Origin of the sequence: Kitasatospora sp. NPDC048286, from assembly GCF_043201735.1 — a bacterium.
In the GTDB taxonomy this organism is placed as follows: domain Bacteria; phylum Actinomycetota; class Actinomycetes; order Streptomycetales; family Streptomycetaceae; genus Kitasatospora.
This window is the reverse complement of sequence record NZ_JBICZE010000005.1, coordinates 115344-172297: the sequence shown is the minus strand read 5'-3', so window position 1 is coordinate 172297 and position 56954 is coordinate 115344. Positions and strand designations below refer to the sequence as shown.

General features: G+C 72.5%; 52 protein-coding genes and 1 tRNA gene (1 of these 53 only partly in view). 39 read left to right on the top strand and 14 right to left on the bottom strand.

What is annotated here, in order from left to right; genetic code table 11:
* Positions 1-659: the 3' portion of a carbohydrate kinase family protein gene (locus ACGF13_RS13370; RefSeq protein WP_392873148.1), read on the top strand. 247 nt of this gene lie to the left of the window's left edge; only the last 659 of its 906 coding nucleotides appear in the window; its start codon lies beyond the left edge, outside the window; its stop codon occupies positions 657-659.
* 131 nt (positions 660-790) lie between these two features.
* The gene (locus ACGF13_RS13365; RefSeq protein WP_392873145.1) at positions 791-1762 is read left to right on the top strand and encodes a trypsin-like serine peptidase; all 972 of its coding nucleotides are present in this window, start codon (positions 791-793) and stop codon (positions 1760-1762) included.
* A gap of 117 nt (positions 1763-1879) precedes the next feature.
* On the opposite strand, the gene ACGF13_RS13360 is transcribed toward ACGF13_RS13365, so the two are convergent.
* Positions 1880-1951, bottom strand: a tRNA-Arg gene (locus ACGF13_RS13360).
* A 186-nt stretch (positions 1952-2137) separates the two neighbouring features.
* Between ACGF13_RS13360 and ACGF13_RS13355 the strand changes: the two genes are divergently transcribed.
* The 26 genes from ACGF13_RS13355 (at position 2138) to ACGF13_RS13230 (ending at position 30012) form a co-directional block, all read left to right on the top strand.
* Positions 2138-2569 (top strand): PleD family two-component system response regulator, encoded by a 432-nt coding sequence (locus ACGF13_RS13355; protein ID WP_392874207.1) that lies wholly within the window; start codon positions 2138-2140, stop codon positions 2567-2569.
* Positions 2570-2652: 83 nt separating this feature from the next.
* Entirely contained in the window at positions 2653-4314 is a 1662-nt protein-coding gene (argS, locus tag ACGF13_RS13350; protein ID WP_392873142.1) for an arginine--tRNA ligase, read from the top strand.
* A gap of 90 nt (positions 4315-4404) precedes the next feature.
* Complete coding sequence (gene lysA / locus ACGF13_RS13345) at positions 4405-5796, top strand: diaminopimelate decarboxylase (RefSeq protein WP_392873139.1); 1392 nt, start codon at positions 4405-4407, stop codon at positions 5794-5796.
* A gap of 140 nt (positions 5797-5936) precedes the next feature.
* Entirely contained in the window at positions 5937-7229 is a 1293-nt protein-coding gene (locus ACGF13_RS13340; protein WP_380667946.1) for a homoserine dehydrogenase, read from the top strand.
* A gap of 9 nt (positions 7230-7238) precedes the next feature.
* On the top strand, positions 7239-8339 hold the full coding sequence (thrC, locus tag ACGF13_RS13335) for a threonine synthase (RefSeq protein ID WP_392873136.1): 1101 nt from the start codon (positions 7239-7241) through the stop codon (positions 8337-8339).
* A 365-nt stretch (positions 8340-8704) separates the two neighbouring features.
* A complete protein-coding gene (gene thrB / locus ACGF13_RS13330; protein WP_392873133.1) occupies positions 8705-9643 on the top strand; it encodes a homoserine kinase in 939 nt (312 codons plus the stop codon).
* Between the two features lie 603 nt (positions 9644-10246).
* Positions 10247-12346, top strand: a complete 2100-nt coding sequence (gene rho, locus ACGF13_RS13325; RefSeq protein ID WP_392873130.1) for a transcription termination factor Rho — start codon at positions 10247-10249, stop codon at positions 12344-12346.
* A gap of 140 nt (positions 12347-12486) precedes the next feature.
* Positions 12487-13602, top strand: coding sequence for an LCP family protein (locus tag ACGF13_RS13320; RefSeq protein WP_392873127.1), 1116 nt, complete (start codon positions 12487-12489; stop codon positions 13600-13602).
* 160 nt (positions 13603-13762) lie between these two features.
* Positions 13763-13984, top strand: a complete 222-nt coding sequence (gene rpmE, locus ACGF13_RS13315) for a 50S ribosomal protein L31 (RefSeq protein WP_030057539.1) — start codon at positions 13763-13765, stop codon at positions 13982-13984.
* A gap of 155 nt (positions 13985-14139) precedes the next feature.
* Positions 14140-15216, top strand: a complete 1077-nt coding sequence (gene prfA, locus ACGF13_RS13310) for a peptide chain release factor 1 (protein ID WP_392873124.1) — start codon at positions 14140-14142, stop codon at positions 15214-15216.
* Between the two features lie 58 nt (positions 15217-15274).
* Positions 15275-16141, top strand: coding sequence for a peptide chain release factor N(5)-glutamine methyltransferase (prmC, locus tag ACGF13_RS13305; RefSeq protein WP_360346986.1), 867 nt, complete (start codon positions 15275-15277; stop codon positions 16139-16141).
* Between the two features lie 116 nt (positions 16142-16257).
* Positions 16258-16905 carry an L-threonylcarbamoyladenylate synthase gene (locus tag ACGF13_RS13300; RefSeq protein ID WP_392873119.1) on the top strand — a complete coding sequence of 216 codons (648 nt, stop codon included), beginning with the start codon at positions 16258-16260 and terminating at the stop codon, positions 16903-16905.
* Positions 16906-16937: 32 nt separating this feature from the next.
* Complete coding sequence (locus ACGF13_RS13295) at positions 16938-17579, top strand: protein-tyrosine-phosphatase (protein WP_392874204.1); 642 nt, start codon at positions 16938-16940, stop codon at positions 17577-17579.
* A gap of 155 nt (positions 17580-17734) precedes the next feature.
* Positions 17735-19015, top strand: a complete 1281-nt coding sequence (gene glyA, locus ACGF13_RS13290) for a serine hydroxymethyltransferase (RefSeq protein ID WP_392873116.1) — start codon at positions 17735-17737, stop codon at positions 19013-19015.
* A 172-nt stretch (positions 19016-19187) separates the two neighbouring features.
* The gene (locus ACGF13_RS13285; protein ID WP_392873115.1) at positions 19188-20477 is read left to right on the top strand and encodes an MraY family glycosyltransferase; all 1290 of its coding nucleotides are present in this window, start codon (positions 19188-19190) and stop codon (positions 20475-20477) included.
* Between the two features lie 295 nt (positions 20478-20772).
* Positions 20773-21216, top strand: a complete 444-nt coding sequence (locus ACGF13_RS13280; RefSeq protein WP_392873112.1) for a hypothetical protein — start codon at positions 20773-20775, stop codon at positions 21214-21216.
* 285 nt (positions 21217-21501) lie between these two features.
* Positions 21502-22314, top strand: a complete 813-nt coding sequence (atpB, locus tag ACGF13_RS13275) for a F0F1 ATP synthase subunit A (RefSeq protein ID WP_392873110.1) — start codon at positions 21502-21504, stop codon at positions 22312-22314.
* An 89-nt stretch (positions 22315-22403) separates the two neighbouring features.
* The gene (gene atpE, locus ACGF13_RS13270) at positions 22404-22646 is read left to right on the top strand and encodes an ATP synthase F0 subunit C (protein WP_392873107.1); all 243 of its coding nucleotides are present in this window, start codon (positions 22404-22406) and stop codon (positions 22644-22646) included.
* Positions 22647-22680: 34 nt separating this feature from the next.
* A complete protein-coding gene (locus ACGF13_RS13265) occupies positions 22681-23241 on the top strand; it encodes a F0F1 ATP synthase subunit B (RefSeq protein ID WP_392873104.1) in 561 nt (186 codons plus the stop codon).
* Entirely contained in the window at positions 23238-24053 is an 816-nt protein-coding gene (locus ACGF13_RS13260) for a F0F1 ATP synthase subunit delta (RefSeq protein ID WP_392873101.1), read from the top strand. Before ACGF13_RS13265 ends, ACGF13_RS13260 begins: the two co-directional genes overlap by 4 nt.
* Positions 24054-24209: 156 nt before the next feature.
* A complete protein-coding gene (gene atpA, locus ACGF13_RS13255) occupies positions 24210-25784 on the top strand; it encodes a F0F1 ATP synthase subunit alpha (RefSeq protein ID WP_359899956.1) in 1575 nt (524 codons plus the stop codon).
* Between the two features lie 32 nt (positions 25785-25816).
* Positions 25817-26731, top strand: coding sequence for a F0F1 ATP synthase subunit gamma (locus ACGF13_RS13250; protein WP_392873098.1), 915 nt, complete (start codon positions 25817-25819; stop codon positions 26729-26731).
* A gap of 2 nt (positions 26732-26733) precedes the next feature.
* A complete protein-coding gene (atpD, locus tag ACGF13_RS13245) occupies positions 26734-28179 on the top strand; it encodes a F0F1 ATP synthase subunit beta (protein WP_392873095.1) in 1446 nt (481 codons plus the stop codon).
* Between the two features lie 186 nt (positions 28180-28365).
* Positions 28366-28749, top strand: a complete 384-nt coding sequence (locus ACGF13_RS13240; protein ID WP_280676020.1) for a F0F1 ATP synthase subunit epsilon — start codon at positions 28366-28368, stop codon at positions 28747-28749.
* 148 nt (positions 28750-28897) lie between these two features.
* Positions 28898-29398 (top strand): DUF2550 domain-containing protein, encoded by a 501-nt coding sequence (locus ACGF13_RS13235; RefSeq protein WP_030057523.1) that lies wholly within the window; start codon positions 28898-28900, stop codon positions 29396-29398.
* Positions 29399-29439: 41 nt separating this feature from the next.
* A complete protein-coding gene (locus ACGF13_RS13230; RefSeq protein WP_392873091.1) occupies positions 29440-30012 on the top strand; it encodes a cob(I)yrinic acid a,c-diamide adenosyltransferase in 573 nt (190 codons plus the stop codon).
* An 8-nt stretch (positions 30013-30020) separates the two neighbouring features.
* On the opposite strand, the gene ACGF13_RS13225 is transcribed toward ACGF13_RS13230, so the two are convergent.
* On the bottom strand, positions 30021-30614 hold the full coding sequence (locus ACGF13_RS13225; protein WP_392873088.1) for a hypothetical protein: 594 nt from the start codon (positions 30612-30614) through the stop codon (positions 30021-30023).
* Between the two features lie 155 nt (positions 30615-30769).
* Between ACGF13_RS13225 and ACGF13_RS13220 the strand changes: the two genes are divergently transcribed.
* From ACGF13_RS13220 to ACGF13_RS13200, 5 genes are all read left to right on the top strand, one after another.
* Positions 30770-31978, top strand: coding sequence for a sensor histidine kinase (locus tag ACGF13_RS13220; RefSeq protein ID WP_392873085.1), 1209 nt, complete (start codon positions 30770-30772; stop codon positions 31976-31978).
* On the top strand, positions 31975-32625 hold the full coding sequence (locus ACGF13_RS13215) for a response regulator (protein WP_392873082.1): 651 nt from the start codon (positions 31975-31977) through the stop codon (positions 32623-32625). Before ACGF13_RS13220 ends, ACGF13_RS13215 begins: the two co-directional genes overlap by 4 nt.
* 199 nt (positions 32626-32824) lie before the next feature.
* Positions 32825-33694, top strand: a complete 870-nt coding sequence (locus ACGF13_RS13210; protein WP_392873079.1) for a 3-hydroxyacyl-CoA dehydrogenase family protein — start codon at positions 32825-32827, stop codon at positions 33692-33694.
* Between the two features lie 352 nt (positions 33695-34046).
* The gene (locus tag ACGF13_RS13205; RefSeq protein ID WP_392873076.1) at positions 34047-34376 is read left to right on the top strand and encodes an STAS domain-containing protein; all 330 of its coding nucleotides are present in this window, start codon (positions 34047-34049) and stop codon (positions 34374-34376) included.
* A 259-nt stretch (positions 34377-34635) separates the two neighbouring features.
* Positions 34636-36912 carry an ATP-binding protein gene (locus tag ACGF13_RS13200; protein ID WP_392873073.1) on the top strand — a complete coding sequence of 759 codons (2277 nt, stop codon included), beginning with the start codon at positions 34636-34638 and terminating at the stop codon, positions 36910-36912.
* Between the two features lie 4 nt (positions 36913-36916).
* Here the strand turns inward: ACGF13_RS13200 and nucS are convergent, their stop codons facing one another.
* Positions 36917-37576, bottom strand: coding sequence for an endonuclease NucS (gene nucS, locus ACGF13_RS13195; RefSeq protein ID WP_392873070.1), 660 nt, complete (start codon positions 37574-37576; stop codon positions 36917-36919).
* Positions 37577-38057: 481 nt separating this feature from the next.
* Here nucS and ACGF13_RS13190 point away from each other — a divergent pair, with 481 nt between their 5' ends.
* Entirely contained in the window at positions 38058-38450 is a 393-nt protein-coding gene (locus ACGF13_RS13190; RefSeq protein ID WP_392873067.1) for an SCO5389 family protein, read from the top strand.
* Positions 38451-38532: 82 nt separating this feature from the next.
* Here the strand turns inward: ACGF13_RS13190 and ACGF13_RS13185 are convergent, their stop codons facing one another.
* A complete protein-coding gene (locus ACGF13_RS13185; protein WP_392874201.1) occupies positions 38533-39681 on the bottom strand; it encodes an LLM class flavin-dependent oxidoreductase in 1149 nt (382 codons plus the stop codon).
* 371 nt (positions 39682-40052) lie between these two features.
* Here ACGF13_RS13185 and ACGF13_RS13180 point away from each other — a divergent pair, with 371 nt between their 5' ends.
* The gene (locus tag ACGF13_RS13180; protein ID WP_392873065.1) at positions 40053-40376 is read left to right on the top strand and encodes an ATP/GTP-binding protein; all 324 of its coding nucleotides are present in this window, start codon (positions 40053-40055) and stop codon (positions 40374-40376) included.
* Positions 40377-40413: 37 nt separating this feature from the next.
* Here ACGF13_RS13180 and ACGF13_RS13175 read toward each other — a convergent pair whose 3' ends face one another.
* A complete protein-coding gene (locus ACGF13_RS13175; protein WP_392873063.1) occupies positions 40414-41181 on the bottom strand; it encodes an ABC transporter permease subunit in 768 nt (255 codons plus the stop codon).
* A gap of 1 nt (position 41182) precedes the next feature.
* On the bottom strand, positions 41183-42187 hold the full coding sequence (locus ACGF13_RS13170) for an ABC transporter ATP-binding protein (protein WP_392873060.1): 1005 nt from the start codon (positions 42185-42187) through the stop codon (positions 41183-41185).
* A gap of 93 nt (positions 42188-42280) precedes the next feature.
* On the opposite strand from ACGF13_RS13170, the gene ACGF13_RS13165 reads away from it, so the two are divergent.
* Both ACGF13_RS13165 and ACGF13_RS13160 read left to right on the top strand, forming a co-directional pair.
* Positions 42281-43078 carry an alpha/beta fold hydrolase gene (locus ACGF13_RS13165; RefSeq protein ID WP_392873057.1) on the top strand — a complete coding sequence of 266 codons (798 nt, stop codon included), beginning with the start codon at positions 42281-42283 and terminating at the stop codon, positions 43076-43078.
* Entirely contained in the window at positions 43075-43395 is a 321-nt protein-coding gene (locus tag ACGF13_RS13160) for a hypothetical protein (protein ID WP_392873054.1), read from the top strand. Before ACGF13_RS13165 ends, ACGF13_RS13160 begins: the two co-directional genes overlap by 4 nt.
* Positions 43396-43504: 109 nt before the next feature.
* Here ACGF13_RS13160 and ACGF13_RS13155 read toward each other — a convergent pair whose 3' ends face one another.
* From ACGF13_RS13155 to mce, 3 genes are all read right to left on the bottom strand, one after another.
* On the bottom strand, positions 43505-44434 hold the full coding sequence (locus ACGF13_RS13155; RefSeq protein ID WP_392873052.1) for a cellulose-binding protein: 930 nt from the start codon (positions 44432-44434) through the stop codon (positions 43505-43507).
* A gap of 117 nt (positions 44435-44551) precedes the next feature.
* Entirely contained in the window at positions 44552-49606 is a 5055-nt protein-coding gene (locus ACGF13_RS13150; protein WP_392873049.1) for a hypothetical protein, read from the bottom strand.
* 508 nt (positions 49607-50114) lie between these two features.
* A complete protein-coding gene (mce, locus tag ACGF13_RS13145) occupies positions 50115-50555 on the bottom strand; it encodes a methylmalonyl-CoA epimerase (protein ID WP_392873046.1) in 441 nt (146 codons plus the stop codon).
* A 254-nt stretch (positions 50556-50809) separates the two neighbouring features.
* Between mce and ACGF13_RS13140 the strand changes: the two genes are divergently transcribed.
* Both ACGF13_RS13140 and meaB read left to right on the top strand, forming a co-directional pair.
* Positions 50810-52003, top strand: coding sequence for an acetyl-CoA C-acetyltransferase (locus tag ACGF13_RS13140; protein ID WP_392873043.1), 1194 nt, complete (start codon positions 50810-50812; stop codon positions 52001-52003).
* A 91-nt stretch (positions 52004-52094) separates the two neighbouring features.
* Entirely contained in the window at positions 52095-53051 is a 957-nt protein-coding gene (meaB, locus tag ACGF13_RS13135; RefSeq protein WP_392873040.1) for a methylmalonyl Co-A mutase-associated GTPase MeaB, read from the top strand.
* Positions 53052-53131: 80 nt separating this feature from the next.
* Here meaB and ACGF13_RS13130 read toward each other — a convergent pair whose 3' ends face one another.
* From ACGF13_RS13130 to ACGF13_RS13110, 5 genes are all read right to left on the bottom strand, one after another.
* Complete coding sequence (locus tag ACGF13_RS13130) at positions 53132-53647, bottom strand: MarR family winged helix-turn-helix transcriptional regulator (RefSeq protein WP_392873037.1); 516 nt, start codon at positions 53645-53647, stop codon at positions 53132-53134.
* A gap of 40 nt (positions 53648-53687) precedes the next feature.
* Positions 53688-54500 (bottom strand): AIM24 family protein, encoded by an 813-nt coding sequence (locus ACGF13_RS13125; RefSeq protein WP_392874198.1) that lies wholly within the window; start codon positions 54498-54500, stop codon positions 53688-53690.
* A gap of 230 nt (positions 54501-54730) precedes the next feature.
* On the bottom strand, positions 54731-55381 hold the full coding sequence (locus tag ACGF13_RS13120; RefSeq protein ID WP_392873034.1) for an AIM24 family protein: 651 nt from the start codon (positions 55379-55381) through the stop codon (positions 54731-54733).
* Positions 55381-56019 carry an AIM24 family protein gene (locus ACGF13_RS13115; protein ID WP_392873031.1) on the bottom strand — a complete coding sequence of 213 codons (639 nt, stop codon included), beginning with the start codon at positions 56017-56019 and terminating at the stop codon, positions 55381-55383. The genes ACGF13_RS13120 and ACGF13_RS13115 overlap by 1 nt, the downstream gene beginning before the upstream one ends.
* Positions 56020-56123: 104 nt before the next feature.
* On the bottom strand, positions 56124-56921 hold the full coding sequence (locus ACGF13_RS13110) for a DUF2127 domain-containing protein (RefSeq protein WP_392873028.1): 798 nt from the start codon (positions 56919-56921) through the stop codon (positions 56124-56126).
* Positions 56922-56954 lie beyond the last annotated feature (33 nt).

The window sequence follows — 56954 nt, the reverse complement described above, 5'->3', positions numbered from 1 at the left end:
TGCACTTCGCCCACCTGGTGAGCCCGCACGGCACCCCGCGCGGGGTCAACCTGGTGGACGCGGACGGCCGCCGGTTCTCCTTCTTCGACGGCCGCCACCCCGCCGACCTGCGGCTGCCGCGCGACCTCTACCTGCCGTACGCCGAGCGCAGCCGGCACGTCCACCTGTCCATCACCGGCGTCAACCGGGACATGTACGGCGACCTGCGCCGCCTCGGCCGCACCACCTCCACCGACCTGCACGACTGGGACGGCGTCGACCCGTACCGCCGCGACTACGCGCTCGGCTCCGACCTGGTCTTCCTCTCGGTGGCAGGCTGCCGCGGCCGGCACGAGGAGGTGATGCGGGCGATCCTCGCCGAAGGACGCGCACAGGTGGTCGTCGCCACCGCCGGCGCCGAGGGCTGCCACCTGCTCACCCGGGACGACCCCGCGCCGCGCCACCTGCCCGCCGTCGACCCGGGCCGCCCGGTGGTGGACAGCAACGGCGCCGGCGACGCCTTCGTGTCGGGATTCCTGTACGCGTGGTTCCGGAGTCGCTCGCCGCTGGACTGCGCCCGGGCCGGTACGGTGGCCGGGGCCTTCGCCTGCACCGCCGCCGGGACGCACACCGCCTTCGTCGGAGCCGACGAACTGGACGCGGTGCTCGCCGGATCCTGACACCGGGGGGCGCGGGCGGTCGACGGGTTTCTCATCGAGCTCCCAGGAGCCCGTCACATCGCTACCAGGCTGAGGCGCCATAGTCGTTGGTCGAAGGCCGCCCCCCGATCGCCCCGGCAGGAGAAACAGGCATGGGCAAGCACCGCCGCCAGACGTCGCGCCGCCGCCGCGGACTGCTGGTCCCGTCCCTGTTCACCGCGCTGTCCGCGGTGGTGATCGCCGTCGTGCTGACCGGGACGCACGGGCTGGACCTGTCCGACACGACGGCCGCCGGGAAGGCGGCCCGCAGCACCCGGGCCGCCGCCGCGCCGCCCCCGGCCACCGACCCGGCGGCCTCCGCCCCGCCCGCCCCGGTCGCGGCCCCGGCGCCCTCCTCGGACGCCGCCCCGGCGGCCGCCCCCGCGACGGCCGACCCCGTTCCCGCGACGGCCACCCCCACCCCGGACGTCGCCCTCGGCACCACCCGCTCGGCCCCGACCGGCGACCGCGAGTCCGAGACCGTCGGCGCGCTGTTCAGCGGCGCCCCGGAGGCCGGCGACCACTTCTGCACCGCCAGCGTGCTGCACAGTCCCACCGGCAACCTGCTGCTGACCGCGGCGCACTGCCTCAGCAGCACCGACGGCGTCACCTTCGCCCCCGGCTACCGCGACGGCTCCGCCCCGTACGGCACCTGGCAGGTGACGGCGATCCACACCACCGCCGACTGGTCCCGGAAGGGCGACGTGGCCGAGGACTTCGCGATCCTGGAGACCGCCCCCAGCAACGGCCGCAAGGTCGAGGACGTGGTCGGCGGCAACCGGCTGGGCGCCGACGAGCCCTTCGACGCGACCGTCCGCCTCTACGGCTACCCCGCCGACTCCGAGGAGCCGGTCCTGTGCACCAACGCCACCGCGCAGCAGAGCGCCTCCCAGCGGGTCGTGCACTGCCCGGCCTACCCGTCCGGCACCAGCGGCGGCCCCTGGATCGACACCGCCACGGGCGACGTGGTCGGCGCGATCGGCGGCTACCAGCAGGGCGGCGACACCGACGACATCTCGTACAGCGCCTACTTCGACCACACCATCGCCGAGCTGTACGCCCAGGCCGAGGCGGCCGCCTCCTGAGCCCACGGGCCCGTCCCGGGCCGGCCGGACGGGCCCGGAAACACGACGAAGGCCCAGGTCGGTGGATCAACTCCACTGAACTGGGCCTTGGTTACACTCTTGCAATCGCTGCGTGAGTGCCCCCGGTAGGATTCGAACCTACGCACCCGCCTCCGGAGGGCGGTGCTCTATCCCCTGAGCTACGGGGGCCTGTTGGCCTGTCGGTCGCTCGCGCTTCCAACGTGGAGAACACTACCAGGCTTCGGACGTGGTCCGTGCACGGGTTTCCCGGAAGATCGTCCGGGCGTCGCCGGCGCCGCCGCCGGGCGGGGGCGGAAGTGCCCAAAGGCCGGACGGGGCGGCGGGCCCGCCGATACCCTCGGTGAGGTGTCGGGAGTGTCCGGGCGGGTCCTCGTGGTGGACGACAGCGAGGTGATCCGCCAGCTGATCAGGGTCAACCTGGAGCTCGAGGGCTTCGAGGTGGTGACCGCCGCCGACGGCGCCGAGTGCCTGGAGGTCATCCGCCGGGTGCAGCCCGACGTGGTCACGCTGGACGTGGTGATGCCGCGACTGGACGGCCTGCGGACGGCGGCCCGGCTGCGCGCCACCCCGGACACCTGCCGGCTGCCGATCGCGATCGTGAGTGCCTGCACCCCGGCGGACCTCGACCTGGGGGAGACGGTCGGGGTGGACGGCTATCTCGGCAAGCCCTTCGACCCGGCCGACCTGGTGGCCCTGGTCCGGCGGCTGATGCGGCTCGCGGGACAGCCGGGCGGACCGCCCGACGCAGTTCGCCCTGAGCGAACAGAACGCACCGATCACGGCTGAGACCCCGTAACGACGGCGCGGCGGCGTCCCGACAGGTAAACCGAGTGGCGGGCGGGCACCCCGTCTCGCCTACGCTTGGCGTCGTGACCCCCGCAGACCTTTCCCAGGCAATCCAGGCCGCCGTGAGCTCCGCCGTCGAGGCGGGCGAGCTGGCCGTCGCCGTGCCCGAGCACGTGACGGTCGACCGGCCCAAGAACAGGGACCACGGCGACTACGCGACCAACGTGGCCCTCCAGCTCGCCAAGGCGGCCGGCAAGCCGCCGCGAGCCGTTGCCGAACTGCTGGTCGAGCGCCTGCGAGGGATCACCGGCGTCGCCAAGGTCGACATCGCCGGTCCGGGCTTCCTGAACATCACCCTGGACACCGCCACCGCCGGTGCGCTGGCGCGCACCATCGTCGAGGCGGGCGAGGCCTACGGCCGTAACGAGGCCCTGGGGGGCCTGAAGATCAACCTGGAGTTCGTCTCCGCCAACCCGACCGGCCCGATCCACATCGGCGGCGTCCGCTGGGCCGCCGTCGGCGACTCGCTGGCGCGCGTGCTGCGGGCCTCCGGCGCCGACGTCACCACCGAGTACTACCTCAACGACGCCGGTGTGCAGATCACCAAGTTCGCCGCCTCGCTGCAGGCCGCCGCGAACGGCCGCGAGGTGCCCGAGGGCGGGTACGTCGGCGAGTACATCGTCGACATCGCCAAGTCGCTCACCGACGCGATCCCCGGCGTGCTCGACCTGCCCGAGGCCGAGCAGCTGCAGGTCTTCCGCACCGAGGGCCTCAAGCTCATGATCGCCGAGATCAAGCGCTCGATGGACGAGTTCGGCACCCACTTCGACGTGTGGTTCTCGGAGAAGACGCTGCACGACTCCGGTGCCGTCGAGAAGGCCATCGACCGGCTGCGCGACCAGGGCCACGTCTTCGAGCAGGAGGGCGCGGTCTTCCTGCGCACCACCGACTTCGGCGACGACAAGGACCGCGTCCTGATCAAGGCCGACGGCGACAAGACCTACTTCGCCGCCGACGCCGCGTACTACCTGTCCAAGCGGGACCGCGGCGCCGAGGTCGCGCTCTACATGCTGGGCGCCGACCACCACGGCTACGTCAACCGCCTCAAGGCCATCTCGGCCTGCGCGGGCGACGACATGAACCGCAACATCGAGGTGAAGATCGGCCAGTTCGTGAAGATGCTTCGCGACGGCGAAGAGGTCCGCATGTCCAAGCGGGCCGGCAACATCATCACGATCGACGACGTGGTCGAGTGGATCGGCGTGGACGCCGCCCGCTACACCCTGGCGCGCTCCTCCACGGACTCGACGATCACGCTGGACATCAACCTGCTGACCAGCCAGACCACCGAGAACCCGGTCTTCTACGTCCAGTACGCCCACACCCGGATGTGCGGCGTGGCGCGCAAGGCCGCCGAGCTGGGCGTGGACAAGGGCACGGCCGAGCAGTTCAAGCCCGAGCTGCTGGCCACCGAGTGGGAGTCCGACGTGCTCGGTCACCTCGCGGAGTTCCCGCGGGTGCTGGCCACGGCCGGCGAGCTGCGCGAGCCGCACCGGGTCGCGCGCTACCTGGAGGAGCTCGCGGGCAAATACCACCGCCTGTACGAGAACTGCATGTTCCTGCCCAAGGGCGACGAGGAGCTCACCGACACGCACCGCGCCCGCCTCTGGCTGGTCGAGGCGACGCGCACCGTGCTCGCCAACGGCCTCACGCTCCTGGGCGTGACGGCGCCCGAGCGGATGTAGGCACCACCCCCAAGCGCACAGCGGGGGCGGCTGACGGTCAACGGGGACCGTCGCCGCCCCTCGCCATAGGTCTCGAAGGAACCCAGCACCATGAGCCGTTCCGCACACCCCGCAGGCCCCCGCCACGGCGACGTCCTGCCCGAGGGCCACTACCAGGCCCCGCCCGCCGACCTGAACGCGCTCGACCCCAAGGTCTGGTCGCGCACCGTCGCCCGCGACGCCGAGGGTGTGGCCACCGTCGGCGGCATCGACGTCAAGCGGCTGGCCGCCGAGTTCGGCACCCCCGCCTACGTGCTGGACGAGGAGGACTTCCGCTCCCGGGCGCGCGCCTGGCGGGACGCCTTCGGCGCCGACGCGGACGTCTACTACGCCGGCAAGGCGTTCCTCTCCAAGGCGGTCGTGCGCTGGCTGCACGAGGAGGGCCTCAACCTCGACGTGTGCAGCGCGGGCGAGCTGGCGGTCGCGCTGGCCGCCGGGATGCCGCCGCAGCGGATCGCGCTGCACGGCAACAACAAGTCGGCGGACGAGCTGGAGAACGCCGTGAAGACCGGCGTCGGGCACATCGTGCTCGACTCCTACGAGGAGATCGAGCGCCTGGCCGCGATCGCCGCCCGCCAGGGCGTGCGCCAGCCGGTGCTGATCCGGATCACCGTCGGCGTCGAGGCGCACACCCACGAGTTCATCGCCACCGCGCACGAGGACCAGAAGTTCGGGCTGTCCCTCACCGGAGGGGCAGCCGCCGAGGCGGTGCGCCGGGTGCTCGGCCACGACAGCCTGGAGCTGCGCGGCATCCACTCGCACATCGGCTCGCAGATCTTCGACATGGCCGGCTTCGAGGTGGCCGCCCGCCGGGTGGTCGGCCTGCTGGCCGGGATCCGCGACGAGCACGGCGTCGAGCTGCCCGAGATCGACCTCGGCGGCGGCCTCGGCATCGCCTACACCAGTGAGGACGACCCGCGCGAGCCGGCCGAGATCGCGGCCGCGCTGGCCGAGATCGTCCGCCGCGAGTGCGCCGCCGCGAACCTGAACGCCCCCCGGCTGAGCGTGGAGCCGGGCCGGGCGATCGTCGGCCCGACGGCGTTCACGCTGTACGAGGTCGGCACCGTCAAGCCGCTGGAGGGCCTGCGCACCTACGTCAGCGTGGACGGCGGGATGTCCGACAACATCCGCACCGCGCTGTACGACGCCGAGTACTCGGTGTCCCTGGTGTCGCGCACCAGCGACGCGGAGCCGATGTTGGTGCGGGTGGTCGGAAAGCACTGCGAGTCCGGCGACATCGTGGTCCGGGACGCCTTCCTGCCGGCCGACCTGGCACCGGGCGACCTGATCGCGGTGCCCGCCACCGGTGCCTACTGCCGGTCGATGGCGAGCAATTACAACCACGCCCTCAAGCCCCCCGTGCTCGCCGTCAGGGACGGTGCGGCGCGGGTGATCGTCCGGCGCGAGACGGAGGAGGATCTCCTGCGTCTGGATATCGGATGACGAAATCCTCGTCTCAGATCATGGAACGACCGTAGATCCGTACGGAAAGTCCCGGAGACTGGGTACGGACCGAAGTTTCCGGCGGTCCAGGAAAACCCGCCGGAAATACCGAAGCACGAATGAATGCAGAGCGGAGTCGGATGATGCGTACGCGCCCGCTGAAGGTGGCGTTGCTGGGTTGTGGTGTGGTGGGCTCCGAGGTGGCGCGCATCATGACGACGACGGCCGACGACCTCGCCGCTCGCATCGGTGCTCCGGTCGAGCTGGCCGGGATCGCGGTCCGCCGCGCCGGGCGGACCCGTCCGGGCGTCCCCGAGCACCTGGTCACGACCGACGCCGAGGCCCTGGTCAACCGGGGCGACATCGACGTGGTGGTCGAGGTGGTGGGCGGCATCGAGCCGTCCAAATCGCTGATCCTGTCGGCCTTCCGGCAGGGCGCCTCGGTGGTCAGCGCCAACAAGGCGCTGCTCGCCAAGGACGGCACCGAGCTGCACGCCGCGGCCGCCGAGGCCGGGGTGGACCTGTACTACGAGGCCGCGGTGGCGGGCGCGATCCCGCTGCTGCGCCCGCTGCGCGAGTCCCTCGCGGGCGACAAGGTCAACCGGGTGCTGGGCATCGTCAACGGCACCACCAACTTCATCCTCGACAAGATGGACACCACCGGCGCCGGCTACTCGGAGGCGCTGGAGGAGGCCACCGCGCTGGGCTACGCCGAGGCCGACCCGACGGCCGACGTCGAGGGCTTCGACGCCGCCGCCAAGGCCGCGATCCTGGCCGGCATCGCCTTCCACACCAAGGTCACCGCGGCGGACGTCTACCGCGAGGGCATCACCGAGGTGACCGCGGCCGACATCGCCTCCGCGAAGGAGATGGGCTGCGTGGTCAAGCTGCTCGCGATCTGCGAGCGTGCCGCGGACGGCGAGTCCGTCACCGCGCGCGTCCACCCGGCGATGATCCCGCTGTCGCACCCGCTGGCCTCCGTCCGCGAGGCGTACAACGCGGTGTTCGTCGAGGCCGAGGCGGCCGGCCGGCTGATGTTCTACGGCCCCGGCGCGGGCGGCTCGCCGACCGCCTCCGCGGTGCTCGGCGACCTGGTCGCGGTCTGCCGCAACAAGCTGGCCGGCGCCACCGGTCCCGGCGACTCGGTGTACACCCGGCTGCCGGCCAAGCCCATGGACGAGGTGGTCACCCGCTACCACGTCAGCCTGGACGTGGACGACCGCGCGGGCGTGCTCGCCCAGGTGGCGTCCGTCTTCGCCGAGCACGGCGTGTCCATCGACACCGTGCGCCAGCAGGGCCGCGACGGCGACGCCTCGCTCGTCGTGGTCACCCACCGTGCCACCGACGCCGCGCTGTCGGCGACGGTCGACAAGCTCCGCGCGCTGGACAGCGTGCGGGACGTGGCCAGCATCATGCGGGTCGAAGGGGAATAAGGAACAGCCATGAACGCCGTTGCCGAGAACGTCGTCCGAGGCGCGCACACCCACCAGTGGCGCGGCCTGATCGAGGAGTACCGGGACCGTCTGCCGGTCACCGCGGCCACCCCGGTGGTCACCCTGTTGGAGGGCGGCACGCCCCTGGTCCCCGCCCAGGTGCTGTCCGAGCGAACGGGCTGCGAGGTCTACCTCAAGGTCGAGGGCGCCAACCCGACCGGCTCCTTCAAGGACCGCGGGATGACGATGGCCATCTCCAAGGCCAAGGAGGAGGGCGCCCGGGCGGTCATCTGCGCGTCCACCGGCAACACCTCGGCCTCCGCCGCCGCCTACGCGGTGCGGGCCGGGATGGTCTGCGCGGTGCTCGTCCCGCAGGGCAAGATCGCCCTCGGCAAGATGGGCCAGGCGCTGGTGCACGGCGCCCGGATCCTCCAGGTCGACGGGAACTTCGACGACTGCCTCACCCTTGCGCGTGAACTGTCCGAGAAGTACCCGGTGGCGCTGGTCAACTCGGTCAACCCGGTGCGGATCGAGGGTCAGAAGACCGCGGCCTTCGAGATCGTCGACATGCTCGGCGACGCCCCGGACATCCACGTCCTGCCGGTCGGCAACGCGGGCAACATCACCGCGTACTGGAAGGGCTACCGCGAGTACGCCGCGGACGGCCTCGCCACCCGCACCCCGCGGATGTGGGGCTTCCAGGCCTCCGGCTCCGCCCCGATCGTGGACGGCGCGCCGGTGCTCAAGCCGCAGACCATCGCCACCGCGATCCGGATCGGCAACCCGGCCTCCTGGGACTTCGCGCTCGCCGCGCGGGACGAGTCCGGCGGCCTCATCGACAAGGTGACGGACCGTCAGATCCTGTCCGCCTACCGGCTGTTGGCCTCACAGGAGGGCGTCTTCGTGGAGCCTGCCTCGGCCGCCTCGGTGGCCGGTCTGCTGGCCAAGGCGGAGGCCGGGCTGGTCGACCCGGGCCAGCGGATCGTCTGCACCGTGACCGGCAACGGCCTGAAGGACCCGGACTGGGCGGTGGCCGGCGCGCCGCAGCCGCAGGTCGTCCCGGTCGACCCGGAGGCGGCCGCCCGCAGCCTCGGACTGCTCGACCGGTAACGGGGCCTGACACACCGACGGGCCGCCCCTTTCGGGGGTCGGCCCGTCGGAGTTCCCCGCTGACACTTTTGTGTCAATCGGGCTTCACGTCGCGATCCCTTTCCGCCCCTCCCCCCGGCGGGGAGGGGTGCGCATTCCGGCCAGAACCGGCAACACACCAGATCGAAGGCCCACGGGGTGTACCGCTGGGGAACCTCTCTTCGATACTCTGGCCTCGGCCGTGTGGCACATGCCCCGGGCCCGGGCGGATCCGGGCCTCGCCGACCGCCGTGACCGCCCGCCCCCGAGGGGCCTCGGTCCGTTTCCCCGCCTTCGCACCGACGACGCGCTCCGCGCCGCCCGATTTCCCCAGGAGAGTCCACCGCATGGCCGGTCCCGCGTTCCGTGCCGCCGCCGTCCGGGTCAGGGTTCCCGCGACCAGCGCCAACCTCGGCCCGGGCTTCGACGCCTTCGGGCTCGCGCTGGGTCTGTACGACGACGTGGTCGTCCGGGTCGCCGACTCCGGCCTCTCCGTCGACATCGCCGGTGAGGGCGCCGAGACGCTGCCGCGCGACGAGCGCCACCTGCTGGTCCGCGCGATGCGCGCCGCCTTCGACCGGCTCGGCGGCCAGCCGCGGGGCCTCGAAGTGGTCTGCGCCAACCGGATACCGCACGGCCGCGGCCTCGGCTCCTCCTCGGCCGCCATCTGCGCCGGCATCGTGGCCGCCCGCGCGGTGACCATCGGCGGCCCGTCCGCGCTGGACGACGCCGCGCTGCTGGCCCTCGCCTCCGAGCTGGAGGGCCACCCCGACAACGTCGCGGCCTGCCTGCGCGGCAACTTCACCATCGCCTGGACCGACGAGGAGTCGGCCAGGGCGATCGCGCTGGAGCCGTCCGAGCAGGTCGTCCCGGTGGTGTTCGTGCCGGCCGGCGAGGTGCTCACCGAGACCGCGCGCGGGCTGCTGCCGAAGACCGTCCCGCTCGCCGACGCGGCCGTCAACGCCGGCCGCTCCGCCCTGCTGGTGGAGGCGCTGACCCGGCGCCCCGAACTGCTCCTCGCCGCCACCGAGGACCGGCTGCACCAGGACTACCGTGCCTCCGCCATGCCGGACAGCGCCGCCCTGGTCGGCGCGCTGCGCGCCGAGGGCGTCCCCGCGGTCATCTCCGGGGCCGGACCGACCGTCCTGGCGCTCACCGACGAGGCGGGCGCCGACAGGGTGCTCTCCTTCGCCGGGCACCACGGCCACGGCGGGGATCCGGCGTTCGCCGCGCACCGCCTGGACGTCGACCGCACCGGGGCCGTCGTGCTCCCGCTGGGCGTCTGAGCAGCCCGAACGGGCCGCTCGGGGCCCGGCACCGGCGTCCTGCCGAGCCGGGCCCGGCGGACACGATTGGCAAGCGCAAGGCTGGGGAATGTCTGAGGGGGTCGGTAGTGTTAACCTCATTGCTGCACCAGGTGCCCTCCGGGGCTAGGTGCGCCGCGTCCCGATCCCAGCGCTCCACGGCAGTGGAGTCCCGGCGATGCACGGGGCGACGATTCTCCGGGAGCCCACCGCAGCGCGTACGCAGCCTGCCTGCGCGACATGCGGCCGCATCCCGAAGCCGTGACGGCACCTGACTCCCACCCGCGGCCTCCCACCTAGAGGCCAGGACGGGCGGAGCACGGGCCACCGTCACGCGACGGGGGCCCGGGATTCGCAGGGAGCGTGGGGGTTACGCCCTCAGGGGAGGTCGACACACGACCGGCCCACGCGCCACTCAGCACCACCGTGCTTCATGCACCGCACCTCGTACGTAGCTCTCCCTCGACGGGCTCCCGCCATTCGAGGGATCACCGCCTCGGACCGACGCAGTCGAGCGTTGGTCAGGACAGCACAACCGGTCGCCGAGCCAGACAGGCCGACGTCCGCTCCAGGGAAGGACCCTTAGTGAGCGACTCCACCGATCTGATGGGCGCGCGCCCGGACGCCGACGCGTCGGACGCAGCCGCCCCCGCTGCCCCGGCGCGGCGCCGCCGCAGTGCCGCCGCGGGCCTGGACGGCATGGTCCTGGCCGAGCTCCAGAAGCTCGCCGCGGACCTTGGCATCACCGGTACCGGACGCATGCGCAAGAGCCAGCTGATCGAGACCATCAAGGAGAAGAGCGGCGGGGACCCGCTGCTCGCCGCCGGTGGCACCGCCCCGGCCGCCAAGCGCACCGCCGCCAAGGCGGACGCCGAGGCCCCGGCCGAGAAGCCGGCCCGCCGCGCCAAGGCCGCCGCCAAGGCCGAGGCCCCGGCCGCCGCCGAGTCGCAGGCCCAGATCGAGATCCCGGTCCAGGCCGCCGCCGAGACCGCCGCGCCGGCCCGTACCGAGCGCACCCGCCGCCGTGCCACCTCGGCCGCCGGCGCGCCCGCCGCCCCGGCCGCGGAGGCCGCCGCCGAGGCCGCCACCGTCGCCGTCGCCGAGCCGAAGCAGGCCGAGGCCCGCCCGGCCGAGACCCGCGGCTTCGAGGGTCGCGAGGACGGCCGCGAGAGCCGTCGCGACCGCCGTGAGCGCCGTGAGCGCCGCGAGGGCGGCGAGCGCACCGAGCGCACCGAGCGCACCGACCGCCAGGAGGGCGGCGAGGCCCAGGACGGCGAGGGCCGCGAGTCCCGCCGCGACCGCCGCAACCGCCGCGAGCGCACCGACCGCCAGCCCCAGCAGGGCGGCGGCCAGCAGCAGGCCGGCCAGGGCGAGCAGCAGGGCCGCCAGGCCCCGCAGGCCCAGCAGCCGCAGGTCCAGCAGGGCGGCTACGAGGACGACGAGTTCGGCGAGGGCCGCCGTGGCCGCCGTGGGCGCTACCGCGACCGCCGTGGCCGCCGCGGCCGCGAGGGCTTCGAGGCCGGCCCCGTCGAGCCGCAGATCGGCGAGGACGACGTCCTGATCCCGGTCGCGGGCATCCTCGACATCCTCGACAACTACGCGTTCGTGCGCACCTCCGGCTACCTGCCGGGCCAGAACGACGTCTACGTCTCGCTCGCCCAGGTCCGCAAGAACGGCCTGCGCAAGGGTGACGCCATCACCGGTGCGGTGCGCCAGCCGCGTGAGGGCGAGCGCCGCGAGAAGTTCAACGCCATGGTGCGCCTGGACTCCGTCAACGGCATGGACCCGGAGAGCGGCCGCGGCCGCCCCGAGTTCAACAAGCTCACCCCGCTGTACCCGCAGGAGCGGCTGCGCCTGGAGACCGACCCGGGCGTGCTGACCACCCGGATCATCGACCTGGTGTCGCCGATCGGCAAGGGCCAGCGCGGTCTGATCGTCGCGCCGCCGAAGACCGGCAAGACCATGGTGCTCCAGGCGGTCGCCAACGCGATCACCCACAACAACCCCGAGTGCCACCTGATGGTCGTCCTGGTCGACGAGCGTCCGGAAGAGGTCACCGACATGCAGCGGTCGGTGAAGGGCGAGGTCATCTCCTCGACCTTCGACCGCCCGGCCGAGGACCACACCACCGTCGCCGAGCTGGCCATCGAGCGCGCCAAGCGCCTGGTCGAGCTGGGCCACGACGTGGTCATCCTGCTGGACTCGATCACCCGCCTCGGCCGCGCCTACAACCTGGCGGCGCCGGCCTCCGGCCGCATCCTGTCCGGTGGTGTCGACTCGACCGCGCTGTACCCGCCGAAGAAGTTCTTCGGTGCCGCGCGCAACATCGAGAACGGCGGCTCGCTGACCATCCTGGCCACCGCGCTGGTCGAGACCGGCTCGCGCATGGACGAGGTGATCTTCGAGGAGTTCAAGGGCACCGGCAACATGGAGCTCAAGCTCGACCGGAAGCTCTCGGACAAGCGCATCTTCCCGGCCGTCGACGTGGACGCCTCCAGCACCCGCAAGGAGGAGATCCTGCTCGGCAGCGAGGAGTTGGCCATCGTCTGGAAGCTGCGCCGGGTGCTGCACGCGCTCGACTCGCAGCAGGCGATCGAGCTGCTCCTGGACAAGATGAAGCAGACCAAGAGCAACGCCGAGTTCCTGATGCAGATCGCCAAGACCACCCCCGGCTCCGGCGACTGACCGTAGCCGGACGGCTGTCGAAGCACGGAACCCCGGATCGCGCGAGCGGTCCGGGGTTCCGCGCGTCCGGGCCGCTTTGTTCCAGACTCGGGACAACTTGAGACCGTTTGGATCATGTTGTCCGATTTACTCTGGGCCGTATGGCCGAACACAAGAGGGTTACGAGTCGTCGCCGCAGGCTCCTGCGGACGGCCGCCTGCGCGTTCGCCGCGTTCGTCGTCGGCGGCGCCCTCCTCGGCTACTTCAGACTCGACGGCAACATCAGGAGCGTCGACATCGACGGCGGGCTCGGCGACGCCCGGCCGCCGGCCGCCACCGACGGCTCCTTCAACATCCTGGTGCTCGGCTCCGATTCGCGCGGCGGCGACAACGGCTCGATGGCCGGCGGAGACACTGGCGACACCGCCCGCTCGGACACCGCCATGGTGGTGCACATCAACCAGGACCACTCCCGCGCCCAGATCGTCTCGATCCCGCGCGACACCCTGGTCACCCGCCCCGACTGCGCCGACCCGAGCGGCCGGACGGCGCCCGGCGCCAAGCGCGCGATGTACAACAGCGCCTTCGAGACCGGCGGCGCGGTCTGCGCGGTCAAGACCACCGAACAGCTCACCGGGCTGCGGATGGACCACTACCTGCAGGTCGACTTCGCCGGCTTCGCCCGGGTCGTGGACGCGATAGGCGGGGCCACCGTGACCACCACGGTGGCCATCCACGACAAGGACAGCGGGCTCGACCTGCCGCCCGGCGAGCACCGCCTGAACGGACAGCAGGCGCTGGCCTTCGTGCGCACCCGGCACGGCGTCGGCGACGGCAGCGACCTCGGCCGGATCGAGCTCCAGAAGCAGATGGTGAAGTCGCTGCTGCAGCAGGTCGGGGGGAGCGGGATGCTCACCAACCCGGTCAAGCTGTGGTCCGTCGGCGACACCGTGACCAAGAGCATCACCACCGACTCCGCGCTCGGCTCGGTGAACTCGCTGGTGGGGCTCGCCCAGGAGCTCAAGGGGATAGGCCCGGACCAGCTGAGCATGGTCACCCTGCCGGTGGAGGCCGCCCCCGGCGACCCGAACCGGGTGGTCCCGCGGCAGCCGGCGGCCGGGCAGGTCTGGACGGCGCTCAGGGCCGACCAGCCGTTCCCGCCGGCGGTCGTCGCCGCGCAGCCGGAGAACCCCGCCCAGGCGGCCCCCACGGCCACGCCGTCGGCCCCGGCGCGGACCACGGGGAAGCCGGGCGCGAAGGCCACCGCCACGCCCTGACGGACGCCGCCGCCGGGCGCGCGGGGGGCCCGGAATATCCCGGAACGCGACCCGGTTTGGGAAGATGCGGCCGGTCCTGGCAGACTGGTCCGTCGGTCCCGGTTCACGTGCGGCGCTCCAGCCGCCGACCCGGTGCCCTCCCGAAACCTAGGAGAACCCCTTGAAGCCCAACGTTCACCCCGAGTACGTGGTCACGCGCGTGACCTGCACCTGTGGCGCCGAGTTCACCACCCGCTCGACCGAGACCAGTGGCGAGATCCGCGCCGAGGTCTGCTCGCAGTGCCACCCGTTCTACACCGGCAAGCAGAAGATCCTCGACACCGGTGGCCGCGTGGCCCGCTTCGAGGCCCGCTTCGGCAAGCAGCACAGCGCGAAGGCCTAGCGCTCCCTCGGCGCCGGTTCCCGGCGTCCCCGTACTCGTTGTCGGGGGCGCTTGGGGGCCGGCGCCGTTCGCGTCCCCCGCGAGTCCGCGCCCCCGCGACCCCGCGAGTCCCCACCCCCCACACGTTTCCGAGTCCCCGGGAAGAAGGCCACCCCATGTTCGAGGCAGTCGAAGAGCTCCTCGTCGAGCACGCCGACCTCGAGACGAGGCTGGCCGACCCGTCCGTCCACGCGGACCAGAACAACGCCCGCAAGCTGGCCAAGCGCTATGCCGAGCTGACCCCGATCACCCGGGTCTACCGGCAGTGGCGGCAGGCCGGCGAGGACATCGAGGCCGCGCGCGAACTCGCGGCCGAGGACCCGGAGTTCCTCTCCGAGGTGAAGGACTCCGAGGCGCGCCGCGACGAGCTGACCGAGGAACTGCGGCTGCTGCTCGTCCCGCGCGACCCGAGCGACGACAAGGACGTCATCCTGGAGATCAAGGCGGGCGAGGGCGGCGAGGAGTCCGCGCTGTTCGCCGGCGACCTGCTCCGGATGTACCTGCGCTACGCCGAGCGGATCGGCTGGAAGACCGAGATCATCGACTCCAACGAGTCCGACCTCGGCGGCTACAAGGACGTCTCGGTGGCCGTGAAGACCAAGGGCAACACCGAGCCCGGCCAGGGCGTCTGGGCCCGGCTGAAGTACGAGGGCGGCGTGCACCGCGTGCAGCGTGTCCCCGCCACCGAGTCGCAGGGCCGCATCCACACCTCCGCGGCGGGCGTGCTGGTCACCCCCGAGGCGGAGGAGGTCGAGGTCGAGATCCTCGCCAACGACCTGCGGATCGACGTCTACCGGTCCTCCGGCCCCGGCGGCCAGTCGGTCAACACCACCGACTCCGCGGTCCGGATCACCCACCTGCCGACCGGTATCGTGGCGTCCTGCCAGAACGAGAAGAGCCAGCTCCAGAACAAGGAGCAGGCGATGCGCATCCTGCGTTCGCGGCTGCTGGCCGCCGCGCAGGAGGAGGCCGAGCGGGAGGCCTCGGACGCGCGCCGCAGCCAGGTCCGCACGGTGGACCGCTCCGAGCGGATCCGCACGTACAACTACCCCGAGAACCGCATCTCGGACCACCGCACCGGATTCAAGTCGTACAACCTGGACCAGGTCCTGGACGGCGACCTGAACGCGGTGATCCAGTCCTGCGTCGACAAGGACGCGGCGGCCAAGCTCGCCGCGGCCCAAGAGAACTGAGACCGGCGCGCCCCAGCCCGCGTTTCGCCCGGAGCCGGAGAGACAAGAGGTCGTACGGATGAACCTGCTGCTCGCCGAGGTGGCCCAGGCCACCCAGCGGTTGGCCGCGGCCGGCGTGCCGTCGCCGCGCTTCGACGCGGAGGAGCTCGCCGCCTACGTCCACAACGTCAAGCGCAGCCAGCTGCACACGGTGAAGGACGCCGACTTCGACGCCCGCTACTGGGAGGCGGTCTCCCGTCGCGAGGCGCGCGAACCGCTCCAGCACATCACCGGGCGGGCGTTCTTCCGCTACCTCGAACTGGAGGTCGGCCCCGGGGTGTTCGTGCCCCGGCCGGAGACCGAGACGGTCGTCGAGTGGGCGATAGACGCGGTGCGCGACATGGACGTGGCCGAGCCGCTGGTGGTGGACCTGTGCTCCGGCTCCGGCGCGATCGCGCTCGCCCTGGCCCAGGAACTCCCGCGCTCGACCGTGCACGCCTTCGAACTGGACGAGGGCGCGCTGGAGTACACCCGGCGCAACATCGAGGCCAGCCCCGACCGCGCCCGGGTCACCCTGCACGCCGGTGACGCCACCAAGGCCTTCGAGGACGACCGCTCCTGGGACGGCCGCTTCGACCTGGTCATCTCCAACCCGCCGTACATCCCGCTCACCGAGTGGGAGTACGTCGCGCCGGAGGCCCGCGACCACGACCCGCAGATGTCGCTGTTCTCCGGCGAGGACGGCCTGGACACCATCCGCGGCATCGAGCGCGTCGCGGCCCGGCTGCTGCGCCCGGGCGGCGCGGTGGTGATCGAGCACGCCGACCAGCAGGGCGGCCAGGTGCCGTGGATCTTCAACGAGGAACACGGCTGGACGGACACCGCCGACCACCGGGACCTGAACAACCGGCCGCGCTTCACGACCGCCCGAAGGGTCGGGTCGTGAACAGTCGAGCACCGTACGACCGCCCGAAGGGTCGGGTCGTGAACGTCGAGCGCTGTACGACTGCTCGTAAGGCCGTGCTGTAACGCCATGAGCCACTCCGGAAGGGGACCGCACCGATGAGCCGCCGTTACGACTGTGCCGATGCCGGGGACCGCGCCACCGGTCTGCGCGAGGCCGCCTCGGCCATCCGCCGCGGCGAACTCGTCGTGCTGCCCACCGACACCCTGTACGGGGTCGGTGCGGACGCCTTCTCCCCGGAGGCCGTCGGCGAGCTGATGGCCACCCGCGGTCGCGGCCGCAACACGCCCTCCCCGGTGCTGGTCGGCTCGCCGACCACCCTGCACGGCCTGGTCACCGACTTCTCCGAGCAGGCCTGGGAGCTGGTCGACGCCTTCTGGCCCGGCGGGCTCACCCTGGTCGCCCGGCACCAGCCCTCGCTGCGCTGGGACCTCGGCGACACCCGCGGCACCGTCGCGGTCCGGATGCCGTTGCACCCGGTCGCCATCGAGCTGCTGAACGCCACCGGCCCGATGGCCGTCTCCAGCGCCAACCGGATCGGCGGGGCCTCCCCGCTGACCTGTGACGAGGCGCAGGCCCAGCTCGGCGACGCGATCTCGGTCTACCTGGACGGCGGGCCGGCCGTGGACTCCGCCACCTCGTCGATCGTCGACGTCACCGGCAAGGTCCCGGTCCTGCTGCGGGCCGGTGCGATCAGCGTCGAGCAGCTGAGGGAGGTCGTCCCCGACCTGGAGGCCGGCAGTTGACGCCCACCGCCTCGCTCCACTCCGGGCCGGGCATGGCGCCGTACCTGAGTGTGGGCCCCAGGCCGCTGGACCACTTCCGGATCCTGTTCGTCTGCACCGGGAACATCTGCCGCTCGCCGATCGCGGAGCGGCTGACCCGGCGTGAGCTGGACACCCGGCTGAGCCCCCGGGTGGCCGGGCGGATCCTGGTCGAGAGCGCCGGTACCTGGGGTCACGTGGGCGCGCCGATGGAGGACCACGCCGCGACCGTGCTGGACGAGTACGGCGCCGACAGTGGTGGCTTCACCGGCCGCGAGCTGCTGGACGAGCACGTGGTCGAGGCCGATCTGGTGCTCACCGCGACGCTGGACCACCGGGCCCAGGTGATCTCGATGGGCCACGAGGCGGGCCTGCGCACCTTCACGCTGAAGGAGTTCACCCGCCTGGTGCGGACGATAGACCCGGGCACCCTGCCGGACCCCCGGCGCGGCGCCGACGTGACCGAGCGGGCCCGCGCGCTGGTCCGGGCGGCCGCCGCGCTGCGCGGCTGGCTGCTGGCCGCCACGCCGGAGTCGGACGAGCTGGACGACCCGTACGGGGCGCCGATCGGCATGTTCCGCAACTGCGGCGAGGAGATATTCCACGCGGTCGACCCGGTGGTCACCGCGCTCACCGGCGTCCCCGCGCCGCGCTGACGCCCCCGGGCCCCGTCGTCGACGGGCGCAGGACGCGGGCGCAGGACGCGGGCCCCAGCGCCGAATGGGTCGTCCGGCCGCGGCTCGGCGGGCCGGGCGGCGACGACGGTCCTACGCTGGGTGACACAGTCCCCGCAGCGTCCGGGAGCCCCGCCATGACCGTCACCGATGCCGCGACCGGCCCGACCTCGACGACCGGGCGCCCCTGGGTGTCCGAGGCGCTGCACCGCGCCGATCCGCAGCTGGCCGACCTGCTGGCCGCGGAGGCCGAGCGGCGCGCCGAAACGATCCAGCTGCTGGCGGGGGAGAACCTGACCAGCCCGGCCGTCCTGGCGGCGCTCACCGGCCCGCTGATCGACAAGTACGCCGAGGGCTACCCGGGCCGCCGGCACCACACCGGCTGCGCGTTGGCGGACGCCGCCGAGCTGCTGGCGATCGACCGGGCCCGCGAGCTGTTCGCCGCCCCGCACGCCAACGTCCAGCCCCGGTCGGCCACTTCGGCGATGCTGGCGGCGTACGCGGCGCTGCTGCGGCCCGGTGACGGGGTGCTGGCGATGTCGCTGGAGCACGGTGGCCACCTCAGCTGCGGCTCGCGCGCCAACTTCTCCGGCCGCTGGTTCGACTTCACCGGCTACGGCGTGCGCGAGGACGACGGGCTGATCGACCTGGACCAGGTCCGCGACCTGGCCCGGCAGCACCGCCCCAAGGCCGTCGTGGCGGGCTCGATCTCCCACCCCCGGCACCTGGACTGGGCGGCGTTCCGGGAGATCGCCGACGAGGTGGACGCCTACCTGGTCGCCACCGTCGCGCAGACCACCGGGCTGATCGCGGCCGGGGTGGCGCCCTCCCCGGTGCCGTACGCGGACGTCACCGTCGCGGCCACCCACAAGCTGCTGCGCGGTCCGCGCGGCGGGCTGCTGCTGTGCACCGCGGAGCTGGCCGAGCGGATCGACCGGGCGGTGTTCCCGTTCAGCCAGGGCGGCGCGGCGATGAACGAGGTGGCCGGCAAGGCGGTGGCCCTCGCGGAGGCCTCCCGGCCCGAATACCGGGCGTACGCGCAGCGGGCGGTGTCCGGGGCGCGGGCGCTCGCCGCGGGGCTCGCAGAGGCCGGTATGCGCCCTCTGACGGGCGGGACCGACACCCACCTGGTGACCGCCGACGTCAGCCCGCTCGGCGTCAGCGGCGCGGAGGCCGAGCGCCGCTGCGCGGCGGCCGGGCTGCTGCTGGGCAAGTGCGCGCTGCCGTACGACCCGGCGCCGGCCGCCGAGGCCTCCGGCATCCGGCTGGGCACGGGCACGGTGACCAGCCAGGGGATGGGGGAGCCGGAACTGGCCGAGATCGCCGGGCTGATCGCGCGGGTGCTCGCCGGCGGCGCCGTCGCCCCGGCCGCGGCACGGGTGCGGGAGCTGGCGCTGGCCTTCGCCGACCGGGCCTGACGGAGCGCTCGCGCGGGCATTCGAAACTCCTACCCGGGAGGGCGAACCGCGATGCGCGGTCCCGGCGTCCGACTCAATAAGGTGTGTGCCGTGGCGACGCACCTCGAACCCCGGGAAGGCAGGGGAGTACCTTCGGTACTTCCCCGTTCGACAGTGATGCAGGAGGCCAGTGGTGCGTGAGTATCTGCTGGTGCTGTTCTGCACCGCCGCCGTCACCTACCTGCTGACCGGCCCGGTCCGGAAGTTCGCCATCGCCGCCGGTGCCATGCCCCCGGTGCGCGCCCGCGACGTGCACCGCGAGCCCACGCCGCGGCTCGGCGGCATCGCGATGTTCGGCGGACTCTGCGCGGGCATCCTGGTCGCCTCCCAGCTCGACAACCTGAGCAAGGTGTTCTCGCAGGGCACCGACATCCGCGCGCTGCTGTCCGGCGCCGGGATCATGTTCCTGCTCGGGGTGCTCGACGACAAGTGGGGCGTGGACGCGCTGGTGAAGCTCGGCGGTCAGATGATCGCCGCCGGTGTGATGGTCTGGCAGGGCGTCACGGTGATCACCCTCCCGGTGCCCGGTTTCGGCCCGGTCGCGGTGACCCCGACCCAGGGCATGATCATCTCGGTCACCCTGGTCGTCGTCATGGTCAACGCGGTGAACTTCATCGACGGCCTGGACGGCCTGGCCGGCGGCATGGTCTGCATCGCCGCGATGGCGTTCTTCCTGTACAGCTACCGGCTCTGGTACGGCTACACGATCTCCGACGCGGCCCCCGCCGTGCTGTTCAGCGTGCTGCTGATCGGCATGTGCCTGGGCTTCCTGGCGCACAACATGCACCCCGCGCGGATCTTCATGGGCGACTCCGGCTCGATGATGCTGGGCCTGATGCTGGCCGTCGCCGCGATCTCCATCACCGGCCGGGTCGACCCGGACCTGATCAGCAACGAGGCCGGTTCGCAGACCGCCGCCGTGCACGCCCTGGTGCCGATCTACATCCCGCTGCTGCTGCCGCTGACGGTCATCGCGCTGCCGCTGGCCGACCTGCTGCTCGCGGTGGTGCGCCGCACCTGGGCCGGTCAGTCCCCGTTCGCCGCGGACAAGCGCCACCTGCACCACCGGCTGCTCCAGGTCGGCCACTCGCACAGCCGCGCCGTACTGATCATGTACTTCTGGGCCGCGCTGATCGCCTTCGGCTCGGTGGCCTTCTCGGTGACCAACACCGGCCGCACCGTCGTCCTGACGCTCGCCGGCCTCTGCCTGGTCGGCCTGGTCGTGCTGCTCACCCCGTGGTTCCGGCCGCGCGCCCCGCGGGCGGTGCAGTCCTTCCTCCCTCCGCGCTACCGCCGGCACCAGAGCGGTCCGATGGCCGAACTGTCGGCGAAGGACAAGCAACTCCTCGGTGAAGCCGGGCGGGACCCGGCCGTGGGCTCCTCCGCTGTCGGCCACCAGGGCGAGGCCACCGGCCGCCGCTGACAAGGGAGTTGATGCCCGGTCAGGAGCCGTTCACCCGCATGGCGGAGCCGTTGCGCCGTTGGTGTGACAGGTGCCACACATTCATGGTAAAGCTCTCATCAAATAGTTTGTGATACCGTTCACGAGTACCGAGAACACGCCGAAAGACCTCACAGGTGGATGACTTCCGTCCCTGTCGGTCTCCCTCACCGGGCCCGCTTCTCCCTGGCGGCCCGCGGCGATGCCTCGGTCCGGTGTCACCCGCCACCGCTGTGCCCGTCCCCCGCCACATCGACATGCCGCCGGAGCTGCCGACATGCCGTCCACCGACGCCCGGATCCTCCGGGGCGCCGCGATTCCCACTGCGGCCGCCGGGATCATCGCCATGGCGATCTCCTTCGCAGTCGCCGGTGGGAAGGGCCTGCTCGGTGCCCTCTTCGGCGCGCTCCTCGTGATGGCCTTCTTCACCTTCGGTCAGATCGCGCTCGACCGGCTGACCAGGTCGAACCCGCAGATCATGATGGCCGCGGCGCTGCTGGTGTACACCACCCAGATCCTGCTGGTCGGCATCGTGCTCGCGGTCTTCAAGGACACCGAACTCTTCAACCGGCAGGCGTTCGCCTTCACCCTGCTCGGCTGCGCCCTGATCTGGACGGGCTTCCAGGTGCGCGGCGCGCTCAAGGCCAAGACCTTCTACGTCGACCCCGACGCCTCCGAAAAGAAGGGCGACAAGCCCTCCGACAAGGGGCGTCAACAGTGACGAGGCCCAACTGTCCCCCCAACGAGGGGGGCGGTGTTTATGCCGCACTGACGGGCTGCTATCGTCCGTCGCAACAACGGAGTACGGGAAGAGGCCTGGTCTGTCCGGAGAGCGGACGGATCGCCCCCCTGATCCGCGCAGTCTTCGATGATCCCGCTGTGGTGCAGTGCACCGGCGCGCGGGGTCGGCGAGAAACCCATCAAGTACCAGTGCCGCTCCGTGGTCGCAGGCCACGCCGACACACCGAGGTTGCCGTAACCATGCGTCACGACGAAGGAGTCCGCGGTGAGTGCTGAACTCACGTCCCTCGCCTCAGGCAGTTGCCACTTCGGGGACGCTGGCTGTGGCTTCCCGGCCCCGGGTCTGAACGAGTTCCAGTTCAAGCCGATCTTCACGATCGGCAGCATCGAGTTCAACAAGCCGATGCTGCTGTCGATCATCGTCGCGCTCCTGGTCGTCGTGTTCTTCTGGGCCGCCTTCGCCAAGCCGCGCCTCGTCCCCGGCAAGCTGCAGCTGGTCGGTGAGATCGGCTACGACTTCGTCAAGCGCTCCATCGTGCTGGAGACGATCGGCAAGAAGGGCGAGAAGTACGTCCCGATGCTCGTCTCGATGTTCTTCTTCATCTGGTTGATGAACATCATGTCGATCATCCCCTTCGCGCAGTTCCCGGTGACGGCGGCGATCGCGTTCCCGGCCGGCCTCGCGGCGGTCGTGTGGATCACCTACATGACGCTGACCTTCAAGAAGCACGGCTTCGTCGGCGGTCTGAAGAACCTCTGCTGGCCGTCGGGCATCCCCGGCTGGGTCATGTTCATCCTGGTGCCGATCGAGTTCTTCTCGAACATCTTCGTGCGTCCCTTCACGCTCGCGGTCCGAGCCTTCGCGAACATGTTCGCCGGTCACCTGCTGGTCGTGATGTTCTCCGTCGCCTCCTGGTACCTGCTCAGCCCGTCCCTGGGCGCGCTGTACGGCTCGGCCTCGTTCGTCGTCGCCGTCGGCCTGACCGGCTTCGAGCTGCTGGTCCAGTTCCTGCAGGCCTACATCTTCGTGATGCTGGCCAGCAGCTACATCGCCGGTGCCCTCGAAGAGGCGCACTGAGCCAGGGGCCACGGCCCTCCTGAACCACCCCCGGAATGCCCGGTGGCCAATCACCACCGGTACACCATCCCCGCAAAGGACACATTGCAATGAGCATGCTCGCTGAGGTCGGCGTCTACGGTTCCGTCGCTTCCCTGGGCTACGGCCTCGCCGCGATCGGCCCCGGCATCGGTGTCGGTCTCATCTTCGGTAACGGTGTCCAGGCCATGGCCCGTCAGCCCGAGGCCGCCGGCCTGATCCGTTCCAACATGTTCATCGGCTTCGCGCTGACCGAGGCGCTCGCCCTCATCGGCATCGTCATGCCGTTCGTCTTCGGCCAGGGCCCCAAGTAATCCCCGCCGTAGACCCTTCGAGGAAGGTCCAGATATGACCATCGCGGCTCACCTCGCGGAGGAGGGGGAGATCATGAACCCCCTTCTGCCCGCATGGCCCGAGATCATCATCGGCCTGCTCTGCTTCTTCATCATCTTCGGTCTGCTCGGCAAGAAGCTCCTCCCCAGCATCGAGAAGGTGCTGTCGGAGCGCCGGGACGCGATCGAGGGCGGGATGGAGCGCGCCGAGGCCGCGCAGGCAGAGGCCCAGGCCCTGCTTGAGCAGTACCGCGCCGAGCTCGCCGAGGCGCGCCACGAGGCTGCCCGCATCGTCGAGCAGGCTCGCGAGCAGGGTGCCGCCCAGCTCGCCGAGATGCGCGAGGAGGGCCAGCGCCAGCGCGAGGCCATCGTCGCCGCCGGTCACGCCCAGATCGAGGCGGACAAGAAGCAGGCCACTGCCGCCCTGCGTCAGGACGTGGGCTCGCTGGCCACCCAGCTGGCGTCCCGCATCGTGGGTGAGTCCCTCGAGGACCACACCCGGCAGAGCGGCGTCATCGACCGCTTCCTGGACGAGCTGGAGGCCAAGGCCGCCGTTGCTCAGGGCGCGGCCAAGTGATCGGCGCCAGCCGCGAGGCCCTCGCCGCCGGTCGGCAGAACCTCGAGAGCCTGACCGACTCCACCTCGGTGGACGCGGCCAAGCTCGCTGAGGAGCTCACCGCCGTCACGGCCGTGCTGGACCGTGAGGTGTCGCTGCGCCGCGTCCTGACCGACCCGTCCCGGTCGGGCCAGGACAAGGCCCAGCTGGTCACCTCGCTGCTGACCGGCCAGGTCTCCGGCGAGGCCGTCGACCTGGTCTCCGGCCTGGTCCGCTCCCGCTGGTCGGGCTCGCGCGACCTGGTGGACGCGACCGAGGAGCTCGCCGCCTACGCGGAGATCATCGCCGCGGACAAGGCCGGCGCCCTGGACGACGTCGAGGACGAGCTCTTCCGCTTCGGTCGGGTGGTGAGCGGCTCGCACGAGCTGCGTGCCGCGCTGACCGAGCCGAAGGCCGGTGCCGTCGCGAAGGCCGAGCTGATCAAGAAGCTGCTCGGCGGCCGCGCCAACGCCGGCACCGTCCGGCTGGTCACCGCGGTCGTCAACGTGCCGCGTGGCCGTAGCCTGGAGCAGGGTCTCGAGTCCTACTCGAAGCTCGCCGCCGCGCGTCGCGGCCGCGTGGTGGCCCTGGTCACCACCGCGGTGCCGCTGTCGGACACCCAGAAGGAGCGCCTGTCCGGTGCTCTGGCCCGGATGTACGGCCGCCAGGTCCACCTGAACATCGACGTCGACCCCGAGGTCGTCGGCGGCGTCCGGGTGCAGATCGGCGACGAGATCATCAACGGCACCGTGTCGAGCCGCCTCGAGGGCGCTCGCCAGTCGCTCGAAGGCTGAGCACCGAAGCAGCACATCCGACCCTCGGTCGGGAAACCGGCTCCCCAAGGAGCCGGCAAATCGTACGGCCGGTTCGCAAGACCCGGCCGAGAGTCGAATACTTGCGGCCCTCAATGGCGGGCCGAGGATCGCAAACTAGGAGAGCAGGGAAGCCTGATGGCGGAGCTTACGATCCGTCCGGAGGAGATCCGGGACGCGCTGGCCGACTTTGTCCAGTCGTACCAGCCGGACGCCGCTTCTGTGGAAGAGGTCGGCACGGTCACTGACGCGGCGGACGGCATCGCGCATGTCGAGGGCCTGCCCTCGGTCATGGCGAACGAGCTGCTGAAGTTCGAGGACGGCACGCTCGGCCTCGCGCTGAACCTCGACACCCGCGAGATCGGTGTCGTCGTCCTGGGTGAGTTCGGCGGCATCGAAGAGGGCCAGACCGTGCGCCGCACCGGCGAGGTCCTCTCGGTTCCGGTCGGCGACGGCTACCTCGGCCGCGTCGTGGACCCGCTGGGCAACCCGATCGACGGCCTGGGCGACATCGCCGCCACCGGTCGCCGCGCCCTGGAGCTGCAGGCCCCCGGCGTCATGGCCCGCAAGTCGGTCAAGCAGCCGCTGCAGACCGGCATCAAGGCCATCGACGCGATGACCCCGATCGGCCGCGGCCAGCGCCAGCTGATCATCGGTGACCGCCAGACCGGCAAGACCGCGGTGGCCGTCGACACGATCATCAACCAGCGCGACAACTGGCGCTCGGGCGACCCGGAGAAGCAGGTCCGCTGCATCTACGTCGCCGTGGGCCAGAAGGGCTCCACCATCGCGTCCGTCCGCGGCGCCCTGGAGGAGGCCGGCGCGCTGGAGTACACCACCATCGTGGCCGCTCCCGCCTCCGACCCGGCCGGCTTCAAGTACCTCGCCCCGTACACCGGCTCGGCCATCGGCCAGGAGTGGATGTACGACGGCAAGCACGTCCTGATCATCTTCGACGACCTGTCGAAGCAGGCCGAGGCCTACCGCTCCGTCTCCCTGCTGCTGCGCCGCCCGCCGGGCCGCGAGGCCTACCCGGGTGACGTCTTCTACCTGCACTCCCGCCTGCTGGAGCGCTGCGCCAAGCTGAACGACGCCCTGGGCGGCGGCTCGATGACCGGTCTGCCGATCATCGAGACCAAGGCCAACGACGTCTCGGCGTACATCCCGACCAACGTCATCTCCATCACCGACGGCCAGTGCTTCCTGGAGTCCGACCTGTTCAACGCCGGCATCCGCCCGGCCGTGAACGTCGGTATCTCGGTCTCCCGCGTCGGTGGCTCCGCCCAGATCAAGGCCATGCGCTCGGTCGCCGGCCGCCTGCGTCTGGACCTCGCCCAGTACCGCGAGCTGGAGGCCTTCGCCGCCTTCGGTTCCGACCTGGACGCGGCCTCCAAGGCCCAGCTGGAGCGCGGTGCGCGCATGGTCGAGCTGCTGAAGCAGGGCCAGTACCAGCCGTTCCCGGTCGAGGAGCAGGTCGTCTCCATCTGGGCCGGCACCAACGGCAAGCTGGACGACGTCCCGGTCGCCGAGATCCGCCGCTTCGAGCGCGAATTCCTGGACCACGTCCGCCTGCAGCACAAGGACCTGCTCGCCGGCATCGTCGAGACCGGCCTGCTGGCCGACGGCACCGTCGACGCGCTGACCAGCGCGATCGAGGCCTTCAAGCAGGGTTACCAGACCGCTGACGGCAAGCTGCTCTCCGAGCAGGCCTGAGTCCGGTAGCGAGGGAAAGGACGTAACGACCCATGGGAGCACAGCTTCGGGTCTACAAGCGCCGGATCCGCTCTGTCACCGCGACGAAGAAGATCACCAAGGCGATGGAGATGATCTCCGCGTCGCGCATCGTCAAGGCGCAGCGCGCGGTGGCCGCCTCCACTCCGTACGCCGACGAGCTCACCCGGGCGGTGACGGCGGTGGCCACCCGGTCCAACGCCAAGCACCCGCTCACCACCGAGAACCCGAACGCCAAGCGCGCGGCGGTCCTGCTGATCACGGCGGACCGCGGCCTGGCGGGCGGCTACTCGACCAACGCCATCAAGGCCTCGCAGGTGCTCGCCGAGCGACTGCGGGCCGAGGGCAAGGACGTGGTGACGTACATCATCGGCCGCAAGGGCGTCTCGTACTACACGTTCCGCGGTCTGGCGATCGCGGGCTCGTGGACGGGATTCTCGGACAAGCCGACGTACGGTGACGCGAAGACGGTGGCGGCCGACCTGATCGAGGCCTTCACGGCCGAGACGGGCGGCGTGGACGAGCTCCACCTGGTTTCCACCGAGTTCGTGTCGATGCTGACGCAGAACGCGGTCGAGGCGCGGCTGCTGCCGCTGAAGCTGGACGAGGTCCAGCTCAGCGACCAGAAGCCGGCCAAGGCGGAGATCTTCCCGCTGTACGACTTCGAGCCGTCGGCGGAGGGCGTCCTGGACGCGCTGCTGCCGCGGTACGTCGAGAGCCGGATCTACAACGCGCTGCTGCAGTCGGCCGCTTCCGAGCACGCCGCCCGCCGCCGTGCGATGAAGAGCGCGACGGACAACGCCGGCGAGCTCATCAAGTCGCTCACGCGGCTTGCCAACTCGGCCCGTCAGGCCGAGATCACCCAGGAAATCAGCGAGATCGTCGGTGGCGCCAACGCGCTCGCTGACGCGAGCCGCGGGAGCGAATGAGTATGACCACCACTGTTGAGCCGACCACGGCGACGGGCCGCGTCGCGCGGGTCATCGGCCCGGTCGTCGACGTGGAGTTCCCCGTCGACGCGATTCCGGACATGTACAACGCCCTGCACGTCGAGGTGGACAACCCCGACGGCACGGGCAAGAAGACCCTGACCCTCGAGGTCGCCCAGCACCTCGGCGACGGCATGGTCCGCGGCATCTCGATGCAGCCGACCGACGGCCTGGTCCGTGGTTCGCAGGTCACCGACACCGGTGCCGCGATCTCCGTCCCGGTCGGCCAGATCACCAAGGGCAAGGTCTTCAACGCCCTCGGCGACGTGCTGAACGTCGACAAGGACGAGTTCGAGTCGCAGGTCCAGGTCCGCTGGCCGATCCACCGCAAGGCCCCGGAGTTCAAGGACCTCGAGTCCAAGACCGAGATGTTCGAGACGGGCATCAAGGTCATCGACCTGCTCACCCCGTACGTCACCGGTGGCAAGATCGGTCTGTTCGGTGGTGCCGGTGTCGGCAAGACCGTTCTGATCCAGGAGATGATCTACCGCGTCGCCGAGAACTTCGGTGGTGTGTCGGTGTTCGCCGGTGTCGGCGAGCGCACCCGTGAGGGCAACGACCTCATCGACGAGATGGTCGACTCGGGCGTTCTGGACAAGACCGCGCTGGTCTTCGGCCAGATGGACGAGCCGCCGGGCACCCGTCTGCGCGTCGCGCTGTCCGCGCTGACCATGGCGGAGTACTTCCGTGACGTCGAGAAGCAGGACGTGCTCCTCTTCATCGACAACATCTTCCGGTTCACCCAGGCCGGTTCCGAGGTGTCGACCCTGCTCGGCCGCATGCCCTCCGCGGTGGGCTACCAGCCGAACCTGGCCGACGAGATGGGCCTCCTGCAGGAGCGCATCACCTCGACCCGCGGTCACTCGATCACCTCGATGCAGGCGATCTACGTCCCCGCGGACGACCTGACCGACCCGGCGCCGGCCACCACCTTCGCCCACCTGGACGCGACCACCGTTCTGTCGCGCCCGATCTCGGAGAAGGGCATCTACCCGGCCGTCGACCCGCTGGACTCCACGTCCCGCATCCTCGACCCGCGGTACATCGCGCAGACCCACTACGACACGGCCATCCGTATCAAGGGGATCCTGCAGAAGTACAAGGACCTCCAGGACATCATCGCGATCCTCGGTATCGACGAGCTGTCCGAGGAGGACAAGGTCACGGTCCACCGTGCCCGTCGCATCGAGCGCTTCCTCTCGCAGAACACCTACGTGGCGAAGCAGTTCACCGGTGTCGAGGGCTCGACCGTCCCGCTGTCGGAGACCATCGAGGCCTTCAACGCGATCGCGGACGGCAAGTACGACTCCGTCCCGGAGCAGGCCTTCTTCATGTGCGGTGGCATCGAGGACCTCGAGAAGAACGCCGCCGAGCTGGCGAAGAAGTAATCGCGGCCGGTAGCAGCTGTGCGTGACCGTGAGGGGTGGCCCCCGAGCCTGGGGACCACCCCTCACGGCGCATCGGCTGTGATTCCGGTCAAATCCGTGCCGCCGGTTTCATGCCGGAGGCGCGGGGCCGTTATTCTTACCGAAACTCCCGAGTAATCGGGCGTTGCATGAGCCTAGGAGCCCACGTTGGCTGAGCTGCACGTCGAGCTGGTCGCAGCCGACCGCAAGGTGTGGTCCGGTGCGGCCACCATCGTCGTCGCCCGTACGGCCTCCGGTGACACCGGCATCATGCCGGGCCACACCCCGGTGCTGAGCGTGCTGGAGACCGGTCCCGTCACCATCCGCACGGTGGACGGCGGCACCGTGATCGCCGCGGTGCACGGCGGCTTCATCTCCTTCGCCGACAACAAGCTGTCTCTGCTCGCGGAGATCGCCGAGCTGGCGGACGAGATCGACGTCGCGCGTGCCGAGCGCGCGCTGGAGAAGGCCAAGTCGGACCTGGACGAGCACGCCGAGCGGCGCGCCGAGGTCCGTCTGTTCGCGGCGCGCGGCCTCAAGGCCCACGTCTGAGTGCGCCGGACCCCGGCTTAGCGGGGTCGACCGACGGTCCCGGGGACGCGTGAGCGTGACCCCGGGACTGTCGTCGTAGTTGGTAGGTCAGCGCGGTCGCTTGATACGACCGCTACGGGGAACGCGGGTAGCGAGGAGGTAGGTGAGCATGGTCCTCGCGCTTGTGGTGTGTGCGGCGGTCGTGGCCCTGGGAGTGATCGGGCTGATGGCCTTCGCCGTCCGGCGCCGCCTGATCCAGCGGGTCGGCGGCACCTTCGACTGCAGCTACCGACTCAAAATGCCTGCCGACGCCTCGACGCAGCCCGACCTCGACGAGAACGGCAAACCCACCTCGGCCCCGGTCCCCCCGACCGACGGCAAGGGGTGGGTTTTTGGTATCGGCCGCTACAGCGGTGACTCGATCGAGTGGTTCCGGGTCTTCTCGTACGCCCCGCGCCCGCGCAAGGTGCTTCCGCGCCGGGAGATCGAGGTGCTCGGCCGGCGCTACCCGGAGGGCCAGGAGGAGCTGGCCCTGCTCTCCGGATCGGTGGTGCTGCGCTGCCTGCACAACGGGGCGCCGCTCGAGCTGGCGATGAGCGAGGACGCGCTGACCGGCTTCCTGGCCTGGCTGGAGGCCGCCCCGCCGGGGCAGCGAGTCAATGTCGCGTAGTGCGGGTTAACGCCGTCTAACCCGGCGGCTACCCTGGCCGCATGGTCAATCTGACGCGCATCTACACCCGTACCGGCGACGACGGCACCACGGCGCTCGGCGACATGAGCCGGACCACCAAGACCGACCCGAGGCTGATCGCGTACGCGGACGCCAACGAGGCCAACGCCGCCATCGGGGTGGCGCTGGCCGTCGGCGAGCTGCCGGAGGACATCACGGCGGTGCTCGTCCGGGTCCAGAACGACCTGTTCGACGTCGGCGCCGACCTGTCCACCCCGGTGGTGGAGGACCCGAAGTACCCGCCGCTGCGGGTGCTGCAGTCCTACGTCGACCGGCTGGAGGCGGACTGCGACGAGTACCTGGCGCGGGTGGAGAAGCTGCGCAGCTTCATCCTGCCCGGCGGCACGCCCGGGGCTGCCCACCTCCACCTGGCCTGCACGGTGGTGCGGCGGGCCGAGCGCTCGACCTGGGCGGCGATCGCGGAGCACGGCGACAGCGTCAACCCGCTGACCGCGAAGTACCTCAACCGGCTGTCCGACCTGCTGTTCATCCTGGCCCGGGTGGCCAACAAGGAGCGCGGCGACGTGCTCTGGGTGCCGGGCGAGAACCGCTAGGAGCCGCCTCAGGGCCGGTCGGCCGGGGTCCTCTCCCTGACCACCCGGCCGTTCTCGACCAGGACGCCGGCCGGCGCCGCCTTGGGCCAGAGCGAGTAGCAGCCGGCCACGATCACGTTGACGACGGCCGCGATGCCCAGCTTGAGGTACCACTGGAGGAAGGTGCCGAAGTGGGCGGCGCCCGCGGAGAGCGGGACGAGCAGGGTGATCAGGCTGAGCGTGATCGCGGCCGACACGACGGTCCGGCCGGCGATCTGCCACTCGTACCTGGTCCGCTCCGGCCCGTACTTCGGTGAGGGCAGCGGCTTGGGGCCGCCGGCGAAGCGGTGCTGGAAGTGCCGGTCGGCCCAGCGCACCAGCGAGGGGCCGTAGCCGATCGAGAAGCCCGCGTAGCTCGCGGCCAGGGCGTGCGTCCAGCTCGCGGTGGCGCCGCCGCGCAGGTCGAGGACGGTGAGGGCGTACAGGGTGAGGTCCACCACCGGCAGGCCGACCAGCAGCGCGGTGCTGGTGCGGCGCCACCGGAGCAGGTAGCGGGTGGCGAGGCCGAGGCCGAGCAGGATCCAGAAGGAGATCTCGGCCGCGACGATGAGGGTGACGATCACGTTCTGCTCCCGGACGTTGCGTGGTGCTCCCAGCCTCGTGCGCGGGCGCGCCGGTGTCGTCGTCGCGTGGTGCCGTCCGGGCCTGCATCCTTCGATGTAGCGGGCTCCTCCGTGGACCGGAGCCGGGCGGGGCGCGGGAGTGGTGAGATGGGAACGTGCCGCTCCCCTTCCCCGCCCTGTCCCCGCGCCGGCAGGACCAGCTGATCGCCCTGTTCGGGCTGCTCGGCGGCTCGGTGCTGATCGTCTTCAGGGCGTACGACCAGGCCGGCCGGGTGCCGCCCTGGGTGGTGCTGCCGCCGCTGCTGGTGATGGCGGGGCTGGAGCTGGTCCGGCGGACCAGGCCGGTGCTGGCGGTGTCGCTCGGCGGGCTGGTCTTCGCGGGGAGCGTGTTCGCCGGCAACCTGGTGGCCACGCTGATCATGTACACCGATCTGCTGTACGCGGCGGTGATCTACGGCAGCCCGCGGATGTCCCGGATACTGCACCTGACCGGCGGGGCCACCGTGCTGGCGCTCTCCACGCTGGCGGCGATCCACGGCGGCACCTCCCTCGCGCTGCTGGTGGTGGTGGTCAGCGCGCTGGTCTTCCTGGGGCCGGTGTGGACCGGCGACGTGGTGCGCAAGCACCGGCAGGAGGCGGAGGCCGAGCGGCTGCGGGCGGAACAGACCGCGCTGCTCTCGGAGATGGACCGGCGCGAGGCGATCGTCGCCGAACGGGCGCGGATGGCACGGGAGTTGCACGACGTGGTGGCCAACCACCTGTCGGCGATCGCGATCCACGCCACCGGCGCGCAGTCGGTGGCCAGGCGGCGCCGGCTGGCCGAGGACGACCCACTGGTGGAGGTGCTGGCGGTGATCCGGGAGAACAGCGTCCAGGGATTGGCCGAAATGCGTCGCATGATCGGACTGCTCCGGGACAGCGGCGGGGGAGAGGTGGACGAGTCGTACGCGGCGCCCGACCTGGCCGCGGTGGACGCCCTGGTGGCCAAGGCCCGGGCGGCGGGCCAGGACGTCGGGCTGGACTTCGAGCTGGACGAGCGCGGCGAGCGCGGCGAACTCCCGGTGCCGGTCGGGCTGGCCGCGTACCGGATCGTCCAGGAGTCGCTGACCAACGCGCTCAAGCACGCCGGGCCCGGACTGGTCAGTCTTCGGCTGGAGTTCGCGTCCGAGGAACTCCGGATCGCCGTCGACAGTCCCTACCGGGCCGGGCCGGGCCGCGAACTGCCCGGCGCCCGGGCCGGGCTGGTGGGTATGGCGGAACGGGCCGGGCTGCTCGGCGGCAGCTTCGAGGCCGGGCCGAAGGACGGGTACTGGAGTGTGCGCGCGGTGCTGCCGCGCGCCCACGGGAACGAGGGGCGGGCATGACGATCCGGGTGCTGGTGGCCGAGGACCAGGCGGCGGTACGGGCGGCGCTGGTGATGATCCTGCGCGCCGAGCCGGAGTTCGAGGTGGTCGGGCAGGCCGCCGACGGCGAGGAGGCCGTCCGGCTGGCGCTGGAGCTGCGGCCCGACGTGGTGCTGATGGACGTGCAGATGCCCCGGCTGGACGGCGTCTCGGCGACCCGGGAGGTGGTTGCCGCCGGGGCCGGTCAGGTGCTCGTGCTGACCACCTTCGACCTGGACGAGTACGTCTACGGCGCGCTGCGGGCCGGCGCGTCCGGGTTCCTGCTCAAGGACCTGGAGGCGGACACCCTGATCGAGGGCATCCGCACGGTGGCGCGCGGGGACGGGATGCTGGCGCCCTCGGTGACCAGGCGGCTGATCGGGGCCTTCGCCCGGCCCGAGCGGCCGGTCGGGCCGGAGGCCAGGGCCGCGGTGGGGGCGCTGACCGGCCGTGAGCGGGAGGTGCTGGCCTGCATCGGGGCCGGGATGTCCAACGGGGAGATCGCGGCCCGGCTGGTGATGGCGGAGGCGACCACCAAGACGCACGTCAGCCGCATCCTGGCGAAGCTGCGGCTGCGCAGCCGGGTGCAGGCGGCGATCCTGGCCCAGGACCTCGGGATGACCGTCTGACCGTACGGCCGTCCGTCCGCCCGGCCGTCCGAGCGCCTGACCAGGTCGGTTGCAGATCACACTCTCGATTGCTACTGCACCGGGGATTTGGGCATTAGAGTCCCGGAAACGAGCGACGCGGCTCGCCGGCGGTGACCCCTGCCCTGAGCCGCCTTCAGGGCCCGCCCGCGGGGCGGCGACGGCATCGGGAGACCCAGCCATGAGCAATGCGTCCAGCAAGCAGATCGCCGTCATCGGTGCCGGCCTGATGGGCGCCGGCATCGCCCAGGTGTCGGCGCAGGCCGGCCACCCGGTGGTGCTGCGGGACGTCACCGAGGAGGCGCTCCAGCGGGGCCTGGCGGGCATCCGCGCCTCCTACGGGAAGTTCGTCGCCAAGGGGAAGCTGAGCGCCGAGGACGCCGAGGCCGCGCTGGGCCGGATCACCACCACCACCGACCTGGGCGCCGTCGCCGAGGCCGACATCGTGGTCGAGGCCGTGTTCGAGAAGCTGGAGGTCAAGGAGGGCGTCTTCCGCGAGCTCGACAAGCTCGCCAAGGACGGCGCCGTGCTGGCCACCAACACCTCCGCCATCCCGATCACCCGGATCGCCGCCGCCACCGAGCGCCCGGAGTCGGTCGTCGGCGTCCACTTCTTCTCGCCGGTGCCGATGATGAAGCTGGTCGAGCTGGTCCGCGGCTACAAGACCAGCGACGAGACGCTGGCCGCCGCCCGCGCCTTCGCCGAGGGCGTCGGCAAGGACGTCGTGGTGGTCAACCGCGACGTGGCCGGCTTCGTGACCACCCGCCTGATCACCGCGCTGGTCGTCGAGGCCGCGAAGCTGTACGAGTCGGGCGTGGCCACCGCCGAGGACATCGACACCGCCTGCCGGCTCGGTTTCGGCCACGCGATGGGCCCGCTCCAGACCGCCGACCTGACGGGCGTGGACATCCTGCTGCACGCCGCCGACAACATCTACACCGAGACCAAGGACGAGAAGTTCGCCGCGCCGGAGATCATGGCCCGCATGGTCACCGCCGGTGACCTGGGCCGCAAGAGCGGCCGCGGCTTCTACCCGTACGAGGGCAAGTGAGCCTGCCGGGCTGAACGGCCGCCGGGCCGTGCGATCGGAGCGTCGTACGGCCCGCTCCACCGGGCCGGGTGAGTTTCCTCACGCTGGTGCCGCAGACGGGTGATTTGGGCGGTAATCGAGCGTAGGTGTGGGGCCGACCTGCGTATATTCCCTCGGACGGGTGAAGTTGCTTCAGATCTGGCCGGAACCAGCAACCTGTGGAGCCGGTTCACCGTCAGATGAAGGAACCCGGCATTCCGACCGGGTCCGGGTGTGGGGCTGCGGCCCGCCCGGATGCACCCCCCGCTCCCGCACCCGGTACGGCCGGGGCGGACCCGCCCCGCACCAGACCGTCCAGGCGAAGGAGGAGAGCATGCGCATCACCGGCGACCACACGGCGCTGGCCATCGAAGGCCGCCTCGACGTGCGCACCGCCGCCGACGCGCGGGCCCGGCTGCACCAGGCGGTGGACGGCGGCCTCGGCGACCTCGTGCTCGACCTCGCCCGGCTGGAGTTCTGGGACGCCACCGGGCTCGGCGTGATCATGGGCACCCACCGGCGGGCCGGCCGGATCGGCCGCCGGCTGGTGCTGCGCTCCGTCCCGGCCCAGCTCCAGCGGCTGCTGGTGGCCACCAAGCTGCACCGCATCCTGACCGTCGACGGCGTGACCGGCGTCGCCGAGGCGCACGGGGTCGCGCTCTAGCCGCTCCGCATCCGCTCCGGCGCCGCGCGCCGGACCGCGCGCCCCCGCACCCCCGGGCCCCACCCGCGCAACGTCCCTGGTCAGCGCTACCGGCCGGTCGTACACCGCGGACCGCCCTGCACGGGCGGGTCCGAATGTGCAAGAGTCTGCCCGTCAGAAGACGGCCGCCGGGGCTGCCTCCAGCCCGGCCGCGGCCGCTACCGGGACGTCAGCCGGGCGGCGCGGGGCGCCGACGGCCGAGCACGATGCGGAGCAGAACGTGGCACAGCCATCCGGGGACTTCCGGCAGGACGCCGTCCGCACCCGTGGCGGCGAACTGGTCTCCGGCGGCCTGCTGGTGGGCGTCGGTGCCCCGGACGGCTCCGAGGCCGGGCCCTGTCCCGAGGAGTGGCGGCCGCACCCGCGCCGGATCGAACGCAGCGAGCCCGCCCGCGGTCCGGTCGGCGGCGTCGGCCGCGCGGTCGGCCCGCTCGCGCTCGGCGCCGGGCCCGCCGACCTGCCGCTGCTGGACCGCGAGGCCGACATCGCCGAACTGCTCGGCCTGCTCGCCGAGGGCCGGTCGATACGCCTGGTCGGCCAGGCCGGCTCGGGCCGCAGCGCACTGCTGTCGGCCGTCGCCGAGGCCGCCGCCGACCTCGCCCCCGGAGGTGTGGTGCAGCTCTGCGGCCACCGCCGGACCGTCCCCGACCTGCTCCAGGACCTCTTCACGGCCACCCACCACGCCCCCGGCTACCGCCCCGACCCCGGGCAGCTGGCCGCCCACCTCGCCGAGGTCGGCGCGATCGTGGTGATCGACGCCGCCGAGCCCTCCGGCGCCGAGCTGGAGCAGCTGCTCGCCGCCGCCCCCGGCTGCGCCTTCCTGATCTCCGCCGCCCCGGACGGCCCGCCGCTGCCCGCCGGCTCCCGGCTCCAGGACCACCTGGTGGCCGGGCTCTCCCGCTCCGCCTGCCTCGCCCTCACCGCCCGGCTGGCCGGGCGGCCGCTGGACGTCGACGAGAAGGCCTGGGCGGTGGACCTCTGGTTCGAGTCCGAGGGCCTGCCGCTGCGCTTCGTCCAGGCCGCCGCGCTGCTGCGCCAGCGGGACCTCGCGGTGGACGCGCTGGTCGCCGCCGAGGACGACCGGATGGACGTCTTCGGAGCCGTCGAGGAGCCCGCCCACGACCCGGACCCGGCGATCCGGGAGAACGCGCTGCGCAGCACCGTCCCGCTGCCCTCGGTGGCGCAGACCGCCTCGCCCGCGGTCCGGCTCGCCGAGGGGTTGAGCGAGTCCGCCCAGGCCGTGCTGCGCCTGGCCGTGGCACTCGGCGGCGAGTGCCCCACCGCGCCGCACCTGCCGGCGCTGATCGACGTCGGCCAGGGCGAGGCCGCCCTCGCCGAACTCACCGACGCCGGACTGGCGGTGTCCATCGGCGGGCACCACCGGCTGACCGCCGGCGCGCTCGACCTGCTCGCCCCGCACTGGCCGCCCCGCGGCTGCGTCGACGGCGCCGCCCGGCACTTCGCCTGGTGGGTCGGGCACAGCTCGGTGACGCTGGAGCAGATCGCCGCCGAGGCGGAGGTGATGATCGGCGTGCTGCTCGCCGACCGCACCGCCGGGCGGCACGACGCGGTGGTCCGGCTCGCCCGCGCGGCGGCGCCCGCGCTGGCGCTGGCGCTGCGCTGGGGCGCCTGGGAGCGGGTGCTCCAGCTCGGTCTGGAGGCGGCCCGCCGCACCGGTTCGGCGGTCGACCAGGCCTGGTTCCACCACGAGGCGGGCGTGCACGCGATCTGCGTCCAGCAGCCCTCCCGGGCCGTCGCCGAACTGGAGACCGCGCTCACCCTGCGGAACACGGCGGGCGAGCAGCGCGGGGTGGCCGCCGCGCGCCGGATGCTCGACCTGCTGCGCGCCGACGGCCGGCAGCTGCCCGCCGCCGCGCCCGCGGCGGCGGCGCCCGGCCGCGCCCCGGTGATCCGCAAGATCGCGGCCCGGGTGCCGGCCGGCCTGAAGTCCAGTCGGCGGCGCCGGGCGGCGGTGCTCTCCACGGCGGTGCTGACCCTGGGGGTGCTCGGCACGGCGGTGGCGATGAGCTTCAGCGGGCCGGAGGAGGTCAAGGGGAACGATCCGCACAACAGCCGGCCGGACCGCGGCAGCGGCACCGAGGACCCGCCGTTCCCGCAGTCCTCCGGCAGCGCCGGGCCGGGGACGACCGGTGCCGGGCCTGGCAGCCCGGCGGGGCAGGTCGGCAGCCCGGAGCCGTCCGCGAGCGGCAGCGCCTCGCACTCGCCGAGCGCCTCACCGACGAGGAAGCCGAGCTCCTCGCCGAGCGCGGGCGAGTCCCAGCCCGCGCAGCAGCCGCAGCCGCCCGCACCGGGCCAGCCGCAGCCGCCGGCCCCGCAGCCGGGTCAGTCCCAGTCGACCGGAGGGCCGTCGCAGCCGACGGAGCCGAGCCGCGGCCCGTCCTCCCCGGCGGCCACCCCGACGTCGCCGTCGGCTACCTCGGGATCGCCGACGACCCCGGGCGGGGCGACCAGTCCGGCCACCCCGGGACCGTCCTGAGCGGTCAGAACAGCTTGAGCTTGTCGTCGTCGATGCCGCGCAGCTCGTCGTAGTCCAGCACCACGCAGCCGATGCCGCGGTCGGTGGCCAGGACGCGGGCCTGCGGCTTGATCTCCTGCGCGGCGAAGACGCCCTTGACCGGGGCCAGCAGCGGGTCCCGGTTGAGGAGTTCGAGGTAGCGGGTGAGCTGCTCGACGCCGTCGATCTCGCCGCGGCGCTTGATCTCGATGGCCACCGTGGCGCCGTCGGCGTCGCGGCAGAGGATGTCGACCGGGCCGATCGCGGTGGGGTACTCGCGGCGGATCAGCGACCAGCCGGCACCGAGCACCTCCATCCGGTCCGCGAGCAGCTCCTGGAGGTGTGCCTCCACGCCGTCCTTGATCAGGCCCGGGTCGACCCCGAGCTCGTGGGACGAGTCGTGCAGCACCTCCTCCAGCGTGATGATGAGCTTCTCGCCGGCCTTGTTCTCCACCGTCCAGACCCCGTCGGCCTCCTTGAGGGCGCACGGCGGGGACATCCAGTTGAGCGGCTTGTAGGCGCGGTCGTCGGCGTGGATGCTGACGCTACCGTCGGCCTTGACCAGGATCAGCCTGGTGGCGGAGGGCAGATGGGCGGAGAGCCGACCGGCATAGTCGACTGAGCAGCGGGCAATTACGAGACGCACGGTCGACCACGCTAGCCCACCGGGGCCAGTTGATGCGATTCCGCGACGGCAGGGTGAAGAAAGCGCGAACCCGTCCACCATGGAGGGCCTGTGGTCCCGCTCCCCGCCCGTCGAGGTCTGGCGCCGCCCCCTTCGGGTCGCTACGGTGTGTGACGGCACGCTCGCGGGATCGCTGTCAACGGGGATGGAGACTTCAGATGAACGATCCGACGGGATCCGGCCAATCCCGTGCAGCGCAACATATTTCCGAAGCAATCCGCAGGAATGACCGGCCTGTCGCGCCGTTGACTGCCACGCTGTTCTGAGCGCGTTCGGTGTCCAGGACGTCACGTCCCGTGGTGCCGCCGCTGTCGCGAAGGTGCCGGAAACCCCTGTCCCTCGGTGTTCCGGACGTCCCGCGCGAATCAGCCACCCTCACTGTGAGCTTGACCTACGCACGACCACCCGGGCGCCGCGCGGGTGGACCGCGAGAGGAGAATCCATGTCGCTCGACGTCTCACCGGCCCTGCTCGAGAAGGCCGAGCGGGGCGAGGTCGACGAGCGGGAATTCGTCGACTGCGTCCGCGTCTCGCTGCCGTACGCCTGGGACCTGATCAGCTCGCTGGTCGCCCAGGCGAAGGTCGACGGCACCGACTTCGCCGACAACCAGGTACCGCCCCCCAGCGAGAAGGCCCGGGGCCAGCTGCTGCGCGCCCTCGCCAGCGACGCCATCCGGGGCGCCCTCCAGCGCCACTTCGGGGTCCGGCTGGCGTTCCAGAACTGCCACCGGGTGGCGGTGTTCCTGCCGTCGGAGGCCAACGAGGCGCGGTACGACCGCTTCACCTCGGTCCGGGAACAGCTGCTCAACCAGTCCGAGGAACTGCGGGACTGCTGAGCCCCGGCCGTACCGCGCCGCGGCGCCGGCCGCCCCGTCCCCGGGTGCGGGGGAGGGGCGGCGGCCCGGGCCCGGGTAGGACCTAGCCCAGCTGCGGCAGCACCTCGGAGCCGAGCCGGGCGATGTTGTGCAGGGTCGCCTCCTGGTCGCCGCTGCCCTCGGCGAGCAGGGCGAAGCGCCGGATGCCGGTGCGCTCGGCGGTGGCCAGCAGCCGGTCGGCGCACTGCCGCGGGGTGCCCACTGCGTGCAGGTCGCAGAGCAGCTCGGTGTACTGGCGCGGGTCGCGCATCTTGCGCTCGCGGCCGTCCACGGTGCGGTGCGCGCCGAGCCCGTACTCGAACCAGCCGGGCATCGCGTTCAGCAGGGTGGAGCGGGCCGCCGCGGCGCGGTCGTCGACCTGGGCCACCCCGGCCGCGACGTGCTGACGGCCGACCCGGCGCAGCTGCTCCTCACCGCGCCCGGCGGCCAGCCAGGCGGTCCGGTACAGCTCCAGCATCCGCAGCTTGTCGTCGTCCCCGGAGTGCATGCCGAGCAGCATCGGCAGGCCTCGCTCGGCGGCCAGCCGCACCCCGCCCGGCGAGGTGCAGGCGACCACCACGGGCGGGCCGGCCACCGGCCGTCCGTCGGCGGTGAGCTCCTCGCCGAGGCCCTCGTCGTCCCGGCGCTGGCGCGGGAAGCGCACCGGGCCGGACCGCTCGCCCAGGCCGAGCCAGCTGACCAGGCCCGGCCGCCGCAGCGGCTCGGTGGCCCGGGGCACCACGGCGACCTCGGGGAAGGCGAACTGCGGGCCGTCCGCGCCCACCCGGGCGCAGCGCAGCCAGCGCAGCAGCAGGTCCAGCCGCTCCGGGAACCCGGTCTCGAAGGCGTCCACGCCTCCACCGAACACGTCCAGGTCGATCCACGGCCCGCCGCGGCCCACTCCGAGCGTGAACCGTCCCCCGGAGGTGAGGTGCAGCAGCGCGGCCTGCTCGCCGAGCCCCACCGGGTGGCGGGTGGAGAGCACGCTGACCGCGGTGCCGACGCCGATCCGGCGGGTGCGGCCGAGCAGCATCGCGGCCAGCGTGGCGGCGTCCGGGCACACCCCGTACGGCACGAAGTGGTGCTCGGCCAGCCAGACGCTGTCCAGGCCCGAGCGTTCGGCCTCGACGGCCGCGCTGACGGTGCGCTCCAGCACCTCGCCGTGGCCCTGTCCGGGGAACTGCGCGGACAGCAGGAACAGGCCGACCCGCACCGGACCGGTGGACGGCGGCACCGCGCCCGCCCGCAGGGTCGCCGGCAGCGGCTCGCCCGCGACGGCCGTCACCGGGGGGACGGAGGTCAGCGTCGGGCCGGGGGCGGGCCGACCGCTCTCGGCGCGGGCGCTGGTCTTGCTCATCGTTGGTCCTCCTCGGGTGCGCGCAGGGTCTGCGGGCCCCGCCTTCTCCCCTTGTGGGTATCCGATGTCATGTGCCAATGGCATGCGGAACCCTGGATTTCCCCGATGATCGGGTGGATCTCGGCAAAAACGCCGAAGTACCGGACGGGGTCGTGGTAGGAGCGATGGGGTAGCCCGATCGGCCGTAGGCTGGAACGATCCAGGCCCAGGAGGAGAGGGAGTCCGCCGTGTCGCCGCGCCGCAACCGGATCAAGAGCGCCGCCCCCCACGAGAGTGCGGAGCCGACCGCCCCGCTCGGCGGTTCGCTGCGCCGTACCGAGACCTACCAGGACGACGAGTGGGTGGTCCAGACGGTCGCCGGGACGGCGGGGCGGTTCTACCGCTGCCCGGGCTGCGACCAGGAGATCCCGCCGGGGATGGGCCACGTGGTGGCCTGGCCGACGCACGGCGCGGGGGTGGACGACCGGCGGCACTGGCACCGGGCCTGTTGGGGGGCGCGGGAGCGCCGGGCCTCCAACCTGCTGCGGGGCCGCGGCGCTCCGCGGTACTGACGGCCCGCCGCGGGGCCGCCGCGCGTCGCGGGCCCGGCTACGCGTCGCGCTTCTTGAGCACCAGCACGCCGCCGACCAGGGCCGCCGCCGTCCAGGCGAGGCAGATCAGGAAGCCGGCCCACGGTCCGTACGGCTGGCCCTGCTGCTCGTACACCAGGGTCATCCGCGAGCCCGCGTAGTCGGGGAAGTAGTGGGCCAGGGTCCTGACCTTCGGCACCGCCGAGAGGATCGGCGAGAGCAGGAAGAAGAACGGCACCAGCACGCCGAGCGCGAGCGTCTGGTTGTGCAGCATCGTGGTGACGCCCGCCGCGAACAGGCAGAGCATCGTCAGGTACAGCGCGGCGCCGAACACCGCGCGGAGCACGTTCGGTTCGCTGATCGTGGTGGAGTGCGAGCCGAGCAGCGCCTGGCCGGCGAAGAAGGTGACGAAGGCCGTCAGCACCGAGACCGCCAGCGCGAGCGCGCCGAGCACCGCCAGCTTGCCGGCGAGCAGGGTGGCGCGCTGTGGGACGGCGGCCAGGGTGAGCCGGATCATGCCGCTGCTGTACTCGTTGCCGATCGCCAGCACGCCGAACACGATGATCACCAGTTCGCCGAGCACGATGCCGGAGAAGGCGGTGCTGGTGGGGTCGAACGGGTTGGGGTCGTGCCGTCGGAACTCGGTGAAGTTGTCGTTGGTGAGCAGTGACAGCAGCGCGCCGATGCCGACCGTGACGACGAAGGTCAGCGCGAGCGTCCAGAGCGTCGAGCGGACGGTGCGGATCTTCGTCCACTCGGAGCGCAGGACCGCGGGGAAGGACGCCATCTCAGATCTCCTCCTGCCGTGCCGTGGTGGTCTGCCGGGCGCCGTCCGCCTTCCAGCCGGCGCCCCACTCGGCGGGCGCGCCGGCCGCGTCCTGACCCGGCCCCTCGCCCGCGTGGTACTCCACCGCGTCGGCCGTCATCTGCATGAAGGCGTCCTCCAGCGAGGCCTGCTGCGGGCTGAGCTCGTGCAGCACCACGCCGTGCCCGGCGAACAGCTCGCCTAGGTGCGCGATGTCCCCGTCGACCACCTCGTAGGAGCCGTCCGGGCCCGGTTCGTGCCGCAGGCCGGTCTCGGTCAGGACGTCGAGCAGCCGTTGGGGCTCCGGGCTGCGCAGCCGTACGGCGGAGCGGGAGTTGCGCCGGATGAACTCCGGCATCGGCAGGTCGGCGAGCAGGCGGCCCCGGCCGATGACCACCAGGTGGTCGGCGGTGACGGCCATCTCGCTCATCAGGTGGGAGGAGACGAAGACCGTGCGGCCCTCGGCGGCGAGGCGCTTCATCAGGTTGCGGACCCAGAGGATGCCCTCCGGGTCCAGGCCGTTGACCGGCTCGTCGAACATGATGATCTCCGGGTCGCCGAGCAGGGCGGAGGCGATGCCCAGGCGCTGGCCCATGCCGAGCGAGAAGCCGCGGGCCCGTTTGCGGGCGACCGGGGTGAGGCCGACCAGGGCGAGCACCTCGTCCACCCGGCGCTCGGGGATGCGGTTGCTCTGGGCGAGCCAGAGCAGGTGGTCGCGGGCGGTGCGGCCGGGGTGGACGGCCTTGGCCTCCAGCAGCGCGCCGATGTACTTGAGCGGCTCGCTGAGCTGGCCGTAGTGCCTGCCGTCGATGGTGACCCGCCCGGCGGTCGGGCGGTCGAGGTCGAGGATCATGCGCATCGTGGTGGACTTGCCAGCGCCGTTGGGGCCGAGGAAGCCGGTCACCACGCCCTGGGGGACCCGGAAGCTGAGGCGGTCCACCGCAAGGGTCGTGCCGTAACGTTTTGTCAGCTCGTGCAGCTCGATCATTCGTGCTCCCTCAGTTCCTTGCCAGGCTAGGACAAAGGGGGTATCGCGGCCCGCTGAGTGGGCCCGCCGGGCGTGCCGGAATAGGTTGGGCGCATGACCCAGAGTCCCTCCGCAGTGTCGGTCCGCGAGAGCGGTACCGGAACACCACTCGTGCTGCTGCACGCCTTTCCGTTGAACGCCTCGATGTGGTCCTCCCAACTGGACGAGCTGCCCGGGCTGACCGGGGACGAAGTGCGCGTGCTCGCCCCCGACCAGCGGGGGTTCGGCGGCACCGCGCTGGGGAGCGACGAGCCCTCGCTGGACCTGGTCGCGGACGATCTCGCCCTGCTGCTGGACGCGGCCGGGATCGAGCGCGCGGTGGTCGGCGGGCTCTCCATGGGCGGCTACGTGGCGCTGGCCTTCGCCCGCCGCCACCCCGGCCGGCTGTCCGGCCTGCTGCTGGCCAACACCCGGGCCACCGCCGACACCGACGCCGTACGGGCCAACCGGGAGCGGATCGCCGCCGCCGTCACCGCGCGGGACAGCGTGCGGCTGCTGCTGGACGAGCAGGTCGCGGCCGGGCAGCTCGGCCCGGACTCGCAGCACCTGGTGGAGCGGGTGCAGGAGCTGGTCGCCGCCGCGCCGCCGGCCGCCGTCGCCTGGGCCCAGCGGGCCATGGCGGCCCGCCCGGACGCCCTGGACGTGCTGGCCGGCCTGCGGGTGCCGGTCTCGATCGTGGCGGGCGCCCAGGACGCCCTGGTGGCGGCGGAGGAGGCCGAGGCGATGCTGCGGGCCAGGCCGGACGCCGAGCTGACCGTCCTGCCGGGGGTGGGCCACCTGAGCGCCCTGGAGGCGCCCGGGGCCTTCGACGCCGCCGTGCGCGCCCTGCTCGCCCGGGTGGCCGTCGGATGAGCCAGGAGAGCCAGGACTCGGCGGCCTGGGACTTCTCGGCGCTGGAGGTGACCGGCCGGATGCCCGTGACCAACCGGGGCGAGGGGCTGGTGGAGCTGACGCTGGAACCGCTCGGCGAGGACTACTGGATGCGCCCGGGGGAGACCTTCATCGTCACCTCGTACGGCGACTACGGGCCCGGGCACCCCTTCGAGGTGCAGTACTGGCCGGACTCGGTGTCGGTCTGGTGCACCTCCTGGTTCGGCACCGTCTCCGATGACGACGGCAACCAGCTCAGCAGCGGGTACCAGCGGCCGGACGGCGCCTACCCCAGGTGAGGGCCACGGCCCGACGGGCCGGGCGGTGCCAGGGGCGATGACGGCGCGAAAGCCGACGGGCCCTCACCCGCGGGGGTGAGGGCCCGTCGTGCCGTTCGGCCGGTGTGCGTCAGCGCGACTGCTGGGCGGGCACGCCCATGGTGTCGTCGGTCGGCAGCGAGGCGGCGGCCACGGCCGCGCCGGTCAGCGTGGCCAGCATCTCGCGGACGTTGGTCAGCTGGGCGTTGATGCTGTCGCGGCGGTTGGTGAGCGCCGCCAGCTCGCGCTCCGATTCGCTGCGGATCCGGTCGGCCTTGGCGTTGGCGTCGGCCACGATGTCCTCGGACTGGCGCTGGGCCGTCTCGACGGTCTGGCGGGCGCGGCGCTCGGCGTCGGTGCGCAGCTTCTCGGCCTCCAGGCGCAGCTGCTCGGCCCGGTGCTCGATCTCGGCCAGGCGCTTCTCGGCCTTGGCCTGACGGGCGGCCAGGTCGCGCTCGGACTGCTCGCGGCGCTTGGCCAGGTTGGTCTCGAACTCCAGCGCGGCCTGGGCGGCCTTGGTGCGGGTGTCCTCGAAGAGGACGTCCGCCTCCTCGCGCTTGTTCTGGGCGTCCTTGTTGGCCTCGGCGCGCAGCTGGGCGGCGTCGCTCTTGGACTTGTCGACGATCCGCAGCCCCTCGTCCTCCGCCTTGGCCTTGCGGTCCTTGGCGTAGTTCTCGGCCTCGGTGCGGACCTGCTGGGCGGCGGCCTCGGCGAGCTCGCGGTGCTGCTCGGCGGCGCGGTGCGCCTCGTCGCGCAGGTCCTTGGCCTCCTCCTCGGCGAGTCGCAGGATCTTCTCGACCCGGGCGCCGAGACCGGCGTAGGAGGGCTCCTGCTCCACGACCGCCGCCTGGGCGGACTGGGTCTCCAGGTGGAGCTCCTCGATGCGCTTCTCCAGCGCACTGATCCGGGTCAAGGCACTGTCACGGTCGGCCACCAGCTTGGTGATCCGCTCGTCGACCTGGGCGCGCTCGTACCCACGGCGCACCAGGTCGAAGCCGTGAGGGGAGTGACTGTCGCTCATGGGGTTCTGGGCTTCCTGTCGTCAAACCGCTGAGGTGGTTGAGGGAATCCTGACACGGTACCGGAGTGTCGACGGCGATACGCCGTTCTCTCACGGACAATGACCGCCAATGTCCGCTCAATCGGGTGGTGAGCTCTTGGAGCGATTGCCACCCGACCGGGGGGAGCCAACTCCGGCACCGGCCTTGGCGCCCCCGTCCTTCTTGTTGCTGCCCCCGTTGGCCTGGGCGACCGGTGACGGCGCCTCGAACGCCTCCAGGGCGGACAGCACGTCCTGGACCCTGGAGATCTCGGTGTTGATGTCCTTGCGGCGGCGCACCAGTTCGTCCAGCTCGCGGCGGCCCTCGTCGGTGACCCGCTTCGCCTCGGCCTTCGCCTCGGCGAGCAGCCGCTCGGCCTCCGCCTTCGCCAGCTCGACCTGCTCGTCCGCGGCCTCGTCGGCCTCCCGCAGCCGCTTCTCCGCCTCGGCGGCGGCCCGGTCCAGCCGCTCCTCGGCCTCCGTCTCCGAGGACCGCAGCTTGGTCTCGGCCTTCTCGATGAGCGACTCGGCCCGGTCGGTGGAGGTCGCGAGCTTGGTCTCCGCCTCCTTCAGCAGGCCCTCGGCCTTGCGGACGGCGGACAGCCGGACCTTGCTGGCCTCCGCGGAGGCCTCCGAGGTCAGCTCGGCCGCGCGGTCCTCGGCCGCGGCGACCAGGGCCGCCGCGCGGTCCTCGGCCTCGGCGACGGTGGACACCGCCTGATCCTCGGCCTCGGTCAGCTGCTCCTGGGCGGCCGTCACCAGCGCGTCCACCCGCTCGCCGGCCGACTTCATGGCCGCCGCGTTCTCCTTGCGGGCGCGCTCGTGCAGGGCCTCGACCTCGGCGTCGGTGCGCTCGCGCAGCTCCTCGGCGCGCTCGCGGATCGCCGTCGCGTCCCGGCGGGCCTCGGCGAGCAGGGCGTCCGCGTCGGAACGGCCCTTCTCGACCTCGGCCTGACCGGCCGCCTCGCCCGCGGCGACCAGCCGGTCGGCCTCCTTGCGGGCGGCGGCCACCATCGCGTCCGCCTGCTCCTCGGCGGCGGCGGTGGTCGCCAGCGCCGTGGTCTGGGCGTCCTCGCCGAGTGCCTCGGCGTCCGCGAAGGCCTTCTCCAGGACGGACTTGGCGTGGTCGCGGGTGGCCTTGTCGAACTGCTCGGCGGCCTCCCGGGTCTGCGCGTCGTAGGCGTCGGCGCGGGAGTGCGCGGCGGAGTCGTACTCGTCGGCCAGGGTGCGGGTGGCGAGGGCGTACTCGTCGGCCTCGGCGCGCAGGTCGGCGGACAGCTCCTCGGCGTCGGCGATGCCGCGGGCGCCCTGGGCCTCGGCCTCGGCCACCGTACGGGCGGCCTGTGCCTCGGCCTCGGCGCGCAGCTGCTCGGCGGCCTCCTGGGCGGCGTGCAGCTCGGCCTCGGCGTCCGCGCGCAGCTGCCCGTCGTAGGCCAGGGCCTCGGCGCGCTGCCGGCCGAGCTCGTTCTCGGCGGCCTCCTGCTCGGCGGCCAGTTCCAGCTCGGTCTGCTCGCGCAGGGCGGTGGTCTCGGCCTCGGTACGGGCCCGCAGGTCGGCGGTCTCGCGGTCGACGAGCTCGCGCTGCTCGGCGGCCTCGCGCTCGACCAGGGCGCGCAGCTCGGCGGCGTACGCGTCGGCGGCCTCGCGCTGCTCGGTGGTCTCCTGCTCGGCCAGCTCGCGCTGCTCGGTGGTCTCGTGCTCGGCGAGGGTGCGCAGCTCGGTGGCGTCCTGCTCGGCGGTCTCGCGGACCTCGGCGGCCGCCTCCTCGGCGGCGGCCTTGAGCGCGGCGATCTGCTCGGCGGCGGCCTCGTGCATGCCGGCCACCGACTGGCGGACCTCGGCGGCCTCCTCCTCGGCGACGGCCACCAGCTCGGCGCCCTCGGCCTTGGCGGCGGCGATCAGCTCGGCGCGGTCGGCCTTGGCCTGCTCCAGCTCGGCGGTCGCCTCGGCCCGGATGCCGTCGGCGGTGGCGCGGGCCTCGGACAGCTCACGGCCGGCCTCGGCCCGGACGGTCGAGGCCTGCTCGTTGGCCAGGGCCAGTTCGGCGGCGGCCTTCTCGCGGGTGGCCTTGGCGTCCTTGACGGCTTCGGCGCGGCGCTGCTCGGCGGTGGCCCCGGCGCGCTCCAGCACCTCGTCGGCGGCGGTGTGCTGCTCGGTCGCGTAGGTGTCGGCCTGCTCGCGGGTCTCGGCGGCGTAGGTGTCGGCGGCCTCGCGGACCTCGGTGGCGTAGGCGTCGCCGGCGGCGCGGACCTCGGTGGCGTGCTGGTCGGCCGCCTCGCGGACCTCGGCGGTCTCGGTGGCGGTGCGCTTGGTGAGGTCGGTGGCGTGCTGTTCGGCCTCGGTGCGGACGCGGTCGGCGTGGGCCTCGGCGGCCTCGCGCTGCTGGGTGGTCTCGCGCTGGGCGAGGGCCCGCAGCTCCCCGGCGGCCTGCTCGGCCTCCGCCCGGGTCTGCGCCGCGTAGGCGTCGGCGGTGGCGTGCTGCTCGGTCGCGTAGGTGTCGGCCTGCTCGCGGGTTTCGGCGGTGTACGTGTCGGCGGCGGTGTGCTGCTCGGCGGCGTAGGCATCGGCCTGCTCGCGGGTTTCGGCGGTGTACGCGTCGGCGGCGGTGCGCTGTTCGCCGGCGTAGGTGTCGGCGGCCTCGCGGACCTCGGTGGCGTAGGCGTCGCCGGCGGCGCGGACCTCGGTGGCGTGCTGGTTGGCCGCCTCGCGGACCTCGGCGGTCTCGGTGGCGGTGCGTTCGGTGAGGTCGGTGGCGTGCTGTTCGGCCTCGGTGCGGACGCGGTCGGCGTGGGCCTCGGCGGCCTCGCGCTGCTGGGTGGTCTCGCGCTGGGCGAGGGCCCGCAGCTCCCCGGCGGCCTGCTCGGCCTCCTCACGGGCGGTCTCGGCGGCGTCCAGGTGCTCGGAGGTCTCCTCGCGCTCCCGCCGCAGCCCGTCGGCTGCCTCCTCGCGCTCGCGCAGGCTCTCCTCGCGCAGCGCGTTCGCGGCCGCCTCGGCCTCGGCCCGGGCGCGGGCGGCCTCGGTGTCGGCCTCGGTGCGCACCCGCTCGGCGTCGGCCACCGCGGCGTCCCGGACGGCGTTGGCCTCGGCCTGCGCCTCGGTGGTCAGGGCGTCCGCCGCGGCGGTCGCCTCGGCGCGCACCCGCTGGTCGAACTCGGTTGCGTCGCGCCGGAGTTCGGCGGTCTCGCGCTCGGCGGCGGCGCGGTTCTCGGCGGCCGCGGCCTTGGCGGCGGCGAGCGCGTCCTGGCCCTGCTGCTCGGCGGCCCCGGTGATCTTCTCGGCCTCGGCGCGGGCCCGGGTGAGGGTCTGCTCGGCCCGTCCCTGGGTCTCGGCGGCCTGCTCCTGGGCCTGCTCGCGCAGCCGCTCGATCTCCCCGGCGGCACCCGCGCGCAGCTCGTCCGCGTCGGCCTTGGCCTCGGTGAGGAGCTCCTCGGCGTTCTTCGCCGAATCCTCGATCTGGACGACGGCCTGCCGGCGGGCCTCGCCGCGCACCCGGTCGGCCTCGGCGGCGGCCTGGGCGCGCAGCTCCTCGGCCTCGGCCCGCAGTCGGGCCGCCTCGTCCTGCATCTGCTCGATCCGCTCGCGGATCGCGGCGGCGTCGTCCAGGGCGGCGTTCTGGGCCTGCTCGACGGCGGCCTGGGCCTGCTCGCGCAGCCGCTGCGCCTCGGCGGCGGCCTCGGCGCGGATCCGCTCGGCCTCGGCGGCGGCCTCGCCGCGCGCCGTCTCGGCGTCCTTGTTGGCCCGGCCGAGGATCTCCTCGGCGGTCTTGGCGGCCTTGGCGAGGTGGACGGTGGCGTCCTTGGCGCCGGCTGCCCGGCCCTCCTCCTCGGCCTCGCCGCGCAGTCGCCGGGCGTCGGCCTCGGCCTGCGCGCGCAGCTCGGCGACGTCCCGCTCGGCCAGGGCGCGCAGCTCGGCGATCGCCGCCTCGGCCTCGGTCTTCAGCTGGGTGGCCACCGACTCGGCGGTGGCCCGGAGCCGTTCGCCCTCCTCGGCCGCGGCGGCCTTGGCGGCGTCGGCCTCGGCCTGCTTGGTGGTGGCTTCGGTGCGGACGGCCTCGGCCTCGGCGCGGATCGCCGAGGCCTCCTGGGTGGCCTGGGCGACCATCCGGGCCACCTCGGCCCGGGCGGTCTGCGAGCGCTGCTCGTTGGCGGCCTCGCCGTCGGCGACCCTGCGCTCGACGGCGGCCTCGGCGTCGGCCTGGAGCCGCTCGGCGGCCTGCTCGGCCTGGGCGCGCAGTTCGGTGGCCTCGTGGCGGGTGCGCTCCGCCTCGGCGATCGCCGAGGCGCGCAGCCGGTCTATCTCGGCCTTGGCCGCGGCGAGCTGCTGCTCGGCCCGCTCCTGTTCGGCGGTGGCCTGCGCCTTGAGCCGGCCGATCTCGGCCTGGGCGGCGGCCAGCTGGCCCTCGGCGGCGGCGTGCGCGGCGGCCAGCTGCTGCTGGGCCTCGCCCCGGGCGGCGTCCACGTCGGCGGCGGCCTGGGCGCCGGCCTGTTGGGCCTGCTCGGAGGCGGCGCGCAGCAGGCGCTCGGCGTCGTTCTGGGCCCGCTGCAGGGCGGCCTCGGCGGCGGCGTGGGCCTCACCGCGGGCGGCGTCCACGTCGGCGGCGGTCTGGGCGCGGGCCTGGTCGGAGAGGGCGACGGCCTCCGCGCGGGCGGCGGCGACCATCCGCTCGGCCTCGGCGCGGGCGTCCTGGAGCAGCCGCTGCGCCTCCTGCTCGGAGCCGGCCCTGGTCTGCTCGGCCCAGCCGTTGACGTGCTGCTCGGCGGAGCGGCGCAGCTCGGTGAGCTCGTCCTCCAGCTGGCGGCGGCGGGCGGCGAGGTCGGCCTCCAGCCGGGCGGTGCGCTCGGCGGCCTCGGCCATGATCCGCTGGGTGGCGGCCTGGGAGTCGCGCAGCTGGCGCTCGGCGTCGGCGCGCAGCTGCTGGGCCTGCATCTCGGCGGTGCGGAGCATCTGCTCGGCCTGGCCGGAGACGGCGTCGAAGGCGCGCGGCTGGGCGAGCATGCGGCGGGACTCGTGCAGCTTCGCCCGCAGCACCTCAACCTGGTAGGCGAGGTCTTCGGCATGCTCGACTGCCTTGTCCCGCTCCTTCCGAGTCCGACCCATCTCGGCCTCGAACTGGGAGAGGTGATCGTCAGCCTCGTAGCGGTCGTTGCCCCGCACTCCGCGGTCCCATCCATCTCCTGGTCGCGTCCTCGACCCGGCCGGTGCCGGGCTCCCGTATCCCGGGTGCCGGTCCGACTGGCTCCTTGCATCCGCGGCCGGTGGACGGTCCCCCGTCATGCCGGGGCCGCCCGCCGCGGTCGTCGGAGTCCGGGGCGTGGGATCGCGGGGTTCCGCGTTCCTCCGTCCGGGTGGACTCCTGGGCGAACTCTTGCCTTGTGGAGAATGGTGACAGATCCGTCTTGCGACTGTTCAGCCGTGCCCGCGTAATGGACTCCCCTTGCGACGGGCCTCCCGCCGGCGGGCGGACTGGCCTGTCTTCGGCCGTGCCCGTCGCCTCCGTCCCCCGGAGCCTTCGCGCACCTGGGCATTGTAGTGGGAGCGCACTGCGGGGGAATGGCCGCAGGGGTGTTTTCCGGCTCTTCCGCCAGGTTACTGACGGGTCATGACCGATGAGACGTCGGCTGCCCCCGGGGCGCCGGGCGCCCCGGGGCGGTCCGGGAGGGGATCAGTGCTCGTCGTGGCCCTGCTGCGCGGAGGTCACCAGCTCGGTCAGCACGCCGCCGCAGTCCTTGGGGTGCAGGAAGGTGATCCGCGAACCCATCGAGCCGATCCGCGGCTGGTCGTAGAGGACCCGGATGCCCTTGTCCCGGATGGCCTCGGAGTCGCCGTCCACGTCGGCGGTGCCGAAGGCGATGTGGTGCACGCCCTCGCCGTTCTTCTCCAGCCACTTGGCCACGGTGGAGTCGGGCCGGGTGGGCTCCAGCAGCTGGAGGTAGGAGGCGCCGCCGTCGTCGGTGCCGTTGATCCGGAGCATCGCCTCGCGGACGCCCTGCTCCTCGTTGACCTCGGAGTGGAAGACCTCGAAGCCGTAGGTGGCGCGGTAGAACTCGACCGTCTTGTCGAGGTCTCGGCAGGCGATGCCGATGTGGTCGATGCGGGTCAGCACGACGGCCTCCGGTGGTGGGAGAAGGTGGTGGCGGGAAGGTGCACCAAGTGCAGCGCATGGCCCGCGACGGGCGCCAGTGCCGGGCGTGCGAGCCTGCTCACACGGGCGGTGGTTCACCCGGGGCGGGTCGGCACGGTGTTGACTGGATGGTGCCAGTGCGCTCGATCACACCGTCGCTCCGGTGACGGGCGGGTAACAGGTCAGTACATTGAGCGCATCCTCACCTGGCCACGACGTGCGAAGGGGCCCGTCCCATGACCAACACCACCTCTGTGATCGTTGCCGGTGCGCGGACCCCGATGGGCCGCCTGCTGGGTTCCCTCAAGGGCTTCTCCGGTGCCGACCTCGGCGGCGTCGCGATCAAGGCGGCCCTGGAGCGGGCCGGGATCACCGGCGAGCAGGTCCAGTACGTGATCATGGGGCAGGTGCTCCAGGCCGGCGCCGGCCAGATCCCGGCCCGCCAGGCCGCCGTCAAGGCCGGCATCCCGATGAACGTCCCGGCGCTGACCATCAACAAGGTCTGCCTCTCCGGCCTCGACGCCATCGCGCTGGCCGACCAGCTGATCCGGGCCGGCGAGTTCGACATCGTGGTGGCCGGCGGCCAGGAGTCGATGACCAACGCCCCGCACCTGCTGCCGAAGTCCCGCGAGGGCTTCAAGTACGGCGCGATCGCGATGCTCGACGCGATGGCCCACGACGGCCTCACCGACGCCTACGAGAACATCCCGATGGGCGAGTCCACCGAGAAGCACAACACCCGCCTGGGCATCCCGCGCGAGGCGCAGGACGAGATCGCCGCCGCCTCCCACCAGCGGGCCGCCAAGGCGCAGGCCGACGGGGTCTTCGACGCCGAGATCGTCCCGGTCGCCATCCCGCAGCGCAAGGGCGAGCCGGTCCTGTTCAGCCAGGACGAGGGCATCCGCGCGGACACCACCGTCGAGGGCCTGGCCAAGCTGCGCCCGGCCTTCGCCAAGGACGGCACGATCACCGCCGGCACCTCCTCGCAGATCTCCGACGGCGCCGCCGCCGTGGTCGTGATGAGCAAGGCCAAGGCCGAGGAGCTGGGCCTGAGCTGGATCGCCGAGATCGGTGCCCACGGCAACGTGGCCGGCCCGGACAACTCGCTCCAGTCGCAGCCGTCCAACGCGATCAAGCACGCGCTGGCCAAGGAGGGCCTGGAGGTCGCCGACCTCGACCTGATCGAGATCAACGAGGCGTTCGCGGCCGTCGCCCACCAGTCGATGAAGGACCTGGGCGTCTCCTCCGACATCGTCAACGTCAACGGTGGCGCCATCGCGCTCGGCCACCCGATCGGGATGTCCGGCGCCCGTGTGGTGCTGACCCTGGCGCTGGAGCTGCAGCGCCGCGGCGGCGGGGTCGGCGCGGCCGCGCTGTGCGGTGGCGGCGGCCAGGGCGACGCGCTGATCGTTCGCGTCCCGAAGGCCTGACCGGCGGGATCCGATCCCCAGGGCTGCGGACCGCGTCACTGCGGTCCGTAGCCCCTTTCGGCATTCGACGGCATTGCGCTAGGAGCTCCTGATGATCGATGTCGCCACGCTGGTCGAGCAGGCCCGGGAGGGCCGGCCGCGGGCGGTCGCCCGGCTGATCACGCTGGTCGAGAACGCCGCGCCGCAGCTGCGGGAGGCGATGGCCGCGCTCGCGCCGTACACCGGGCGGGCGTACACGGTGGGCCTGACCGGCTCGCCCGGGGTCGGCAAGTCCACCTCCACCTCGGCGCTGGTCTCCGCCTACCGGCGGCTCGGCAAGCGGGTCGGGGTGCTGGCCGTCGACCCGTCCTCGCCGTTCTCCGGTGGCGCGCTGCTGGGCGACCGGGTCCGGATGCAGGACCACGCCACCGACCCCGAGGTGTTCATCCGCTCGATGGCCACCCGCGGCCACCTCGGCGGGCTCTCCTGGGCGGCGCCGCAGGCCCTGCGGGTGCTGGACGCGGCCGGCTGCGACGTGATCCTGGTCGAGACGGTCGGGGTGGGCCAGTCCGAGGTCGAGGTCGCCGCCCAGGCCGACACCACCGTGGTGCTGCTGGCCCCCGGGATGGGCGACGGCATCCAGGCCGCCAAGGCCGGGATCCTGGAGATCGGCGACGTCTTCGTGGTCAACAAGGCCGACCGGGACGGCGCCGACGCCACCGCGCGGGAGCTCAACCACATGCTGGGCCTCGGCGAGGCCCGGGAGCCGGGGGACTGGCGGCCGCCGATCGTCAAGACCGTCGCGGCCCGCGGCGAGGGCGTGGACGAGGTGGTCGAGGCGCTGGAGAAGCACCGCGCCTGGCTGGAGGAGCACGGCGAACTGGCCGCGCGCCGCCGCCGCCGGGCCGCCGAGGAGATCGAGGCGATCGCGCTGGCCGAGCTGCGCGCCCGGATCGGCGACCTGCGTGGCGACCGCCACCTGGCCGCCCTGGCCGACCGCGTGGCCGAGGGCGCCCTGGACCCGTACGGCGCGGCCGACGAGCTGGTCGCGGGCCTCACCGCGAACTGAGCGCGCGAACGGCGGGCCCGGTGACGCGTTCCGCCCCGCCGCGATCCGTCGCGGCGGGGCGGTCGTCGTCCGCGCGGGTGCTACGGCTTGCCGCGCAGGCCGCGGAGGTGTTCGGCGATGGGGGCGAGGGCCTGGTACATGTCGTCGAGCTGCTCCTGGCTGAAGCGGTCGATGAAGTGGGCCCGGACGCTGCGCACGTGGTCCGGGGCGACCCGCTGCATGGTCTCCCAGCCCTGCTCGGTGAGGTGGGCGTAGAGGCCGCGGCGGTCGCCCGGGCAGTCCTGGCGCAGGACCAGGCCGGCGTTCTCCATCCGGGTGATCTGGTGGGAGAGGCGGCTCTTCGACTGGAGGGTGGCGGTCGCGAGGTCGGTCATCCGCATCCGGTGCTCCGGGGCCTCGGAGAGCACGACCAGGATCTCGTAGTCGTTGATCGCGAGGTTGTGCGGCTGGAGTTCGCGGCTGAGCTGGTACTCCAGGAGCTTGGCGACCTCCAGATGGGCGCGCCACATCCGCTGCTCCCTGGCGGTCAGCCAGGGAGTCTCCTCCTCGGGCTGCGACGGAGGGGTGTCCGCAGTGTCGATCGTGTGCGATTCCATGCCCACCAGCATAGCCGATTTAGTTCAATCTTGTACAAGTTTACAGGCCGAAACGTCGGCCGAGGTCGCCCAGGTTACCGAGGCCCGGCAGGTTCGGATTCCCGCCGCCGTGCGCGGCCGGCTGGGTCGGCACGCCGCCGACCGGCACTCCCGCCTCGGCCCCGACCTGCCCGACCGACCGCTCCGCCATCAGCTTCTCGCTCGACTGCAGCAGCACCTGCCCGGCGCCGATGAACTCGAACTGGTGCTCCTCGCCGGAGGCGCCGCCGATGCCGGTCAGCCGGCGCAGGCCGCCGATCAGTCCGTGCATGTAGTCGTGGTCGTAGTGGTGGCACGGCGCCGGGCAGTCCGCCCAGCCGACCAGCGCCTGCGGGTCCACCCGGATCGGCGGCTCGACGAAGTGCACCGGGCCGTTGGAGGCGGCGACGAAGCGGCCGGTGCCGATCAGTGTCAGGAAGCCCGGGATGATCGACTGCTTGAGCCGCAGCGTCGGGTCGAAGGCCAGCAGGTTGCCGGAGCGGACGGTCAGGTTGCCGTCGTCCAGGTCGTAGGAGTTGAGGTCGAACGCCCGGTCGGCCAGCACCAGCTTGCCGCGACCCTCGGCGACCACCCAGTCCGCCGCGTGCATCGGCGAGTTGAAGTGCTGCCCGAGCAGCCGGTCGACCGCCCCGGCGCCGACGCCCTTGAAGGTGATGTCGCCGTAGTAGGCGACCATCTTGCCCTTCTGCAGGAAGTACGAGCCGTTCAGCTCGACCGAGAAGGCGTACGGGTTGACGTTGTCGCCGGCCGGCAGGCTGTGGGCGTCCCACACCACCGGCCCGGTGCCGCCGTGGCCGGTCGGCAGCGGGGCCACCGGGCCGCCGAACTGCTCCTGGGCGTACGGCTGTTGCTGCGCGTACGGCTGCTGATGGGGCGGCGGGGGCTGGTGGGTGGGCGGCGGGGGCGGGTAGCCCCCGGGCGGGGGCGGCGGGTAGCCCTGCCCCGGCTGCGGGCCGTAGCTCGGCGGGGGCGGCGGGACGGCGAAGCCGGGCTGGGTCGGCTGGTCGTGCGGCGAGCCGTACGGGGGCTGCGGCGGGTAGGACATCAGAGCTTCTCCTCGCTCGCCTGGACGTACACCGCGCCCTGCCCGGACAGTTCCAGCTGGAACGCCTCGCCCGAGCCGCGGCCGATCATGTCGCGCCAACCCAGCGCCGTGGACAGCTTGTTGCGCACGTCGCCGCGGTGCGCCACGTACGCCTGCGGGTCGACGTGCACCGACTGGCCGGGGCCGATCGGCAGCTCGAAGACGCCGCCGTGGGCCATCACCGCGACCGAGCCCTGGCCCTCCAGCTTGGTGGTGAACAGGCCCTGCCCGGTGACCTGGCCGCGGACCATGCCCATCACCCCGCCCTGCGAGCCCATGAACATGGTGGACTGCCGCAGCGTGCCCTCGAAGGCGAGCAGCCGGTCCGCCTCGACGTACAGGGTGTCGCCGAACAGGTCGATCACGTGGACGTGGTGGCCGCCGTGGCCGAACATCACCCGGCCCTGGCCCTCGACGGTCATCAGCGGGGTGTCCTCGTTGGCCACCCGGCGGCCGATCATCGACATCACCCCGCCCTGCCCGCCGGTGATGTTCGGGGTGAAGCGGACGTCGCCGCTGTACGCGAGCATCGCGCCGCGCTGGCTGAACAGCCGCTGGCCGGGCACCACCTGGGCCTCGACCATCTTGCCGTTGATCTTCGTGAAGCCCATCAGACGTCGCCCCCGATGGTGATCTTCTCGGACGGCTGGACGTACACCAGGCCCTCGCCGGTGAACTCGATCTGGACGGCCTCGCCGCCGCCCTCGCCGATGAACGTGGTCCAGCCCGCGCCCGACTTCAGGCTGCGCTGGAGGGTGCCGGTGTGCGCCACGTACGCGCCCGGGTCCACCCGCAGCGGCATGCTCTTGTCGACCCGCAGGATGACGGCCGGGCCGTTGGAGGTGACGGCCGCCCAGCCGTGGCCCTCCACCTTGGTGGTGAACAGGCCGTTGCCGGAGGACATGCCGTTCAGCCCGGTGAAGCTGGTGCCGGTGTGCAGGGCGGCCTCGGTGCAGAGCAGGTTGTCCGACTCGACGTACAGCGTCTCGCCGTTCAGCCGGACCAGATTGATCTCGGTGGCCTTGTCGGCGAAGTAGCAGGTGCCCTGCCCCTTCACCTCCATGACCGTCATCTTCTCGCCGGTCAATCGGCGGGTGACCATGCCGCGCAGGCCGTCCCCGCCGCCGGTCAGCTTCTTGAAGGCCATCTGCCCGGTGTAGGCGACCATCGAACCGTGTCGCGCCTTGACGGCGTCCCCGCCCAACTCGACGGCGAGCACGCGTGATCCCTGGAGTCTGAACTGTGCCACGGCCGCAATCTAGCCGCTGCGGCCGTGGCTGGGGGAGAGCGCGTGGGCCAACTGGTACCAGCCTGCGACAAACGCGCCGGTCGGACCGGCGCGCGCGCCCCCGGTCAGGCCCGGGCGTGCGCCCCGTGCCCGGGGCGCGCAGCGGTGCCGGCCGCCTGCTCGACCTCCAGCAGCGAGGCCGAGTGACGCTCCGCCTCGAAGGCGACCACACCGCCGCGCAGCCCGAACAGCCGCTTGGAGAGCATGATCCAGAGCACCGCCGCGATGTTCAGCACCAGGGTGCAGATCTTCAGCGCGCTGACGTGGTGGCTCAGCTCGTAGCCCTCCAGCGGGAGGAAGGCCGCGGTGGCGACCACCGTCAGGTACTCGGCCCAGCGCTTGTTCAGCCAGAGGCCGACCGCCTCGACGATCTCGACCACCGCGTAGGCGATGAGTGCGCCCGCGACGATCAGCAGGGTGCTCTTCTTGAAGTCGAAGGTCTTGCGGATCGTCTCCACGATCGGGGCGTGTTCGAGGTCCCAGTGGAAGTGGTCGGTGACCGGCCGGAAGACCGTGAGGTTCTCGTCGAACACCCGGTGCACCGCGTCCTGGCTGTTGGAGAACTTCCACACGGCCCAGGCGATCACGATGATCAGCAGTCCGCGCAGCACCCGCTCGACGGCCAGGAAGCGCAGGATGAACAGGTCTCGCAGCGCCTTGCCGCGCGGCACCAGCGGCGCGTCCTCGGCCGGGCCGGAGCCGTGCGGGGCGCCCAGCGCGAAGTCGCCGCAGCGCAGGCAGCGCCAGGCGTCGCCGAGGGCGGTCGAGGCGTGCAGCCGCGAGGCGAGTTCGGGCTCCGTCGGCGCGTAGGTGATGTGCCCGCGCTTGGCGCAGGTCCTGCGGTCCCAGTCGCGCTTGAACATGTGGTGGCACCCCCGTGTGCGTTGCGTCGCGCG

Excerpts from the sequence above, each read along its gene's own strand:
- ACGF13_RS13160 (WP_392873054.1), top strand. The coding sequence starts at position 43,075 with ATGAGCCAGGAGAGCCAGGACTCGGCGGCCTGGGACTTCTCGGCGCTG.
- ACGF13_RS13175 (WP_392873063.1), bottom strand. The coding sequence starts at position 41,181 with ATGGCGTCCTTCCCCGCGGTCCTGCGCTCCGAGTGGACGAAGATCCGC.
- meaB (WP_392873040.1), top strand. The coding sequence starts at position 52,095 with ATGATCGATGTCGCCACGCTGGTCGAGCAGGCCCGGGAGGGCCGGCCG.
- ACGF13_RS13205 (WP_392873076.1), top strand. The coding sequence starts at position 34,047 with ATGCGCATCACCGGCGACCACACGGCGCTGGCCATCGAAGGCCGCCTC.
- ACGF13_RS13295 (WP_392874204.1), top strand. The coding sequence starts at position 16,938 with ATGGCGCCGTACCTGAGTGTGGGCCCCAGGCCGCTGGACCACTTCCGG.
- lysA (WP_392873139.1), top strand. The coding sequence starts at position 4,405 with ATGAGCCGTTCCGCACACCCCGCAGGCCCCCGCCACGGCGACGTCCTG.
- ACGF13_RS13280 (WP_392873112.1), top strand. The coding sequence starts at position 20,773 with ATGCCGTCCACCGACGCCCGGATCCTCCGGGGCGCCGCGATTCCCACT.
- atpD (WP_392873095.1), top strand. The coding sequence starts at position 26,734 with ATGACCACCACTGTTGAGCCGACCACGGCGACGGGCCGCGTCGCGCGG.
- ACGF13_RS13320 (WP_392873127.1), top strand. The coding sequence starts at position 12,487 with ATGGCCGAACACAAGAGGGTTACGAGTCGTCGCCGCAGGCTCCTGCGG.
- ACGF13_RS13265 (WP_392873104.1), top strand. The coding sequence starts at position 22,681 with ATGACCATCGCGGCTCACCTCGCGGAGGAGGGGGAGATCATGAACCCC.
- thrB (WP_392873133.1), top strand. The coding sequence starts at position 8,705 with ATGGCCGGTCCCGCGTTCCGTGCCGCCGCCGTCCGGGTCAGGGTTCCC.
- ACGF13_RS13140 (WP_392873043.1), top strand. The coding sequence starts at position 50,810 with ATGACCAACACCACCTCTGTGATCGTTGCCGGTGCGCGGACCCCGATG.
- ACGF13_RS13215 (WP_392873082.1), top strand. The coding sequence starts at position 31,975 with ATGACGATCCGGGTGCTGGTGGCCGAGGACCAGGCGGCGGTACGGGCG.
- ACGF13_RS13250 (WP_392873098.1), top strand. The coding sequence starts at position 25,817 with ATGGGAGCACAGCTTCGGGTCTACAAGCGCCGGATCCGCTCTGTCACC.
- thrC (WP_392873136.1), top strand. The coding sequence starts at position 7,239 with ATGAACGCCGTTGCCGAGAACGTCGTCCGAGGCGCGCACACCCACCAG.
- ACGF13_RS13300 (WP_392873119.1), top strand. The coding sequence starts at position 16,258 with ATGAGCCGCCGTTACGACTGTGCCGATGCCGGGGACCGCGCCACCGGT.
- prmC (WP_360346986.1), top strand. The coding sequence starts at position 15,275 with ATGAACCTGCTGCTCGCCGAGGTGGCCCAGGCCACCCAGCGGTTGGCC.
- ACGF13_RS13120 (WP_392873034.1), bottom strand. The coding sequence starts at position 55,381 with ATGGGCTTCACGAAGATCAACGGCAAGATGGTCGAGGCCCAGGTGGTG.
- ACGF13_RS13165 (WP_392873057.1), top strand. The coding sequence starts at position 42,281 with ATGACCCAGAGTCCCTCCGCAGTGTCGGTCCGCGAGAGCGGTACCGGA.
- ACGF13_RS13155 (WP_392873052.1), bottom strand. The coding sequence starts at position 44,434 with ATGAGCGACAGTCACTCCCCTCACGGCTTCGACCTGGTGCGCCGTGGG.
- ACGF13_RS13190 (WP_392873067.1), top strand. The coding sequence starts at position 38,058 with ATGTCGCTCGACGTCTCACCGGCCCTGCTCGAGAAGGCCGAGCGGGGC.
- atpE (WP_392873107.1), top strand. The coding sequence starts at position 22,404 with ATGAGCATGCTCGCTGAGGTCGGCGTCTACGGTTCCGTCGCTTCCCTG.
- ACGF13_RS13365 (WP_392873145.1), top strand. The coding sequence starts at position 791 with ATGGGCAAGCACCGCCGCCAGACGTCGCGCCGCCGCCGCGGACTGCTG.
- glyA (WP_392873116.1), top strand. The coding sequence starts at position 17,735 with ATGACCGTCACCGATGCCGCGACCGGCCCGACCTCGACGACCGGGCGC.
- atpA (WP_359899956.1), top strand. The coding sequence starts at position 24,210 with ATGGCGGAGCTTACGATCCGTCCGGAGGAGATCCGGGACGCGCTGGCC.
- ACGF13_RS13230 (WP_392873091.1), top strand. The coding sequence starts at position 29,440 with ATGGTCAATCTGACGCGCATCTACACCCGTACCGGCGACGACGGCACC.
- ACGF13_RS13130 (WP_392873037.1), bottom strand. The coding sequence starts at position 53,647 with ATGGAATCGCACACGATCGACACTGCGGACACCCCTCCGTCGCAGCCC.
- ACGF13_RS13170 (WP_392873060.1), bottom strand. The coding sequence starts at position 42,187 with ATGATCGAGCTGCACGAGCTGACAAAACGTTACGGCACGACCCTTGCG.
- ACGF13_RS13210 (WP_392873079.1), top strand. The coding sequence starts at position 32,825 with ATGAGCAATGCGTCCAGCAAGCAGATCGCCGTCATCGGTGCCGGCCTG.
- ACGF13_RS13340 (WP_380667946.1), top strand. The coding sequence starts at position 5,937 with ATGATGCGTACGCGCCCGCTGAAGGTGGCGTTGCTGGGTTGTGGTGTG.
- ACGF13_RS13110 (WP_392873028.1), bottom strand. The coding sequence starts at position 56,921 with ATGTTCAAGCGCGACTGGGACCGCAGGACCTGCGCCAAGCGCGGGCAC.
- ACGF13_RS13235 (WP_030057523.1), top strand. The coding sequence starts at position 28,898 with ATGGTCCTCGCGCTTGTGGTGTGTGCGGCGGTCGTGGCCCTGGGAGTG.
- prfA (WP_392873124.1), top strand. The coding sequence starts at position 14,140 with ATGTTCGAGGCAGTCGAAGAGCTCCTCGTCGAGCACGCCGACCTCGAG.